The sequence below is a fragment of the Acinetobacter halobius genome, assembly GCF_044130335.1.
GTDB lineage: Bacteria > Pseudomonadota > Gammaproteobacteria > Pseudomonadales > Moraxellaceae > Acinetobacter.
In genome coordinates this window covers 57672-103923 of record NZ_JBIQOD010000012.1, presented here as the reverse complement: position 1 = coordinate 103923, position 46252 = coordinate 57672, and the positions used below count along the sequence as shown (strand labels likewise).

At 40.5% G+C, this 46252-nt stretch carries 43 protein-coding genes and 4 tRNA genes (1 of these 47 running past the window's edge); 25 read left to right on the top strand and 22 right to left on the bottom strand.

Annotation, left to right across the window (positions count from 1 at the left end; all coding sequences use genetic code 11):
* Positions 1-10 precede the first annotated feature (10 nt).
* Entirely contained in the window at positions 11-577 is a 567-nt protein-coding gene (locus tag ACE01U_RS11760; protein ID WP_395579539.1) for a septal ring lytic transglycosylase RlpA family protein, read from the top strand.
* A gap of 644 nt (positions 578-1221) precedes the next feature.
* On the opposite strand, the gene ACE01U_RS11755 is transcribed toward ACE01U_RS11760, so the two are convergent.
* From ACE01U_RS11755 to rpsB, 6 genes are all read right to left on the bottom strand, one after another.
* Positions 1222-1539, bottom strand: a complete 318-nt coding sequence (locus ACE01U_RS11755) for an AzlD domain-containing protein (RefSeq protein ID WP_395579537.1) — start codon at positions 1537-1539, stop codon at positions 1222-1224.
* 2 nt (positions 1540-1541) lie between these two features.
* On the bottom strand, positions 1542-2231 hold the full coding sequence (locus ACE01U_RS11750; protein WP_171264392.1) for an AzlC family ABC transporter permease: 690 nt from the start codon (positions 2229-2231) through the stop codon (positions 1542-1544).
* A gap of 81 nt (positions 2232-2312) precedes the next feature.
* A complete protein-coding gene (locus ACE01U_RS11745; protein ID WP_395579536.1) occupies positions 2313-3146 on the bottom strand; it encodes an AraC family transcriptional regulator in 834 nt (277 codons plus the stop codon).
* Positions 3147-3214: 68 nt separating this feature from the next.
* Positions 3215-3709 (bottom strand): DUF3465 domain-containing protein, encoded by a 495-nt coding sequence (locus ACE01U_RS11740; protein WP_395579535.1) that lies wholly within the window; start codon positions 3707-3709, stop codon positions 3215-3217.
* A 77-nt stretch (positions 3710-3786) separates the two neighbouring features.
* A complete protein-coding gene (gene tsf / locus ACE01U_RS11735; protein ID WP_086207970.1) occupies positions 3787-4662 on the bottom strand; it encodes a translation elongation factor Ts in 876 nt (291 codons plus the stop codon).
* 142 nt (positions 4663-4804) lie between these two features.
* Positions 4805-5551: a 30S ribosomal protein S2 gene (rpsB, locus tag ACE01U_RS11730; RefSeq protein ID WP_086207971.1), complete on the bottom strand. Its 747-nt coding sequence runs from the start codon at positions 5549-5551 to the stop codon at positions 4805-4807.
* Between the two features lie 207 nt (positions 5552-5758).
* Between rpsB and map the strand changes: the two genes are divergently transcribed.
* From map to ACE01U_RS11695, 7 genes are all read left to right on the top strand, one after another.
* The gene (map, locus tag ACE01U_RS11725; protein WP_086207972.1) at positions 5759-6586 is read left to right on the top strand and encodes a type I methionyl aminopeptidase; all 828 of its coding nucleotides are present in this window, start codon (positions 5759-5761) and stop codon (positions 6584-6586) included.
* A 327-nt stretch (positions 6587-6913) separates the two neighbouring features.
* A complete protein-coding gene (locus tag ACE01U_RS11720; protein WP_110974517.1) occupies positions 6914-7972 on the top strand; it encodes an OmpW/AlkL family protein in 1059 nt (352 codons plus the stop codon).
* Between the two features lie 414 nt (positions 7973-8386).
* Positions 8387-9736, top strand: a complete 1350-nt coding sequence (locus ACE01U_RS11715) for an MFS transporter (RefSeq protein ID WP_086207974.1) — start codon at positions 8387-8389, stop codon at positions 9734-9736.
* Positions 9737-9825: 89 nt separating this feature from the next.
* Entirely contained in the window at positions 9826-11040 is a 1215-nt protein-coding gene (locus ACE01U_RS11710) for an alginate export family protein (RefSeq protein ID WP_395579534.1), read from the top strand.
* A gap of 330 nt (positions 11041-11370) precedes the next feature.
* The gene (locus tag ACE01U_RS11705) at positions 11371-12579 is read left to right on the top strand and encodes an MFS transporter (protein ID WP_395579533.1); all 1209 of its coding nucleotides are present in this window, start codon (positions 11371-11373) and stop codon (positions 12577-12579) included.
* Entirely contained in the window at positions 12572-12706 is a 135-nt protein-coding gene (locus ACE01U_RS11700) for a hypothetical protein (RefSeq protein ID WP_291374395.1), read from the top strand. Before ACE01U_RS11705 ends, ACE01U_RS11700 begins: the two co-directional genes overlap by 8 nt.
* Before the next feature lie 159 nt (positions 12707-12865).
* Entirely contained in the window at positions 12866-13822 is a 957-nt protein-coding gene (locus ACE01U_RS11695) for a TauD/TfdA dioxygenase family protein (RefSeq protein WP_395579532.1), read from the top strand.
* 424 nt (positions 13823-14246) lie between these two features.
* On the opposite strand, the gene serC is transcribed toward ACE01U_RS11695, so the two are convergent.
* On the bottom strand, positions 14247-15326 hold the full coding sequence (serC, locus tag ACE01U_RS11690; RefSeq protein WP_086207978.1) for a 3-phosphoserine/phosphohydroxythreonine transaminase: 1080 nt from the start codon (positions 15324-15326) through the stop codon (positions 14247-14249).
* A gap of 428 nt (positions 15327-15754) precedes the next feature.
* Between serC and ACE01U_RS11685 the strand changes: the two genes are divergently transcribed.
* From ACE01U_RS11685 to ACE01U_RS11670, 4 genes are read left to right on the top strand one after another with little or no spacing between them, the layout of a single operon-like run.
* Positions 15755-17185, top strand: coding sequence for a TolC family protein (locus tag ACE01U_RS11685; protein WP_228267825.1), 1431 nt, complete (start codon positions 15755-15757; stop codon positions 17183-17185).
* A 21-nt stretch (positions 17186-17206) separates the two neighbouring features.
* Positions 17207-18358, top strand: a complete 1152-nt coding sequence (locus ACE01U_RS11680) for an HlyD family secretion protein (protein ID WP_395579531.1) — start codon at positions 17207-17209, stop codon at positions 18356-18358.
* Complete coding sequence (locus ACE01U_RS11675) at positions 18358-19488, top strand: ABC transporter permease (RefSeq protein ID WP_086207981.1); 1131 nt, start codon at positions 18358-18360, stop codon at positions 19486-19488. Before ACE01U_RS11680 ends, ACE01U_RS11675 begins: the two co-directional genes overlap by 1 nt.
* A complete protein-coding gene (locus ACE01U_RS11670) occupies positions 19485-20573 on the top strand; it encodes an ABC transporter permease (protein WP_151706889.1) in 1089 nt (362 codons plus the stop codon). The genes ACE01U_RS11675 and ACE01U_RS11670 overlap by 4 nt, the downstream gene beginning before the upstream one ends.
* A gap of 33 nt (positions 20574-20606) precedes the next feature.
* Here the strand turns inward: ACE01U_RS11670 and ACE01U_RS11665 are convergent, their stop codons facing one another.
* From ACE01U_RS11665 to ACE01U_RS11640, 6 genes are all read right to left on the bottom strand, one after another.
* Positions 20607-21050, bottom strand: coding sequence for a DUF3887 domain-containing protein (locus ACE01U_RS11665; protein ID WP_119063211.1), 444 nt, complete (start codon positions 21048-21050; stop codon positions 20607-20609).
* A gap of 72 nt (positions 21051-21122) precedes the next feature.
* Complete coding sequence (gyrA, locus tag ACE01U_RS11660; protein ID WP_395579530.1) at positions 21123-24095, bottom strand: DNA gyrase subunit A; 2973 nt, start codon at positions 24093-24095, stop codon at positions 21123-21125.
* Between the two features lie 305 nt (positions 24096-24400).
* Positions 24401-25006: a hypothetical protein gene (locus ACE01U_RS11655; RefSeq protein ID WP_395579529.1), complete on the bottom strand. Its 606-nt coding sequence runs from the start codon at positions 25004-25006 to the stop codon at positions 24401-24403.
* Between the two features lie 306 nt (positions 25007-25312).
* Complete coding sequence (locus ACE01U_RS11650) at positions 25313-26248, bottom strand: FAD-binding protein (protein ID WP_395579528.1); 936 nt, start codon at positions 26246-26248, stop codon at positions 25313-25315.
* A gap of 17 nt (positions 26249-26265) precedes the next feature.
* Positions 26266-27018, bottom strand: a complete 753-nt coding sequence (locus ACE01U_RS11645; RefSeq protein WP_110974507.1) for an electron transfer flavoprotein subunit beta/FixA family protein — start codon at positions 27016-27018, stop codon at positions 26266-26268.
* A gap of 485 nt (positions 27019-27503) precedes the next feature.
* Positions 27504-28109 (bottom strand): LysE family translocator, encoded by a 606-nt coding sequence (locus ACE01U_RS11640; protein WP_395579527.1) that lies wholly within the window; start codon positions 28107-28109, stop codon positions 27504-27506.
* A gap of 114 nt (positions 28110-28223) precedes the next feature.
* Here ACE01U_RS11640 and ACE01U_RS11635 point away from each other — a divergent pair, with 114 nt between their 5' ends.
* A complete protein-coding gene (locus tag ACE01U_RS11635) occupies positions 28224-28718 on the top strand; it encodes an Lrp/AsnC family transcriptional regulator (RefSeq protein WP_086207988.1) in 495 nt (164 codons plus the stop codon).
* A 187-nt stretch (positions 28719-28905) separates the two neighbouring features.
* The gene (locus ACE01U_RS11630) at positions 28906-29298 is read left to right on the top strand and encodes a GNAT family N-acetyltransferase (protein ID WP_395579526.1); all 393 of its coding nucleotides are present in this window, start codon (positions 28906-28908) and stop codon (positions 29296-29298) included.
* Here ACE01U_RS11630 and ACE01U_RS11625 read toward each other — a convergent pair.
* From ACE01U_RS11625 to ACE01U_RS11600, 6 genes are all read right to left on the bottom strand, one after another.
* Complete coding sequence (locus ACE01U_RS11625) at positions 29225-29596, bottom strand: hypothetical protein (RefSeq protein WP_086207989.1); 372 nt, start codon at positions 29594-29596, stop codon at positions 29225-29227. The genes ACE01U_RS11630 and ACE01U_RS11625 overlap by 74 nt on opposite strands.
* A gap of 341 nt (positions 29597-29937) precedes the next feature.
* Complete coding sequence (locus tag ACE01U_RS11620; protein WP_151706902.1) at positions 29938-30849, bottom strand: tyrosine recombinase XerC; 912 nt, start codon at positions 30847-30849, stop codon at positions 29938-29940.
* 150 nt (positions 30850-30999) lie between these two features.
* On the bottom strand, positions 31000-31845 hold the full coding sequence (gene dapF / locus ACE01U_RS11615) for a diaminopimelate epimerase (protein ID WP_291374405.1): 846 nt from the start codon (positions 31843-31845) through the stop codon (positions 31000-31002).
* Between the two features lie 5 nt (positions 31846-31850).
* The gene (gene lysA, locus ACE01U_RS11610; protein WP_119063107.1) at positions 31851-33101 is read right to left on the bottom strand and encodes a diaminopimelate decarboxylase; all 1251 of its coding nucleotides are present in this window, start codon (positions 33099-33101) and stop codon (positions 31851-31853) included.
* A 32-nt stretch (positions 33102-33133) separates the two neighbouring features.
* Entirely contained in the window at positions 33134-33358 is a 225-nt protein-coding gene (lptM, locus tag ACE01U_RS11605) for an LPS translocon maturation chaperone LptM (RefSeq protein WP_086207992.1), read from the bottom strand.
* A gap of 133 nt (positions 33359-33491) precedes the next feature.
* On the bottom strand, positions 33492-34895 hold the full coding sequence (locus ACE01U_RS11600) for an amino acid permease (protein ID WP_395579538.1): 1404 nt from the start codon (positions 34893-34895) through the stop codon (positions 33492-33494).
* Positions 34896-35227: 332 nt separating this feature from the next.
* Here ACE01U_RS11600 and ACE01U_RS11595 point away from each other — a divergent pair, with 332 nt between their 5' ends.
* The 3 genes from ACE01U_RS11595 to ACE01U_RS11585 all read left to right on the top strand — a co-directional run bounded on the left by ACE01U_RS11595 (position 35228) and on the right by ACE01U_RS11585 (position 39170).
* A complete protein-coding gene (locus tag ACE01U_RS11595; RefSeq protein ID WP_086207994.1) occupies positions 35228-36589 on the top strand; it encodes an alanine/glycine:cation symporter family protein in 1362 nt (453 codons plus the stop codon).
* A gap of 139 nt (positions 36590-36728) precedes the next feature.
* Complete coding sequence (radA, locus tag ACE01U_RS11590) at positions 36729-38120, top strand: DNA repair protein RadA (protein WP_119063110.1); 1392 nt, start codon at positions 36729-36731, stop codon at positions 38118-38120.
* 87 nt (positions 38121-38207) lie between these two features.
* Complete coding sequence (locus ACE01U_RS11585) at positions 38208-39170, top strand: Tim44 domain-containing protein (protein ID WP_395579525.1); 963 nt, start codon at positions 38208-38210, stop codon at positions 39168-39170.
* A 733-nt stretch (positions 39171-39903) separates the two neighbouring features.
* Here the strand turns inward: ACE01U_RS11585 and ACE01U_RS11580 are convergent.
* A complete protein-coding gene (locus tag ACE01U_RS11580; RefSeq protein ID WP_086207997.1) occupies positions 39904-41082 on the bottom strand; it encodes a S1C family serine protease in 1179 nt (392 codons plus the stop codon).
* A gap of 168 nt (positions 41083-41250) precedes the next feature.
* On the opposite strand from ACE01U_RS11580, the gene ACE01U_RS11575 reads away from it, so the two are divergent.
* The 8 genes from ACE01U_RS11575 (at position 41251) to ACE01U_RS11540 (ending at position 45274) form a co-directional block, all read left to right on the top strand.
* Positions 41251-42009, top strand: coding sequence for a Nif3-like dinuclear metal center hexameric protein (locus ACE01U_RS11575; protein WP_119063112.1), 759 nt, complete (start codon positions 41251-41253; stop codon positions 42007-42009).
* 330 nt (positions 42010-42339) lie between these two features.
* A complete protein-coding gene (locus ACE01U_RS11570) occupies positions 42340-42960 on the top strand; it encodes a superoxide dismutase (protein WP_395579524.1) in 621 nt (206 codons plus the stop codon).
* A 229-nt stretch (positions 42961-43189) separates the two neighbouring features.
* On the top strand, positions 43190-43816 hold the full coding sequence (sodB, locus tag ACE01U_RS11565) for a superoxide dismutase SodB (RefSeq protein ID WP_010327236.1): 627 nt from the start codon (positions 43190-43192) through the stop codon (positions 43814-43816).
* Between the two features lie 145 nt (positions 43817-43961).
* Positions 43962-44037, top strand: a tRNA-Asn gene (locus ACE01U_RS11560).
* Positions 44038-44041: 4 nt separating this feature from the next.
* Positions 44042-44117, top strand: a tRNA-Asn gene (locus ACE01U_RS11555).
* 200 nt (positions 44118-44317) lie between these two features.
* A tRNA-Asn gene (locus ACE01U_RS11550) sits at positions 44318-44393 on the top strand.
* 281 nt (positions 44394-44674) lie between these two features.
* Positions 44675-44750, top strand: a tRNA-Asn gene (locus ACE01U_RS11545).
* 56 nt (positions 44751-44806) lie between these two features.
* On the top strand, positions 44807-45274 hold the full coding sequence (locus ACE01U_RS11540) for a DUF2726 domain-containing protein (RefSeq protein ID WP_162622326.1): 468 nt from the start codon (positions 44807-44809) through the stop codon (positions 45272-45274).
* A 1-nt stretch (position 45275) separates the two neighbouring features.
* Here ACE01U_RS11540 and ACE01U_RS11535 read toward each other — a convergent pair whose 3' ends face one another.
* Both ACE01U_RS11535 and ACE01U_RS11530 read right to left on the bottom strand, forming a co-directional pair.
* Positions 45276-45506 carry a hypothetical protein gene (locus ACE01U_RS11535; protein ID WP_291374409.1) on the bottom strand — a complete coding sequence of 77 codons (231 nt, stop codon included), beginning with the start codon at positions 45504-45506 and terminating at the stop codon, positions 45276-45278.
* 103 nt (positions 45507-45609) lie between these two features.
* On the bottom strand, positions 45610-46252 hold the 3' portion of the coding sequence (locus ACE01U_RS11530) for an alpha/beta hydrolase family protein (RefSeq protein ID WP_395579523.1). The gene runs 812 nt beyond the window's last position; the window shows 643 of its 1455 coding nt (coding positions 813-1455); its start codon lies off the right edge, out of view; the stop codon is at positions 45610-45612.

The window sequence follows — 46252 nt, the reverse complement described above, 5'->3', positions numbered from 1 at the left end:
TGCCTCGACCATCGTGCTGAGCCAATCGCAAGCAGAGATGGTTCAGTCATCATTTACCAATGATAATGATAACTCTCGTCTAGCTGCACGTGTCTTAAATAAAGATGCTCAAGGCTTCAACTCACACTTCTCAAATTTAAATAGCCTTTCAATCACTGAACGTTCAGGCGATAAAATTCGCCGCGAAACAATCGCTGCAAAAATTGAAATCCCTGAAGAAGAGCCTTCAGTGATTGAAAAGTTAAATACTGTTGCATCAAATACAGTACGTAAGTTTAGCCAAACCGGTATGGCCTCTTGGTATGGTCGTCAGTTCCATGGTCGTAAAACTGCAAGTGGTGAGACATTCGATATGAATGCATTAACTGCTGCACACCGTAGCCTGCCACTAAACTGCTATATCCGCGTAACGAATAAAACCAATGGTAAGAGCGTTGTGGTTAAAGTTAACGACCGCGGTCCTTTCCACGGTAACCGTGTACTTGATTTATCTTACGGCGCAGCAAAACAATTGGGTATTACTAATTCAGGTACTGCGAAAGTTAGCATTGAACGTATTGATGGACCAAACTCTTAAGATTCAGACCTACAACACGTATTTGACAGTAAAGCCACAGTAATGTGGCTTTTTTAATACCTAGTCTTTATACAAATAACTGCAGATGATCCTTAGCTGTTCTAGCTTGATGCTTTAACATCGCTCAAAACCATGTTTACATCGAATAAAAAAATCCAATCACTCCAGTTTTTGAGTTGGTTGTGCTCACAATCTTGGTAACTTTGTAGGTTTAGCTGAGCTAATGTGTTCTTAATTCATTTTTTGTATATTCAAAGCTATTTTTCATCCACTTTGAAGCGTGGTTTTATCTACTCTCTAATTCAGAGCTATTTAACAAATTCGCATGTGAATTCAGCTTCTTTTTTACGATATGGCAGGTGTTATAGCTCTACTGATTTTTGTATAAATAGAAGCATTTTATGCTCACAAACGCTAAAGAAAATGCTGTTCTTTCTTCAAAGTTCTCAAACAACCCCTCATTTGCTCAATTTTCAATATTTTCATATTCCCAATCAAAGCTACGTCAAATTGCTAAACAGTGTAAAAATCGCAAACAGTGCGCATTTAGAGCAATATAAATTTAAAAGCGATGAAAAAGATCAAACTCTTGCACTTTTTCATCCATTTTTCGGTATTTAATGGGTCGATTTACGCATGAATGACTAAAAATCGAATAACAGATTCAGACCATAAAAAAACCCCAAACTCAGCATAATACTGAGCAATAACTTTCTGCTCAAAAGGGTGATCAACAAGGTAAAAATTGCCCCATAAAAATAGCTATTTTGAAATATCCCTTTCCACTGTGAACCCTCAAAAAAAACCAGCGGCAAACAAATCGAAACCATGAGACAAGGCGCTGCATATTTCAGCATGCGTGTCGCAAATTTAGGCAGTCGAATTTGAGTTTTAGGCTCTAAAAATAAATACCGATTAAAAAAAGTCACACAAGTTAAGCTAAAAACAAATAACCAAGTCATCTTCAGCACTCCGAACGATCAAACATCGCAGCAACCCACATACCTGTAAAACCGGCTAACAAGATGGCTGATTTCACACCCAACCAACTCAACAGCAAAACAGAGAGTGATGATGCAATGACACCGTAAATTGCAGCTCTATTTTGGATCAGCATTACCGCCATCACCAAGAACACCACCACTATTGAAAACTCCAAATGTAGATTTGAAAGATCAGGCACTGTATTTGCAAGCAGTATGCCGACTAAACTAAACCCTACCCAACAGACATAAAAACTGAATCCTGCCCCCAACATATAAGCATAAGATGGCTTTTGTTTTAGCATCGCGGTGGCGTAGAGTTCATCGGTCAGCAAAAAACCAATACTGAGTCTCCGGCTTAATGACCATGGCTTCACATCTTCTCTTAAACTCAACGCATAAATAAAATGCTGACTAGTCAGAAAAAATACCGTCAAAATAATGCTCAGCAAAGATGCACCTGTCATCAGCATACTCAAGCTGACCAATTGAGCAGCACCAGCAAATACCAAAGCTGACATTCCCACAGCTTGCATCACACTCAATCCCGCATTAATCGCAGCTGAGCCAGCCAATATTCCCCATGGAATCACAGCAACAGACAGAGGTAGCATGTCCTGTACGCCCCGAAGAAAACTTAGACTTTGCGGTTGTATCGCTTGTTGTTGCATGAAAAACCCTATGATTTCTATCCATAGGAATTAATATGCAAGATTGAGGAAATGACTTTCTTGTATGAAATTGCTGTTATTTTAGATTTTATGTGCCATATATTGTGCTGGTGTACAGCCCAATGCCTTTTTAAAATGACGTGTGTAATGACTCTGATCGGAGAAGCCACACAGTTGTGCTACTGTCGCAATCTCACAACCTTGTTTTAGTAAAGATAATGATTTACGTAACCGAAACTGTATCAACCATGCGTGAGGTGGAAGTCCAGTAAACTTTTTAAATTGACGTAGCAAATGCCAAGGGCTCATCCCCACCACAGCCGCCAACTCAGTAAGTTGGTGCTCTTTTTCTGGTTCGGCTTCGAGTAACTCCTGAATCAGCACGACCTTACGCTGCGCTTCAGGTAAATCTTTTAATGTTTTCCTAGACTGGCTATAACGACTTAATAAATATGCTAAAGTTGAAATATACAAACTCTGCTTGAACAGTATATTTTTAGGCTGCAATAACAAATCAAACAGTAAATTCAACTGCTCTGCCAGTCCCTCATCATGCACCACAGCTTGTGGAAACCACGGCATAGTACCAGTTTCATGAAAGAAATCCTGACTAATATCTTGAATCATTTCAGGGGTCGGATAAATTGCTCGATAACACCAACCTGTTTCAACAGCAGATGAACCCGTATGCACCTCATCCGCATTGACTAAAATAATATCTCCTTGCGGTGCAATATGCTGATTTCCTGTGCGTAAAAAAGATTGCGCACCTTCATCAATCAAACCAATGCAGTAGCCTTCGTGCGTGTGTTTTGAAAACTGAGTATGTTGATAGGAGGCTTTTAACATCTCAAGACCACCAAGTTCTTGAACATGATGATAATTTACAAATTCACTGGATCTGATTTTGTGCATGAGTTAGCTTCTCCTGAACCACTCAGCATACTGTGATTCAGTAAAACGTATAGAACAAAATTGCTCTATTACTGATAGGTTTTTCCTTGATGCTTTAACCAGCCATCCACATGACGTTGCTGTGGATCACGATGCGTCCAGTGAATGACCCCACCTTTTTCAGTATATTCATATTCCCCATTAAAACTGACCGTATCCCCTTTTTGCAAACGATCAATTCTTGGAGCTAGATCAATATTATGCGCAACTAAAACTGTCATATTATTCGGCAACGCTAAAATAAACTTTTGATGACGAGAGCCATCATTGTCATCTTTCAGTACAGCCACCACTCGCCCTTGAGATTGAACTTGAACATTACTTTTTTGGTTTTGAAAGGCTTGAGCAATTTTTGTAGCATCATCAGACCCAGAGTTTTGCACTTCCCGATGTGTAGCCGATCTTTCTAGATTGGATGATGAAGTTGAAGTATTAAGCTGTTTTTCTTGAAGATCAATCCCAAAATATGCAGCAACCAAAACCACGATCACTGCACCAATACCTAGATTTGTTTTATTTGCCATGTATTTTTCCTTTATTTCGTTTTTATTGTATAAAAAAAGCCCCAATGGGGCTTTTTTTACTCAAAATAATTTTTCAATTATTTTGCAGCAGCTTGAGCAGCAGCAACTTCTTCAGCGAAAGAAAGTTCAGCTTTCTTCTCAATACCTTCACCCACTTCAAAGCGAACGAATTGAGCAACTGTAGTACCAGTTGACTTAAGCACATCAGAAACTTTTTTATCGTTGTCGATAACGTACATTTGGTTCTCAAGTACAACTTCATTTAAGTACTTTTGAACTGAACCAGTGACCATTTTCTCAACGATGTTTGCAGGCTTACCAGATTCAATTGCTTTTGCTTCAGCAATTTCTTTTTCTTTAGCAATAAGCTCAGCAGATACGTCAGCTTCTGTTACAGCCACTGGGTTGAATGCAGCAACGTGCATTGCAATACCTTTACCAGTTGCAGCATCACCTGCGTAAGATACAACAACACCGATTCTTAGACCGTGTTTGTATACTGCAAGGTTGTCGCCTTCAACGATTGTTGCACGACGAACTTGGATGTTTTCACCGATTTTTTGAACAAGAGCGATACGCGCTTCTTCTACAGTTACGCCATCTGCAAGTTTCAATTCAGCAATTTTAGCAGCATCAGTTTCACCAGCAGCTAACGCAGCAGCAGCAACTTGAGCAGAGAAACCAGCAAAGTTTTCGTCTTTAGCAACGAAGTCAGTTTGACAGTTTACTTCTAAAAGGATTGCTTTATTGCCTTCTTGAGCAATTGTGATTGCACCGTCAGCTGCAATGTTACCTGCTTTTTTAGCAGCTTTAGCTTGACCAGATTTACGAAGGTTATCAATCGCTAGCTCGATGTCACCATTCGCTTCTGTTAATGCTTTTTTACATTCCATCATTGCAAGACCAGTACGATCGCGCAATTCTTTAACCATGCTTGCTGTAACTGCAGTCATGTCAATCTCCTAAAATACGGTAGAAAATGAATTCTTTTTAGAACAGAAACGGCCCAGAGCTATCTCTTGGGCCGTCTGCATACATGACGCTTACTTTGCCACCATCACATGTCGCAAAAATGACAAGCTTACGTCAAACGCATTAAGCCTCAGAAGCAGGTGCTTCTTCGCCTTTAGCTTGTGCATTTGCTTGTGATTGAGCATATTCTTTACCAGCAAGAATCGCATCAGCCATAGCAGAAGCATAAAGAGTAACTGCACGGATCGCATCGTCGTTACCCGGAATAACGTAGTCTACGTTGTCTGGGTTAGAGTTTGTATCAACGATACCGATTACAGGAATACCAAGGTTTTTAGCTTCTTTGATTGCAATAGCTTCGTGATCAACGTCGATTACGAATAATGCGTCAGGTAAACCACCCATGTTCTTAACACCGCCTAAAGCGCGTTCAAGTTTTTCCATCTCACGAGTACGCTCTAAAGCTTCACGTTTAGTAAGCTTAGCGAAAGTACCATCTTGAGATTGAGTTTGAAGGTCTTTAAGACGGTTGATAGATTGGCGAAGTGTTTTCCAGTTCGTCAACATACCACCTAACCAACGGTGATCAACATAAGGTTGACCAGCACGTTGTGCTTGTTCACGGATGATGTTAGAAGCAGCACGTTTAGTACCAACAAACAATACTTTATTCTTTTTGCTAGCAAGGTTGTTAACAAAGTTCAAAGCATCATTTAACGCAGGAACAGTGTGCTCAAGGTTGATGATGTGAATTTTGTTACGCGCACCAAAGATGTATTGACGCATCTTTGGATTCCAGAAACGTGTTTGGTGACCGAAGTGTGCGCCTGCTTGAAGAAGGTCGCGCATGCTTACGTTGTAATCTGCCATTTTCTTTACCTTAAAGTTTGGGTTAGGCCTCCATATATCCGCATCCTCCACCCCAAAGGGCACCCAGAGAAATGTGTCGATATATGTGCGGATTTTTAAAGCCCATTCATCACTTTGACATAAATATATTCACGAAAAAGCATTTGATAAAATGGGCGGCTATTTATACCATAGTCACACACAAATTTCCAAAAGTTTTTAGAGATCATGAACAGTACTTACGAAGCACCCCGTCGACTCATCAAAAGCGCTGAAGACATCGAAAAGATGCGTGTCGCTGGACGACTGGCGGCTGAAGTCTTGGATATGATCAAGCCACATATTAAACCAGGTGTAACTACACTTGAGTTAGATACGATTTGTCACGATTATATTGTCAATAAACAAGACGCTATTCCAGCATGTTTAGGTTACGGCGCAGCGCCGGGTCGCCCTGCGTTCCAACATGTGATTTGTACTTCAGTAAACCATGTGGTCTGTCACGGCATTCCGTCAGATGCAAAAGTGTTGAAAAAAGGCGATATTTTAAATATTGATGTGACGGTTATTAAAGATGGTTTCCACGGCGATACCAACATGATGTACATCGTGGGTGGTGAAACCTCTATTCTTGCGAATCGGTTATGTAAAGTAGCACAAGAAGCGATGTACCGTGGAATAGCGACAGTGAAGCCAGGTTCGACCATTGGGGATATTGGTCATGCCATTCAACAATATGTCGAATCAGAGCGTTTTGGCGTGGTGCGTGAATACTGTGGTCACGGTATTGGGACTGTGTTCCATGACGAACCTCAAGTCTTACACTATGGTCAACCCAACTCAGGCATGATTTTAGAAGAAGGCATGACCTTTACCATTGAACCTATGGTCAATGGTGGTGACTGGAAAACCAAACTATTGGGCGATAAATGGACAGTCGTCACCAAAGATCATAGTTTGTCAGCACAATACGAGCATACCATTTTAGTGACTAAAACAGGCGCTGAAATCTTAACAGCGCGTCCTGAAGAAGATTTATCTCGTTTTCAAGCTTAAATGCTGTCATTGGCATGAAATACAATGCCGACTGTCAAAAAGACCACCACATGGTGGTCTTTTTTATGGCGGGTTAAACATTTTACTTTACATTTATTTCTTAATTTACAGCTAACTAGTTGCTGTAACACCTGAATATCCATGTTCAAACAGGATCAGTTTTCTGTAACAAAGCGTGCAACTAAGTAACACGATCACACAAATCTCATTTTGACATTCACAAATATCAAAAACACATATCCTTTAAAAACAACAGCTTTATTCTAATTGCAAGCTTAATAATACGCTCTATAAAAACGAATAGCTCATTGGACATGGAGTCCCAAAATGAAAAAAACATTGCTTTGCGTAGCAACGTCTATTGCTACCTTACCTATACTCACGCATGCAGATTCACCTTATTTTAGTCTACAAGATGGTGATGGATTTAAACGTTTCTCTGTATCTGTCGGTGCTTTACATGTTATGCCACAAGGTAAAGCCCAACCCTTCCGTGTCAATACAGCCGTTAAAGAAGGTGAGACAGCAACAGTCGGAGATGTCCAATCCCAAACGGTAAAAGACAATTTAAAAGAGGGCTTTACCCCCTCACCAGTCTTACAAGTCGCTCTGAATACTTTAGATACCATTCCAAGTGCCTTGAGTGGCACAGCCGAAATTCACGGCCTAGAAAGTTGGGATAATCCGGGTACTGGTTTAGAAGCTGATGATGTTACAACGCTTGGCATCATGACCAACTACTTCTTTACCGATAATATTTCTTTTGAAATGAAAGCTGGGATTCCACCTAAAGTTGACTTACAAGGTAAAGGGAAAATTTATGCACCTTTTTCTGCGATAGCGAAACCCTTAGGCGGAGTGTTTGGAAACCTAGAACTTGAAAATGATATTTTCATTACTGACTTAGAAGCAAATGGTCCAGCAGCATCAGCACGTGCATGGACACCTGCTTTCGAGTTCCAATATCACTTTGGTAAAACGGGGGTAAATAAATTCCGCCCCTATGTTGGTGTTGGGTTGATGTACGCTTACTTTAATGAGTTGGAAATTAACCCGCAAACAGAGAAAGATCTCATTGCAGCAGGTCATATGATTGCCAATATTAAAGAAGGTAATGCAGGCGCATCACTTGAGGGTAAAACCAGTTCAGCGGACCCTAAAGTGGAGTTGGAAGCAACCGATGCTTTTGCTCCCATTGCAACCGTTGGTTTCACTTATGACTTTAATGATAAATGGTTTGCAGTGGGTTCTGTATCTTATGCCCATCTTAAAAATGAAACGACTATTACAGTAAAAGATGCCACGCATGGCGAGTTGATTAAATCAAAAGCAGATATCGAAATTAACCCGATTCTTGCCTATGCAGGCCTAGGTTATCGCTTCTAAGCTTACATATTTGAACCTCAAATGCTCCATGAGGATTATGATGAATCATGGAGTGTTATGAAGATGCACATCATCAAATCATTTTAGAATATGCATTTTTATGATGCATTTTTATTGACCATTTTTTCATACGAATTATTTTTGATCATTAAATCACATCCACAAACTGTGATTAAGACACTCCCTTCCCCCAACGAAAATGTTTAAACATCCCACTAAAAACGCGTTCTATCGCCAATAAAGCCGATTTTTTTCATTTATTTTATGTGTTGGCATACTGTTTGCTTTTTAGACAACATGAGAAATCAACGTAGATTCCTCAACTATATAGACGGCCAAAGATGTCCGTTCTGATCGGTTTGCAAATTATCTTTTATTTGCAATCACTTTTACGTTCAGTTCAGGGGATGGCTTATGTCTTCAACAATTAATCGCGAAGCAAAAAAAGCAACACAAATAAAACTCTTTAGTTTCTCCACGCCAGCAATGCGCGCTTTCCATATGACTTGGCTCGCATTCTTTGTTTGTTTCTTCGCATGGTTTGCCTGTGCACCGCTGATGCCTGTGATTAAAGGCGAATTTAATTTAACCAAAGACCAAATCGCGAATATTAATATTGCTGCGGTTGCCATTACCATTCTAATCCGTCTTATTGTTGGTCCATTATGTGATAAATATGGCCCTAGAAAAACGTATACAGCACTTCTAATATTAGGCAGCATTCCTGTGTTTGGTGTTGCTTCTGCCAATACCTATGAATCATTTTTATTCTTCCGCTTGCTGATTGGTGCAATTGGAGCAAGTTTTGTTATTACCCAATACCATACTAGTGTGATGTTTGCACCCAACGTAGTAGGTACTGCAAATGCTGCGGCTGCTGGCTGGGGCAATGCAGGTGGAGGCGCAACTCAAGCATTAATGCCACTTATTCTGGGTGCAATCCTAATGTTTGGTGTTGAACAAGCAATGGGCTGGCGTATTGCCCTCCTTGTACCAGGGATCATGATGGTGATCGTTGGGATGCTGTATTGGAAATTTACTCAAGACTGTCCACAAGGGAACTTTAAAGAACTTCGCGCTCAAGGAATTGAAGTGGGTAGCGGTAAAAAAGGTGGAACAGCAATTTTACTTCAAGCTGCTCGTAACTACCGTGTATGGATCCTATTTGTATCGTATGGAGCATGTTTCGGTATTGAGATTTTCATCCACAATATTGCAGCAATGTACTATACCGATCACTTTAACATGGGCTTAAAAGAAGCAGGCTTAGCTGCTGGTATCTTTGGTTTACTTGCATTATTTGCACGCGCTTTAGGGGGTATCGTATCTGACAAAGTTGCTATCTCTAAAGGCCTAGATGGTCGCACTAAAGTACTATTCTTATTGGTTTTACTTGAAGGCTTATTCTTAATCGTATTCTCACAGATGAATACAGCAATGCTTGCCATTATTAGCATGACCGTTTTCGCCCTGTTTACCCACATGGCATGTGGTGCAACCTACGCTCTGGTTCCTTTCATTGATCGTGATGCTCTAGGTGGTGTAGCAGGCATTATTGGTGCTGGTGGTAACGTGGGTGCTGTTGCTGCAGGCTTCTTACTTAAAGGTGTATTAGATGTTCAGACTTGCCTGTTTATTTTAGGTGGTTTGGTCACTGTCGCTGCATTTAGCGTAATTCTAATTCGCTTCTCAGTTGAACATAAAGCAAAAGAAAAACAATTATTTGAACAAGCTGTCTTAGAGCGCAACAGCCTCGCCTCTTAAACTTTCATGCCTTTTCTAGGGTGATGGTGAAGACACACCATCCCCCTAACTTTCTAAACTTATCTTTAAAAAAAATCAGGGGAATTTCTATGAAATTACGTACTCTCTCTGCGCTTTCACTTGCCTGCATTTCAGCAACGACATCCTATGCAGCCGATAACTTTTTATCACAAACCAAGTTTTCACTAGACACGCGCTTACGCTATGAAATGGTAGATCAAGATAATAAACTTGATAACGCAGAAGCTTTTACTCTCCGCATTCGTCCTGCACTACAAACAGGCAGTTGGCATGGATTAAGCGGCTTTGTGCAAGGTGAAGGAACACTTGAACTTAATGATCATTTTAACAGTACACGTAATGCTGAAACAGGTTATAGCAGTGTACCTGACCCTGAAAACCTACAATTAAATCAGCTTTATTTAAAGTACGTTTATAGTCCTAAGGCCGATTTAACGGTTGGTCGTCAAGTAATTAATCTAGATAATCAACGTTTTGTGGGTTCTGTTGCATGGCGTCAAAACGACCAAACTTTCGATGCAGTCAGTTTAAATATTAAGCCAACACAACAGTTGGGCTTGTATTATGCATACATAGATCAGGTCAATACCATTTTTGGAAGTGAAGAGCCAAAGCCCAAATATGTAGTCGCTCAAGATGGCGAACAAGACAGTGAAATTCACTTAATTCAAGCTAAATTTAATTACAATCCACTATTGAATGCTACAGCTTATGGTTATTTCATGGATTTTGAAGACCTACCAGCGTGGTCAAATCAAACCTATGGTCTACGTTTAACAGGCAAAAATAAAAATTTACGTTATGTGGCTGAATATGCCAAACAATCTGAATATGCTGACCAACCAACATCTTATGATGCAGACTATTATACCTTCGAACTTGGCTATAACGTAGGTGCAGCTAAACCATTAGGTGAAATTGCAATTGGCTACGAAGTCCTCGGAAGTGATGACGGAAAAATTGGCTTTCAAACCCCTTTAGCAACGAAACATAAATTTAATGGTTGGTCAGATGTTTTTCTTAATACACCTGCAAATGGTCTAACTGATTTGTACCTCAGCTCAAACCTTAATATTTTAAAGCAAGGCAAGCTAGGTACGGAATATCACCATTATCGTAGCGATGAAAAAAATATGGATTATGGACAAGAGTTTGCTGTGTCATTTACCCACCCTCTTCCACTCAAAGGTTTGTCCGCACTCGGCAAATTTTCAAGCTATCAAGCTGAAGACTATGGCGTAAATACCGATAAATTCTGGTTACAACTCGATTATAAATACTAATTTCATCTGAATATCGAGTTCTCATTCAATTTAATCCTTTGCCTACTTTTGTTTAGCCCAAAGTAGGCAAAGTCTCTGTTTAAACATGCACTACACATCTCATTTTCCTTTCGATGCACCACAGTTCTGTCTGGCTCAGTTTACAAATGAGATATGTAAGCATCTTTTCCCTTTGGAAGTAGGCTAATTGATACATTCAGGTCTGGGCAACTTCTGCCTAATGACCCAAATTTTTTATAACACTTTTCAAATAATTCATTCAAATATCGAATTACTTCGATATATTACGTACAATAGCGACTATTCTTATCTTCATTGCGCATCTAACGTATGTCTCAGAGTCAATTTTCCAAACCTTTGATTTATATGCTCATTGGCAGTGCCATGATTTTGGCACTTTCACTCGGTGTTCGGCATGGTTTTGGACTCTACCTTGTTCCTATGAGCAATGAATTTGGTTGGGGACATAATGTTTTTAGTTTGGCTATTGCCATGCAAAACCTGATTTGGGGCGCTGCACAACCCTTTACAGGAGCCTTAGCTGATAAGTACGGGTCTAAAATTGTCGTAGCTATTGGTGGTGTTCTGTATACCATCGGATTACTCCTGATGGCGATCAGCTCCACAGGTTGGCTACTCAACCTAAGTGTCGGCCTTATTTTAGGTTTAGCATTATCTGCCACCTCTTTTTCGGTACTCTTGTCTGCGGTGGGGCGTGCTGCACCACCTGAAAAACGTAGCCTTGCTATGGGGATTGCCAGTGCAGCAGGTTCGTTTGGTCAGTTCATTATGCTGCCCTCCACTCTGCTTCTACTACAAGACTATGGCTGGTCGGTGGCATTGGTCGTGAGTGCCATTTTGATCGCATTTATTGTGCCCTTAGCCTGGATGCTCAAAGCCCCTGCTTTTGTTGTAGCCAATGCACCAACCAACCAAGTTCAACTCAGCTTTAAAGATATCCTCATCATTGCTAAAAACCATAAACCGTTTTGGTTTTTAGCACTCGGTTTTTTAGTATGTGGTTTCCAAGTTGTGTTTATTGGTATCCATTTACCTGGGTATTTGATTGATCATGGTTTTAATGCCACCACAGGAACAGTGTTCTTGGCATTGGTCGGTTTATTCAATATTGTCGGCACATATACCGCAGGTTGGCTAGGCGGTAAATATTCCAAACCGAAGTTACTCATGGGTTTATATGGGCTCCGTGGCATTGCGATTATTGCCTTCTTGTTGCTACCGCTGAGCACACTCACCATCTATAGCTTTGGCGTCGTGATGGGTTTATTATGGTTATCTACCGTACCTTTAACTAACGGTATTGTGGCCAATATGTTTGGCATTAAGTACCTGAGCATGTTGAGTGGTATTGTGTTCTTTACCCATCAAGTCGGTTCATTTTTCGGTGGCTGGCTAGGTGGTGTGAATCATGACGTTACAGGTAATTATGACTTGATTTGGTTGTTCTCTATCGCCCTGAGTGTATTGGGTGTACTGGTACATTTCTTTGTCGATGAAAAGGCGGTTGTCCATGACTAATTCATTTTTATGGCTGAAGTGTAGTATTGGTCTTTCAATGGTTGCACTATTCGGCTTATCCATTGCTCTTTGGCTAAATACGCCAGACCTGTTTGAGTATTTTAATCAGGCATTTTGCGCACATTAAATCTGCACATTTTGAACTACATATTTCGTTTTAAATAAAAAGTAAAATAATCATTGCTTTAGCATTTTTCTCATAAGCTTAGAATTTCTTTTAATTTTAAGCTTGTACATATATTGACTACATTTTCTCTAGACCCCATATCTAGAGAAAATAATCAACATGACCATATTAACCCAACTTTCACAAGCAATTCATGATGCCCCACGTTGGCATCAACCTGAACAATTTCAAAACCCAGAAGAAATACACATTATCCCACTTGCGAAAGAAGCCTTAGGCGCGGTGGTTTTGGGTTTAGATGCCCGTAAAGCCCAAGCTGGAGAAACCATCTATCGCTTAAAACAAGCTTTGGCTGAACACCTGATTTTAATTTTTAAAAACCAAACTCTGGATGATCTACAATATTTAGCCTTTGCCAGTTATTTTGGCTCTATTTTTCGCCCAAGTGCAGACAATCCGGTACTCGCCAGCCAGTCCGACACAGGCGTCCCACCCGATGTGGTTCCTGTCTCTAATGCAGTTGGGCAAGGCGACTACACAGGTCACGGCGAACTCACACCACATGCCGATCATCAATGGACGCCTCTTCCCTCTTTTGGCTCTCTGCTCTATGCTCTTGAGCTTCCTCAAGATGGCGGACAAACATCGTGGTTCAATACCATCAAAGCCTATGATGCACTATCGAATGATATCAAAAAGCAGATCGACCAGCTACAGTTGATTACCTATAACCCATTCGTCCGTGCGCAGAGCAATACAGGCAATTCAGGTTATGCAGACTCACCTTATTATCGTTTTAAAGATCAACCGATTTTAGGGCATGCCTATCCACAGCCTTTAGTCCGCACACATCCAGAATCTGGGCGAAAAGCACTTTGGTTAAATACGCGTTCGGAAGTTGAATTGGTCAATGTCGATGATACGACAGGCAGTGAATTGATTGCTGAACTTCGTGCGCACATATTGAAACCAGAGTTTCGTTATGAGCATCATTGGGAAACAGGTGATATTGTTTTTTGGGATAATCAAGTGACTTTGCACTCACGCCGCCCCTTTCCCGTCGATCAACGTCGCTTACTGAAACGGATTAGTCTTGCTGGTGGACGTCCGTACTAGGCAATACCTAAAATGAATCATTCATTGGCATGACACTAAAATGTAACGATTCTTTTAGATAATGTGTGAAAAAACCAATAAAAAAAGCCCATCAAACGATGTACGGCTGATCAGTAAATGCATTTACTGTTGGGCTATTCTCAACGGAGTCTTACTGTTCTAAATCAATTTTTGGAGTTCGTTCTGTTCTTTTGTTTAGCCAAATGAGAGGCGAAGCTTCGCAAGGAAAACATTTGTCATCCGCAAAACCTGTTCACTTGCGTCGTTTGAACAACTTTTGTTAAAAAAAAACAGCCCAAGCTAAAAGTTAGACAGGTTGCGGATGACGCTTCCGCGTATCTGATAAAGTCTAAAAGAAAATGCCAGTCAGTTTCTGAACTGACTGGCATTACAACTTTTAAGTTGGCTTTAATGGCTCTATGGCTTAAGCATTGCGTTTCGCAAAGTCATCCATAAAGTTCACAAGTGCTTGAACGCCTTCTAATGGAACCGCGTTATAAATACTTGCGCGCATCCCACCAACTGAGCGGTGACCTGCAAGATTCAACAAATGGTTTTCTTCAGCTTCTTTAAGGAATAACTTCTCTAGATCAGGATTTGCCAAAGTAAATGGTACATTCATAATCGAACGGTTTTGCACAGCAATTGGATTTGCATAGAAATCGCTTGAGTCAATATAACCATACAGCAGATTTGCTTTTGCAAGGTTCACTTTATGAATTGCTTCGACACCACCTTGTTCAAGCAACCACTCAAACACCAAACCAGATAAATACCATGCATAAGTTGATGGTGTATTCACCATTGAATCATTCTTCGCTTGTGAAGAATATTTCAAAATACTTGGAATTTCAGGTTTAGCTTGATCTAGCAGATCTTCACGAACAATCACTAAGGTTAAACCCGCAGGGCCAATGTTCTTCTGCGCACCTGCATAAATCATCCCAAATTGAGTAACATCAACTGGTGCAGACAAAATACTTGAAGAGAAATCTGAAACCAGTGGAGCATTAGCTTTTGGAACACTCGCAAACTGAAGACCGCCAATGGTTTCATTGTCTACATAGTGCACATAAGCCGCATCTTGGGACAAATTCCAAGTGCTTGCGTCTGCAATCGCTAGTTTTCCATCAATCTGCGTGCCCGCTTCAACGACATTGATATCACCATAGCGCTGCGCTTCTTTTAACGCTTTTTCAGACCAAATTCCCGTATGAATATAATCCGCTTTGCTGTTTTTACCCAACAAGTTTAAAGGAATCGCAGAAAACTGAAGTGATGCTCCCCCTTGAAGGAACAATACCTTGTAATTTTCTGGAATGTTCATGAGTTTGCGTAAGTCTGCCTCTGCTTTTTCCGCAACTGCAACATAGTCTTTACTACGGTGACTCATTTCCATGATGGAAAGACCCTTGCCTTGCCAATCAAGAATTTCAGCTTGAGCTTTTTCTAAAACGGCAGTAGGTAATGCAGCAGGACCAGCACAGAAGTTGTACGCGCGCATGATTTTTCCTTTCAAAGTGAAACACAATAAAATGATGGCATTTAACCACAGATAGGCGGGGCTTGCAGTAAATTCAACGGAAAAATTTCAATGTTGTCTCACCTTTACAGTCAAAAATTCAATCAAGATCAACACTCCAATTTTAACGAACCATAAGCCACATCCCCTACAGAAAGGTATCAGCCATTTATCTACGCCAAGGCAAATGCATTTATTTTGTGTAAAAATATCGCTAATCTATTGATATACATTTGCAAATTAAACAATTCAATAACTGAGTCAACATTCAGCATAACTAGATTATGCGTATAATGTGCAAAACATAGAAAAGAGTCGTGTCCATGCCACAAAGACTATCCAACATGCTTAACACACCGACCAACAAATTCTCATTGCGTATATCACTGCCATCAATCTTATCATTCAGCATGTTAGCTTTTAGTTTTGGCACTAACTCTACTGCTTTTGCAGCGTCCATCAGCTACCAGCAAGCTGAACAAAATGTGTTACAAGATTCTTATAGCACACAAGCCACTCAAGCCTTGCAGCAAGCGTCAAAACTTGAAGCTGAAGCAGTAAAAGGCTTGGGGTTACCTCGTGTCGATCTGAACGTACGTGCTTATGCCTTTCATAATGAGCTTGATATACCGCTTGGAGCACTCAAAAATAATTTAGAACAAACACTGTCTGATGGTGTAGCCACACAAATTGATCAATGGCAAAATTCAAACCCTAATTTAGGCGATTTAAGCGGTCTACAACAAGGTATTGATCAGACCATCCATCAAGGCGTAGGACTGATTCCAGACAGTTCACAGGTCACTTTAGAAGATCAAGTCATTCGCCCGAGCATTTCAGCAATGATGCCACTTTATACAGGTGGATTAACCTCAAGTGCAAAACAAGTCGCCAACATTAAGGCCAAACGTAGCGAACTCAATACAAAACAACAGCAAGACCTACAACGCTTTGAATTGATTCAAGCCTATTTCAATGTTCAACTGCAACAGCAACTATTGAGCTCTAGTCAATATAATTTGCTGTCCATGCAAAAACATTACAACAATGCACTCAAGCTTGAACAACAAGGTTTTATCAGTAAAGGGCAACGCATGCAGTTTGAAGTGGCAAAAAACAATGCCCAGCGGAGTGAACAAGCGAGCCAATCCAATTTAAAAGCCAGTTTATTTCAACTGAATAATCTCTTACAAAGCAGCCAAATTACAGAATTAACCACACCATTGTTCATTAACAGTACACAAAATCAAGATTTGAATGCACTACTCAAATCGTATACAGATCACTCTGCTTTAGTACAGAAAATGCAAATGGATACACAACTGGCTCAAGCCAATGTTAAGGTACAAAATGCCGCCAAAAAACCGCATATTTTTGCCTTCGGTGAATATAGTTTAGATGATAAAAACAACTGGATTATTGGTTTAGCCGCACAGTACAATCTGTTCTCAGGCATTGATAAAAATAAAAATGTCCAAGCAGCAGAGTTACAACGCTATGCTTCTGAATTGATGACAGCACGAACCAAGCAAGAAATTGAAAATGTAATTTATAAATCGTATAGCGAAGCCACCACAGCGCAGCAAAGTGATCAGCTATTGCAGCAAAATATAAAAGCAGCGCAAGAAAATTTACGTATACAAGAACTGTCCTTTAAAGAAGATATGGGTACCGCCACTCAGGTGATTGATGCACAAAACATGCTGAGTGCTCTAAAAGCAGAAACTGCACTCAATGCCTATAAATATGTCATGTCACTGGCAACATTATTACAGAGCCACGGTTCGATTGATCAATTTCAAACCTATCTTCTACAACCCAATACACGATTTATTCGTTAATTCTTTGATGAGAGCCATTTAATGAATCAAGATCAAAATCAGCCCGATCCACAAAAATCTGAAACAGTAGAAGATCAAATAGCGCCCTCACAAGATGAGTTAACAACAGAGCAACGAGAAGACCAAGCCCAGACTAAAATAAATCAGGATAATTCATCATCAGATACGACCGACACAAATCAAAAGTCAAAAAGAATTAAAGTCCTCGGCACAGTAGCACTCATCCTAGTTTTGGGCGTAATTGCTTTTGGTCTTTGGAAAGCCTATCAACAACCTAAAACTGTTGATATTCAAGGCCGTGTCGAAGCTGAAACGCTTCATATAAGTACCAAAGTACCAAGCCGAATCGAAGAAATTTATGTGCATGATGGACAAAAGGTCACTAAAAACCAAGAACTCGTTCGACTGTACAGCCCAGAAGTTGATGCAAAAAAACAACAAGCTCTTGCCAGTTTACAAGCCGCTTTAGCACTACAATCCACCGCTGACCGTGGTTCTCAGGAAGAAAATATTGCCAGTTTGTATGCCAACTGGCAAGCACTCAAAGCACAGCAAAACTTAGCGCAAACCACCTATCAACGTGGGGCTAACTTATACCAACAAGGTGTTATTTCACGCCAACGTCGTGATGAAATGCATGCTGCTGCTCAGTCCGCGACTCAAATGACAGAAGCGGCATATCAACAATATGAACGTGCACAGCGTGGCAGTACACCACAACAGAAAAGCTCAGCCGATGCACAAGTTCAAATTGCAAAAGCAGCAGTTGCAGAAGCGAATGCGCTTGAAGCCGAAACCAAACTACTCTCGCCAATTAATGGCACCGTATCTAAAACTTATGGTAAGCCCTCCGAGCTAGTAGCAATGGGTGTGCCGATTGTGAGTATTATTCAAGATCGCGAGCTTTGGGTGTCACTCAACGTTCGTGAAGACCAATATGCCAACATTTACCAAGCAAAACAAATTCAAGGCTTTATTCCAGCCTTAAACCTAAACGCCAACTTTGATATTAAAAGTATTGATGCCGAAGGTGAATTTGCAACCATTAAAACCACCCGTCAAACAGGGGGCTACGACATTCGCAGTTTTAAACTTCATTTAGCCCCTGCCCAAGACATTCCTGACTTAAAAGTCGGCATGAGTGTGCTGTTTAAAGTCAAAGAGAGCAAATAATGCTAATTGGGCTACTGCGGGAACTGAATTATTTACTTAAACATAAGTGGGATTTATGTTTAGTTACGCTTGCCCCACTGTTTATTATCGTGTTGTTTTCCAGCATGTTTGCCCAAGGCAAGCCTGAACATTTGCCTATTGCAATTATTGACCAAGACCAAAGTGAGCTAAGCCAAAATATACAACGCTACTTAAGACTCAACCATACCTTAGATGTAGTCATCATCAGCGATCAAAACACAGAAGTCGAAAAGTTACTGAACCAAACCAAAATTTGGGGCTATGTCAGTATCCCCAATGGTGCCGAACAACGTTTTGTGCAAGCTAAAGATGCTGAAATCAGCATCGCCTATAACCAAAGTTACTTTAGTGTAGGTAACACCATTTCATCAGCCATGTTAGTCAGCACAGTTGAAGCCATGGCAGACTATGCTGGTGAAAGTTATTTAGAAAATATCACTCCTTACCTAGATATACCGACACCCCACGTTAAAGTCTCGACCTTATATAACCCAAACTTGAGTTATGAGTTCTATTTAGAACCCTTTATGATTCCTGCGATTTTGCATTTACTGCTCTGTTGCTGTGTCGCATTCTCAGTTGGTCAGGAATTTAAGTTCCAGACAGCACAAAATTGGCTAAACAAACAATCGGCTTTTACAGCTATTCTTTCTAAAAACCTGACCTATGTACTCATTTTTAGTCTTTGGACATGGGCTTGGATGTTTTGGTTAATCGAAATTCGTGGTTGGTTTGTTGCAGGTCAACTTTGGTTGATCATGCTGGCACAGCTTTTATTTTATAGTGCCTATGCCTTAATCAGTAGCAGCATTGTTTTAGCCACCAATAATTTATCTAAAACCTTTGGTTTAATTGCGGTCTATGGAGGCTCATCACTCAGTTTTGCAGGAGTGACCCTCCCCTTAAATAACGCTCCACTGTTTACCAAATTCTGGGCCAATATTATCCCTTATACACCCTATGCCAAACTACAAACCGAACAATGGGTCATTGGTAGCCCAATCAGCTCATCGCTGTTGCCTTTATTCATTCTGATCCTTTATGTGGTCTTTTACGCTGTGACCTCTGTCCTACTGCTCAAAAAACGGATCAAAGGAGTAGCGTCATGAAGTTGTTTTTGCACTATTACCTCAAGACATTTAAAGACATCATTGCCAATCAGTCGATTCTAACCACTCTCATCCTCTCGGTGATTTTTTATAGTGTTTTCTATCCAACTGCCTACAAAGCACAACAAGCAGAAGCTTTGCCCATTATAATTGTGGATGAAGAGCAAAGTATTGTGACAAATAACATTATTCAACAGGTTTCGCTCAGTCCAAATGTTGAAGTTAAAGCTGTCACAGGCAATTTCCTTGAAGCTGAGAACATGATTAAACAGCAGCAAGCCGATGGCATTTTGCTTTTACCTGAGAATCTTTCCAATAGTCTTCGGCATGGAGAAGTCGGTGGAATTGGACTATATCTCAGTGCAGCAAATTTTTTAAAAACCAAGCAAATTGGATTAGGGCTCGCGACCTCAATTGAAAATGCTGTACGCGAGCATGTGGAAAAATTTGGTAATATCGCGCACTTCTCACCCGCTATTTCTATTCATCAAACACCGCTGTTTAACACCATGTCGGGCTACGGCAGCTATATTTTTCCAGCGATAGCCCCGTTGATTATTCATCAAACCATCGTGCTTGGTTTAGGCATGTTATTGGCTGGATATCGCGAACAAAAATGGCGACCAACGACAACTGAGTTTTTTGCTATTTTTTCAGCCATTTTGACCATTGGTATGCTCGGTTGTTTATATCTATTCGGTTTTGTTTACTGGATCAATGACTACCCACATGGAGGGAATTTTAGCGGCATGCTACTGGCTGTACCGATTTTTATAGGCTGTATCGTGGCTTTAGGCATGTTGATTTCAACATTTTTCGATATGCCTGAGCGTGCAGGACATGTCATTGTATTTACGTCTATTCCGCTATTTCTACTCTCAGGTACAGCATGGCCACATGCTGCAATGCCAACATGGATACAATATTTAGGTCACATTTTACCTTCCACCCAAGGGATTCAAATGTTTATCCAACTCAACCAAATGGGTGTACCAACTGCTCTTGTCCTCCCCAAACTCCTATACCTATTTGTGTTTGGTCTGGTATGTTCAGGTCTTGCCTATTGGCGTCTAAGACACCGCTAAACACCGATGCCTCAAATACTCTAGTCTCAGTTGTTAATCCGTTGAAGCCCCATAAAGTTTCACATCAAAACTACGAATTTTTGTACTTCCGCCTGCTTTGTCAAAACCAACATCATACTGAACTAGGTTTTTATTGCTATAAGCATATTCATACGTTACAGCATATAAGCTCGGTTTTTCTGTGGATTTCTCAATGTGTTTCGATACAATTTTTTGAGTCGTAATAGCTTGTTTAGGAATGGTTTTTGCGAACTTACGCATGTCTTTTTCATGAGTTTTAAATTCACGCTGTAACTCTGGCTCAAAATAAGTATAGAGCTGTGGAAAATCACCTCGAGTAAAAGCTTGATAGGCGTCTTGAGCCACTTTTTCCTGTACAGGACTCGGATTTGGAATTGAGTCTAATGCTTTTTGTCCCAATTTATCACAAGCTGTTAAAGCCAATGCACAGCCTAGTATCAATAATTTTAGCTTCATAATCTTTCCCAACAATCGCTGTATTGTTTGTATAAAAAAGGACGCCGAAGCGCCCTTTTCATTTTCATTCACTTATTCTTCATTTGGTGTATTCAAATCACTTGAATTCTCAGGTACTTCTAGATTTGTGTCATCAGCCACCGTTTCTTCAACAGTATCTAAGGACTCATCTAAAATTTCCTCTTCATCTTCAACTGCTTCAATCGCCTCAACACCCACCAAGGTTTCATTTTCACCTAAACGAATGAGACGAACACCTTGAGCGTTACGACCAGTCTGCGCAACTTCAGAAGCACGGGTACGTACTAAAGTGCCACCATCAGAAATCAGCATCAATTCTTTGGTTTCATCAATCGCTACTGCACCCACAAGCTCGCCATTACGCTCAGAGGTCTTAATGGCGATTACGCCCTTACCACCACGTTTCTTGGTTGGGAAATCATCTACTGGTGTACGTTTACCATAGCCATTGGCAGAAGCACATAAAACTTCTCCAGTTTCAGGCACAACCACTAATGAAACAATACGACTAATAAAGTTTGCATCTGAATCATCTTCTTCCGAATCAGACTCTTCCACTTCATCCGCTTGAGCAGAACCAATGGTCACTCGCATACCACGGACACCTTTAGCAGAACGCCCCATTGCACGAACATCAGTTTCAGCAAAACGGATAGCTTTACCTTCGTTCGAGAACAACATGATTTGTTGCTCGCCATCGGTAATAGCTACACCAATTAAAGTATCTTCTTCATTGAGCTCAATTGCGCGTAAACCATTTGAACGAACATTACTAAACTGTTCAAGTTCAACACGTTTTACTGTACCAGATGCCGTTGCCATAAATACAAAGAAATTCTTACGCATTTTCTCTGCTAGATCAGCAAATTCCACCAACGTTTCATTGTCCAAATCCGATGTTGAAAGCTCAACACCTAACTCTTTCAATTGCTTACGCAGTGCATCAGATAGTTCATCCGCATCTTCTGCCAATTCATCAAATGACGCTTTCAGTGCTTCATAGTGCGCTTCAAAAACACTGTTTTCACGTAATGTCGTCACATTGCTACGAACAAAGTTTTTAAAGTCAGCTAAGCGCTCTTTAAATTTCTTCGGTGCATCAATCACAGGAAGAATCGCTGTAATCGTTTCATCTGCATCCAATGGAAGTAAGTTCACCATTGGGCGACCTTTTGAACCACGTGACGCTTGTGGCACCTCAAACACTTTCAGACGGTAAACTTTACCTACATCGGTGAAACACAGCACAGTTGCGTGGTTCGATGTCACAATCAGGTGTTGAATGTAATCATCTTCCTTCATTGATGTCGCAGACTTACCACGACCACCACGACGCTGCGCAGCATAATCTGACAGCGGTTGAGTTTTTGCATAACCTGTTTTAGAAACAGTCAATACGACTTGTTCCTCAGGGATTAAATCTTCACGAGAGAAGTCAATACGCGACTCAACAATTGCGGTACGACGCGCATCGCCATATTGTTGCAAAATTAAAGCTAACTCTTCTTTAATCACGCCCATCAATAAATTAAAGTCATTGAGAATCGCTGTAAGTTCAGCAATCTGACCTAAAATTTCAGTATATTCAGCTTGTAACTTGTCTTGTTCTAAACCAGTTAAACGGTGTAAACGAAGTTCAAGAATCGCACCCACTTGTGCAGGTGACAAACGATAAATCTGGCCGTCCAAACCAAACGGACGACTTGGATCCTCACCTTCAATTTCATCTGGACGTACAGAAACTGAACCTGCTTTTTCAAGCAATGCAATTACATTGCCTGCTGCCCATTCACCTGCTTGCAAACGCTCACGTGCTTCAGATGGATTTGCTGATGTCTTGATGGTTTCGATGATTGCATCAATATTTGCAAGTGCAACAGTCAAACCTTCTAAGATATGACCACGTTCACGTGCTTTGCGTAACTCATACATCGTACGACGTGTCACCACTTCTTGGCGGTGACGAATAAATGCCGCAACAATGTCTTTCAAATTCATTAACTTTGGCTGACCATTATCTAGGCAGACCATGTTAATGCTGAATGAGTTTTCAAGCTGTGTATTTTGGAACAGATTATTCACCACAACTTCAGCGTTTTCACCACGCTTCAAGTCAATGGCAATACGCATACCCTCTTTATCAGATTCGTCACGTAGCTCTGAAATACCTTCAAGTTTTTTCTCTTTTACCAGTTCAGCAATACGCTCAATGGTTTTCGCTTTGTTGACTTGATACGGAATCTCGGTAAACACGATCGTGGTACGACCTGTTTTTGGGTCTTCCTCAAAATGGTATTTACCACGAATGTGCAAACGACCTTTACCCGTACGGTAAGCATCTACAATACCCGCTTTACCGTAAATAATGCCACCTGTAGGAAAATCTGGGCCCGAAATATATTCCATCAACCCTTCGATAGAAATATTTGGGTTTTCAGCATAAGCCAAACAAGCGTTCACCACTTCAGTCATGTTGTGTGGCGCCATATTGGTCGCCATACCCACAGCAATACCTGTCGTCCCATTAATTAATAAATTTGGAATACGCGTCGGCATGACTTGAGGAATACGCTCAGAACCGTCGTAGTTGTCTTCCCAATCCACCGTATCTTTTTCAAGATCGGCCAAGATTTCATGAGTCAACTTCCGCATACGCACTTCGGTATAACGCATCGCAGCTGCGCTATCACCATCGACCGAACCAAAGTTCCCCTGACCATCAACTAATTGATAACGCAAGCTAAAGTCTTGAGCCATACGAACGATGGTTTCATACACAGCAGAATCACCATGCGGGTGATATTTACCGATTACATCACCAACCACACGGGCAGACTTTTTATAAGCTTTGTTGTAGTCATTGCCCAATTCGTGCATTGCATAAAGCACACGACGATGAACAGGCTTTAGACCATCTCGAACATCGGGCAAAGCACGAGAAACAATCACGCTCATTGCATAGTCAAGATACGAGTTCTTGAGTTCATCCTCAATCGCAATCGGTCTGATTTCCGATACGCTCATGCATACTCCTTATTCTACAAACGTAAAGCCGCTTGCATTTATATGTCGTAAAACTTGCAAAATTATTAATTCAAAAGACTGAACTAAAAACTAAAATATAGCCGTAAATTATAGCATAAATACTCTGATTTTTGTGTCGCTTAGTCGTCGTTAATCTCGTTAATTTTCTTTAATTTAGGGGTTATTTTTTACACATGTATAGGATCTCATTTTCACGCTTACCTCTATTGTCTTTTGGCATCATATAAAAAGTAAAAAAGCCCTCATTTTTGAGGGCTTTAGATCATACATGTTGATAAAAGCTATTATTTTAATACTTGCTTATCTTGCTGCATAATATTGAAAGCCATCATAAATAGACCAATAATCAAAGGAAACTCATACAGCTCCTCCATGAGGTCTTTATAGGCAACATAATGTAAGAAGATCCCACCATAAATACGACTATGCTCAATCCCATCTGAAATAATTAACCCCATTAGAGTCATTAACATAGCCCATGCTGGAATGGCCACATGCTTCATTTTAAACGCAATCTCTTTTCGTAACGGCTTTATAAACAACATAAACACAACAGAGCCGATTAGAATAATCGAGATACCTCGAAAATACATTTTAGGCACATCTGGAAAGTAATCACGCCCCCAACTAATACTACGACCGAACAAAAGTAACCACCACAGCACAGACCATAGCCAAAAGTATTTTTTAGCCTCAGGCAGTTTCATCGGTTGCATATAGAAATAACTAATTGCTGCAAACGTCAACAAGAGTATGGCCTGAATATTTTCTACAGCACGAACAACGGCACCACCAATGAGTGGAAACTGAAAGTCTGCGAGAAAGGGAAAAAGTAAACACAAAAGAGTGATGATCAGAACAGACCAAGACACCCGAGTATCAATGAGCAAAACAGTGACCCCCAACTTAACAAAAGAGTTTTTGTATAAGTTAAGCTTAAAAATAGATGGCAAATAATATCACAAATACAAAAATGAGCTAACACACCAATCTTAAAGAATTCTTAATTTTGATCACATTTTACAAAATACAATGGTTTAAAACGACAAACTTAAATGAGGGACATCAGATCTTTTCACCTGAAAAAAATACAACTCAATCCATAAAATGACAAATAGAAAATGCCCCTGTGAATGCAGTTAAATTTTAGTTTAACTGCCTACACAGGGGCACTTCTTTGAAACGGTTATTCGTGATTAGATTTTAGCAACTAACTCAGGAACAACGGTATTCAAATCACCTACCAACCAGTAATCTGCTACTGCATTGATTGGTGCTTCTTCATCTTTGTTGATCGCAACGATCACTTTAGAATCTTTCATACCTGCCAAGTGCTGAATCGCACCAGAGATACCTACAGCGATATACAGATCAGGTGCAACGATTTTACCTGTTTGACCCACTTGCATGTCGTTTGGAACGAAACCAGCGTCAACCGCAGCACGTGATGCACCTTGAGCAGCGCCCAATTTGTCAGCCAATGGATCAAGAACAGTATGGTAGTTCTCACCTGAACCCACACCACGACCACCTGAAACTACAATACGCGCAGCAGTTAATTCTGGGCGTTCAGATTTCACGATCTCTTCAGCAACAAACTTAGAGATAGCTGCATCTTTTGCATCACTTACAGCTTCAACCGCAGCAGAACCACCTTCAGCAGCGACAGGGTCAAATGCTGTACCACGTACAGTACCAACAATGATTGCTTCATCAGACTGAACTGTTGCAATCGCATTACCTGCGTAGATTGGACGTTTGAACGTGTTTGCAGATTCAACAGCGATGATGTCTGTGATCATGCTCACGTCAAGAAGTGCAGCTACACGTGGAAGAATATTCTTACCTGTTGTAGTTGATGCAGCCAATACGTGTTTGTAACCGCCTTTCGCGATGTCTGCAACCAAAGCAGCAACGTTTTCAGCCAATTGGTTTGCATAAACTGCATTGTCAGCAAGTAATACTTTGCTTACACCCGCAACTTTTGCAGCAGCATCAGCAACTGCTTGTGCGCCAGAACCTGCAACTAATACAGTGATATCACCACCGATTTTTTGAGCTGCAGCAACAACGTTTAAAGTTGCACCATTTAGTGCTTTGTTGTCGTGCTCAGCGATAACTAAAATACTCATGATTTTATCCTTCTGTATTAGATCACTTTCGCTTCATTTTTTAGTTTTTCTACAAGCTCGTCTACAGACTTCACTTGTACACCAGCTTTACGTTCAGCAGGTGCTTCAACTTTAACTGTTTTCAGTTTAGTTGTTGTCGTAACACCAAAATCAGCAGGCGACTTTGTATCAAGCGGTTTTTTACGCGCTTTCATAATGTTTGGAAGAGCAGCATAGCGTGGCTCGTTCAAACGTAAGTCAGTCGTGATGATTGCTGGAAGTGCAAGCTCAACAGTTTGTAAACCACCGTCGATTTCACGCGTTACTTGTACTTTATCGCCATCAACTTTAACTTCAGAAGCAAAAGTACCTTGACCTGCACCTAGAAGTGCGCCAAGCATTTGACCAACTTGGTTAGAGTCATCATCAATTGCTTGCTTACCAAGAAGAATCAACTGAGGTTGTTCAGCGTCAACAACGCCTTTCAACACTTTCGCAATTTCTAAAGCACCCAGTTGGCTGTCATCAGCTTCAACCAAGATACCACGGTCAGCACCAAGCGCCATTGCAGAACGAATCTGTTCTTGCGCTTCTTTAGGACCAATAGAAACAACAACGATTTCTGAAACAGTTCCTTTTTCTTTTAAGCGAACCGCTTCTTCCACTGCGATTTCACAGAATGGGTTAATTGACATTTTAACGTTTGTTAAGTCAACACCACTGTTGTCCGGCTTAACGCGAACTTTAACGTTGGCATCAACCACACGTTTTACAGCAACAAGAGCCTTCATGTAATCCTCGGCTGTTTTAGCAAATGTAAATGTTGAGAAAAGTTAGTTTAACTCTTCACTTAAATTTTTTTAGGTGCCCTATCTTGCAATGTGTACGGCATTTCGGTCAAGTCACAATTCATCAAAGAGCTGTAAAAATGCGTAATTTTAGCTGAACGTCGCGTTCATACTTTTTTATACGCAGTTTATTTGCACAAAATCATACATATATTAAGGATTGATTTTTATTATGTTTTTATTTGATTTGTATTATTGGCAGATCTGATTTCTTTTCTGCGAATTTGCTTCAACTACGAGTTATTGACTGTCTGTTCACATCTTTGTATTGGTGTTGAAATTTGTCATTTAAGATAGAAATGCTTTCGAGTAAATTAAAGTCACACTCTCTGCATTTCCACATCACATCATATAAGCTATTTATGACGTTTTATTGAAAGCGCAATTAAAAAAAAAGCATGTCATTCAGACATGCTTTTGATCTCAGCTTAGTTCACAATGAGCCATGTTGCAGCCAAAGCCAACAAACTTCCAGAAGTGCCATCAATCCATTTTTGTTTACGCGCATCTATTTGAGACTTCTGTGTGATTTTTGCAAAAACAAAGCTCAAACTACAGTACACCACAAAAATCATCGCAATAAACAGTAAAGAAAGGATCAGGCCTTGGCTAACTGTATCACCTGACTTATCTATAAATTGCGGTAAAATTGCAAAGTAAATCAACATTCCCTTAGGGTTTAATAGCGCGGTAAAAAAGCCTTTTTTGATTGGATTACGTTCCACTTGACGTTCCAGTTGCAGTTTTTTGCTACTAAACACTGACTTTAATAAACCAAAGGCCAAATACAATAAATAGCCAATTCCTAACCAACGAATAGTTTCAAACAAAACAGGAAACGATACAATAATGGCTGCAATACCCAAAGCCACTAAAATGGAATGGAGTAAGTAGCCTGTACATACACCAACTGTTGCCATCATGCCTGCTTTTGCATCTTTGACCATAACTTGAGACAAAATAAATAACATATCTGGCCCAGGTGTAAAAATCAGCGGTAGCACTGTGAGTGCAAAGAGTACATATACAGACATTTCCTTTCCCCTTTCATGTTTTAGAAAGTGAAAATTAGTATGTGCGAAATATTACAAAATTGGCTTTCAATTTATTCTATAATAAAACGTATTTTTCAAATTATATTCTAAGATATGAAACAATCACCAAAGTCTGTGCGTATAAAACTTGATCGTATTGATAAAAATATCATTCGCTATTTGCAAGACAATGGCCGTATTCAAAATAATGACCTAGCCCGTGAAATTGGCCTTTCACCCTCATCGTGTTTAAGACGTGTCAAACTTTTAGAAGAAGCAGGTGTCATTCAAAACTATACAACTGTGGTCGACCCGCAAAAAATTGGTCTGCAATTGATTCTGTTTTCACGTATTTGGTTGGTGGGACAGGATGCGGAAACCATTGATACTTTTATTGAGGCAATGAAAGAACTCCCTCAAGTTATGGAGTGCTACATTATTTTAGGAGAATGCGATGCAATGCTGAAAGTCGTGGTACCTGATTTAGAAAGCTATCGCAAGTTTCAATCGACACATTTAACTAAAAAGAATGGCATTACCAGTGTCAAAACAGACCTGCCTAGCCAAATTATTAAGCAAAGTTTTCAGCTCCCGCTTGATGAAATTTGATGACCAGATCAAAACCTTTTAGCATTGAAACTCAGCGTTTACGCTGAAGATCATGACATGCAAATGATTTTGATGCGTTTGCAAAGTTAAATGCCGATGCCCAAGTGATAGGTTATTTTCCAAGTCCGCTCACGCAAACATTTCAACAATTCATCAATCAAAATGGTTGGGCTTTTGAGCGGTTGAATTGAAGTACAAGCGAAAGTTTATTGGATATACAGGTTTACATATTCAACCTGAACGCTTTGATTTTTCACCTTGTATTAAAATCAGTTGGCAATTTGATCCAAAGTTTTGGCATCAAGGTTATGCAACTGAAGCGGCACAGGCTTGCTTATTTTTTGCTTTTTCTATTTTAAAATTAAATGAAATCGTTGCCTTTACCGCAGTTCAGGATATAGCTTCTGAAGCCATGATGAAACGTCTGGCCATGCAACATCGTGGCTATTTTAATCATCCAAAACTCGATCAAAACAGCCCGCTATTTGAGCATACACTCTATAGCATTAAGCCAACTGACTTTCTAAAAAATCACGATGAATATGACTTAAATCAATCAATTCATATTGTTCAAGATTAAAAATTTTCCAGACTTCAAGAAAGTCCTCTTTCAAATCAATGCTATTTGATGGCTGAGTTGTTGCTTGCCACTGTAAATCAGAAATCCAAAGATAATATTGTCCAGTTTCTGGATTAAACGCCTGAACTTTACCCGCAGCATTAACCCCTTGAACAAATGCATTTTCAGGCAGTACTGGCTCAATATTGGCTAAACTAATTTCAACAAAGTGTTTAACTTGACGTAGTCCATAACCCGCAAAAATATCTTTTTGCGCTGAACTAAGTTGATCATACTTTGCTTGTATATCTGAAATCATCTACTGACCTATATTCACACTTGTCATTTTCAATATAAGCTTAAAGTCACCATTTTTCTGAACAGGGAACAACAAGCCAATCCTATTTTTAAGTTTATACTCTAATTTTTGCTAAATGATTATTCTACAAAAGTTCATAATAGTGTTTTTTCGAGTTAAGCGCAGTCACCAAATGGGTTTATTTCAATGATTACAAAGCAAAAATAATGCCGAATTTTTTATTAATATTCTGCTTTTTTTGTATCCACTTTATTCTTAGCTCACTTAAATCAACTTTTGGCTGAAAACATTCAACGAAATATTACCAAACTTTTGTGACTTTATTTTTAAAAACCAATGAACTAATTTTTAGATTTCTGCTGTGCTCTGGGATGCGTCTGGTCATACACCTGCGCTAGGCGGTCAAAATCAACATGCGTATAAATTTGTGTAGTACTTAAATTACTATGCCCTAACATTTCCTGCACCGCGCGTAAGTCACCACTATTTGACAGCATGTGACTGGCAAAACAGTGCCTGAGTAAGTGCGGATGCAGATCAATATTTACCCCTGCACGCTGTGCTTGAAACTTGACCCGATTTTCAATCTGGCGCATCCCCAAAGGATTGCCCTTTTGTGTAATAAAAACTTGTGCATCAGGAACAAAGTCCCCATTCCACAGTGGATAAATGCTTAGCCATTTCATCACTGCCTCTTTGGCTTTAGAACCAAATGGCACTACTCTAGTTTTATTCCCTTTACCTGTAATACGTAGTAACTGTCGATTGAAATCAATATCTTTAATTCTTAAGCCTTGTACTTCTGCTAGGCGTAATCCACTGGCATAGAGCAACTCAAGCAATGCTTTGTCGCGGTACCACATTTGCTGTTCGACTTCTTTTTCAGGTAAAGCCTGATCCAAAATTTGATTGATGGTTTCAATATCGACCAGGCCCGGTAAAGGACGTGGTTTACGTTTAAGCTGAAAGTCATCACTAGGATTAAAAGCCAAATATTGCCCTTGCTCAGCCCATTTCATAAATTGACGAATCGCAGACAACATCCGCTGTAAACTGCTAGAACTAAGTTGTTGATGTTCAACTTTTTGTGCCACATATTCACGCAAATCGGTTGCTTCAACATCATTAAGTTGAAGTTTTTTCTGCTCACAGAACAGTAAAAAATCAGACACATCACGCTCATAAGCCTGCAAAGTATGCGCAGACTGGTTTTGTATTTCTCGTTGTTTTAACCACATCGCGAGCAGTTGCATGGGCTCAAAGGTCACAAATCGCCTCTATTGTTCAGTCAAATAAAGAATGCTTATATTTTGCATAGTAACACTGTCTAAGCTTTTTAGATGTGTCTTTCATTTTGCATAAAAAAAGCACTGACGAATCAGTGCTTCTTATGTGAGTCTCAATTAGTTTTGGTAATAACTCAGATCAATACGTCCTTCGTAGACATTTGCGGTTGGACCTGTCATCCAAACCACATCACCGTCACGCCATTCGATATGTAACTTACCACCAGCTAGCTCGATCTCAACTGATGAGGCCAGTAAGCCACGGCGCATACCAGAAACTGCTGCGGCGCATGCCCCTGTACCACATGCAAGTGTTTCGCCTACACCACGCTCGAACACACGCAAACGCGCATGTTTTTCATCAATAATCTGCATAAAACCAGCATTGACACGTTGTGGAAAACGCTCATGCGACTCCACCTGAGGACCAATCCTTGCAACATCAGCTCTAATCACATCAGGAACAATAGTGACTGCATGCGGATTACCCATGTTAACCACATCAATTGTAAGCTGTTCATCATTTGCCAAAGCAATGTCATACAAAGCTTCAGGCGCATCCGCAATAAATGGAATTTCCTGCGGCAAAAATTTTGGATAGCCCATGTTCACCCGCACCCAGCCATTTTGGCCGAGTTCAGGTTCCACAATTCCTGCTTTGGTTTGTACTTTAATCTTGGTTTTCGTGGTCAATTGACGCTCATGCACAAAGCGGGCAAAACAGCGAACCCCGTTACCACACTGTTCAACTTCAGAACCATCGGCATTAAAAATGCGATATTTGAAGTCAACATTGGGTAAGTCAGGTGGTTCAACAATCAAAAGCTGATCAAACCCGATGCCAAAATGACGGTCAGCCAAACGTTGAATCGTTACCGTATCCAAAAAAGCTCTTTGGCTAATGAGGTCAACCACCATAAAGTCATTGCCTAGACCATGCATTTTGGTAAATTCTAAAAACATCTGCATTATCCTTCAGGCAATAAACGTTCTTTATCCCAAAGTGACTCAATGGTTTCACGCTCACGAATCAAATGCGCTTGATCACCATCCACCATCACCTCAGCAGCTCTGCCACGACTGTTATAATTTGAGCTCATTGCAAAACCATAGGCTCCTGCACCCAATACAGCAAGCAGGTCATTTTCTTTCAGTGCAAGCATTCGCTCTTTACCTAAGAAGTCACCCGTTTCACAAATCGCCCCAACCACATCCCACGCTTGTTCCTCAACATCCGAACGAGGTGTAACGGGCTGAATATCCATCCACGCCTCATACAACGCAGGACGAATCAAGTCATTCATAGCTGCATCAATAATGGCAAAGTTACGATGCACAGTCGGCTTCAATAAATCAACTTTGGTCAGTAACACACCTGCATTTGCAGAAATACTACGTCCTGGCTCCATATACACTTTCAAACCTAATTTTTCTAAAGCAGGCTTCATTGCATTGGCATATTCAAACACAGTTGGTGGGACTTCATCTTTATAAGTCACGCCTAAACCACCACCAATGTCGATATGTTTCAACTGAATGTCCATCGCTTTCAGTTGATTGATCATCAAAATCATACGATCTAAGGCATCAACAAAAGGTTGTGTCTCAGTCAACTGTGAACCAATATGGCAGTCAATCCCAATAATCTCTAAATTCGGTAGGGTTGCAGCATAGGCATAGGTTTCAAAGACCGCATCAGACGGAATCCCAAATTTATTTTCTTTCAAGCCTGTTGAAATATAAGGATGCGTTTTCGCATCTACATCTGGATTGACGCGCAGTGAAATCGGTGCTTTTTTGCCGAGCTTGGCTGCAACTTTTTGAATCCGATCCAACTCTGCATAAGACTCGACATTGAAGCATGCAATACCCACTTCTAAGGCTTTTTGAACGTCTGCTTCAGTTTTACCTAAACCCGAAAATACGATTTTAGAAGCATCACCACCAGCTTTTAGCACTCGAGCCAGTTCCCCACCCGTCACAATGTCAAAACCAGCACCCAGCTTCGCAAGAACATTCAATACTGCAATGTTTGAGTTCGACTTGACCGCAAAGCAAATTTGATGATCAATAAAATCAAAAGCACGATCCATTTCTGTGTAATGCTTTTCAAAAGTGGCCTTTGAATAAACATACAGTGGCGTACCAAATTGCTGCGCAAGCTGTTGCAGTGAGCATTGCTCGGCCTGCAAAACCCCATGATTGCGGGTAAAACTCATGAATGTATCCTTTCTATGAAGCGTTTAAGGGATTAAGGTTGATTGGTTTCAACTAAAGGTGCAGCAAACTCTTGCTTAACGGATGTTGAGTCTTCCTTTTGTGCAACTGGTTTTTCAGCGGCATCTTTATAAAGCAAATATTTTGCCCGTTTGTCGTAGTTTGGATCATTTGGCATATGTAATGCACCAGATTGACCACAACCAATGAATGCAGTACTCATCACCAAGACACTGATGCAGCAAATGACAGAACGCATCTGACCACCTATTTAATATTTTGAAGAAGTATAACCTGATCAAGAGACATGACCAAACCACTAAGCGCTAAAGATTATAGTGTGTGAAAAAAAAACACCAGTTAAAGACTGGTGTTTTTCTCAATCACAGTGATTATTTATTTTTCGGTTTGTAAAAACCCAAATAACCAATAATTAAAATAATGAACCAAATTGGGCTCACCATTAAAGCTTTCATGGTGTCGGCTTCTAAAGACAGCACATAAATCACGCCGATGAAGAAAATAATCACAAACCAACAGGTAAATAAACCGCCTGGTAGTTTAAAGGTTGATTTTGCATGTAATTCTGGACGAGTTTTATAGTAAACAATGTAGCTCCAGATAATCATAATCCAAACACAGATAAACAAAATCGTCGAAAGTGTGGTTGCCAAAGTAAAGGCTTCAACTGTATTTGGAACAAAATATTGAAGCGCTGCACCCAACAACAAACACACTGCAGAAAAATACAGTGCATTGGCAGGAACAGCACGTTTGTTTAAATGACCAAATGCTTTTGGACCTTGCTCTTCACGTGACAAACCAAACAACATGCGCGAAGTTGAAAACACGCCACTGTTCATGGATGACATCACAGAAGACAGCACCACCAAATTCATGATGATGGCAGCAGCAGCAATCCCCGCTTGGCTAAACAAGTTCACAAATGGCGAGACTGTAGGGTCAATTGTGTTCCATGGAGTCACAGACATCACAATCACTAAAGCCAACACATAGAAAATGATGATACGGATTGGAATCGAGTTGACTGCTTTAGGCAAATTCTTTTCAGGATCTTTGGTTTCAGCAGCAGTCGTACCTACCAATTCCACCCCAACAAAGGCAAAAATAGCGATTTGGAAACCAGCAAGGAAGCCTGTCACGCCTGTAGGGAAAATCCCTCCATGTGACCAAAGATGTGTAAAGGATGCGACCTGACCTGCTGTTGAGGTAAACCCTGTGAAGATCATCCACAAACCCACAGCGATGAGCACAACAATTGCAATAATTTTGATCAGTGCAAACCAAAATTCAAGCTCACCAAACAACTTCACTGTCACTAGGTTTAAACCCATGATAAAGACTATGGCGGCAATACTGATCATCACCCCCTCACCCGGAGTGAAAGGCAAGCCTCCATTAAAGAACTGCAGGTAATAAATAATGGCTGATAAGTCAGCAATACCAATCGTGATCCAACATAACCAGTATGTCCAACCGACAAAATAACCTGCCCACGGCCCAATCAAATCCGTTGAAAAGTCAATAAATGACTTATATTTCAAGTTCGATAGTAGTAATTCGCCAAGCGCACGCATGACCAAAAACACCATAAAACCAATAATCATGTAGATGATGAGAATAGACGGCCCAGCAAGGCTAATGGTCTTCCCCGACCCCATAAAGAGACCTGTACCAATTGCACCGCCAATCGCAATTAATTGTAAATGCCTATTGGACAAACTCCGTTTTAAATCGCCTTGTTCAGAGGTCGATTCTGTATTTTCTAAACTCATTCTTGATGTCATCTTATATATCCAACCGCCAAAATTACCCGAAAAAAACACAAAAATAAAAACAAAATTGCATTAATCTATTTTTTCAACATATTTTGAAAAGTTAATTAATTTTTCTTATATTTCCCTTGGAATAAATCATGCTCCAAAGGCTGTTCAGAAAAAAATCTCAAAATGCTTGTCAAAAAATAAATTCCATGCAACAAATAGACCAAGACTAAAAAAGACAAGAAATCGTGCAGGATGCATGACTATGGCATATCAATTGCTTAATAAAACTCAAATTTTTTATAGAAATTTCAAGTTTTAAAACATAGAGGATCAAAAGAAAAATGAATACAGAAAATTTACAAACATTTATGGAAATGATCAGTGGCTGGGTCTGGGGGCCCTACATGCTGGTCCTCATTGTTGGGACAGGTATATTTCTCACCCTACGTTTATTTTTTTGGCAAATTCGCATGTTGCCTTTGGCCTTTAAACAAGTTTTTGGAAAACACGAGGATGCCAAATCACATGCAGGAGATATTTCTCATTTTGCGTCATTGATGACCGCGCTATCAGCGACTATTGGTACAGGTAATATTGCAGGTGTGGCAACAGCCTGTGTTTTAGGTGGTCCAGGGGCTGTGTTTTGGATGTGGATGACTGCGCTGTTCGGTATGGCCACCAAATATGGTGAAGGTGTACTGGCCGTAAAATACCGCATCAAAAATGAAAAAGGCGAAATGTCGGGTGGCCCAATGTACTACATTGAACGTGGCTTAAAATGGAAATGGTTGGCACTAATTTTCGCCCTTTTTGGCACGTTGGCTTCATTTGGTATTGGTAGTTCCGTACAGTCCAACACCGTTGCCCTAGCTATAGAAAACAGCACAGGAGTTGCAACATGGATCACAGGCATCGTCATTACTGTATTTTCTGCCTTAGTGATTTTGGGTGGAATTAAGTCTATTTCTAAAGCAGCTTCTTTCATTGTTCCCATCATGGCTATCGGCTATGTCCTCGGCGGTCTGATCATTATCTTTAACCATCTTGAATTGGTTATGCCTGCACTTGAGCTAATTTTCCGGGATGCCTTTACTGGTGAAGCAGTAGCGGGTGGTGCGATTGGTGCGGTGATTCGTTATGGTGTTGCACGTGGCGTCTTCTCAAATGAAGCAGGTATGGGCTCGGCACCAATTGCCGCCGCTGCTGCAAAAACAGATCACCCTGCACGTCAAGGTTTGGTCTCTATGACAGGCACCTTCATTGACACTATTATTGTTTGTAGTATTACGGGGATTGTATTGGTCATGGGCTTTATCATGGCTGGCAATAGCTTTGGAGGCGAAACAGGCGCAGTTTTAACAACCCATGTTTTCGATAAGTTACTTCCTGGAGTCGGTGGTTGGATCGTGACTTTTGGTATTGTGTTCTTTGCTTATTCGACCATTTTAGGTTGGTGCTACTACGGTGAAAAATGCTGTACTTATTTACTGGGCGAAAAGTATGTCCTCTTGTACCGCATTATTTACATCGCATCCGTTTTCATTGGCTGCGTTGCATCTCTTGATCTCGTATGGTTATTTGCAGACACCTTTAATGGTTTAATGGCCGTTCCAAACTTAATTGCTTTACTATTACTCTCAACAGTCATTGTGAAAGAGTCACGTGATTTTATCGAAAAACGAAAATCAGGTGAGTTGTATTAAGTCTCTTTGAAAATTCCTTTGCAAGTCTGTATATCAAAGCCACCTTCGGGTGGCTTTTTGATTTTGAGCATTCATTTCAAATCCAATCCTCTGTATGCTGTGAAGCAGTCTAATCTTAAAATAGTGCACCCAATCGAGCATGGCAAAAGTAAAAAGTGTATATCGTTGCGAACAATGTGGCGCAGATCACCCAAAATGGGCAGGCCAATGTTCAGAGTGTGGTGAATGGAACAGCTTAAATGAAGTCAGTATTGCCCCTGCTATCAGCCATCGCGCACAACCTAAAATGGGCGGGGGGTATGCAGGTCAAGCCGCAGCAATTACCACATTAAACCAAATTTCAGTTTCGCATGAAACACGCCTAGCAACAGGGATAGGCGAATTTGATCGGGTGTTAGGGGGGGGCTTAGTTACAGGTTCTGTCGTCCTAATCGGGGGGGATCCTGGTATTGGTAAATCGACCATTTTACTGCAAACAGCAACCCATATGGCGGCAGCCAATAGCGCAGCCTTGTATGTCACTGGTGAAGAATCACTCTCTCAAGTTGCTTTACGTGCAAGCCGCCTCGACCTACCAACAGATAAACTCAAAGTTATGGCAGAAACCTGTGTTGAGCGTATTTGTGAAGTGCTTGCACATGAACGCCCTGCTGTGGCTATTTTGGATTCGATCCAAACACTGTATACCGAGACACTCCAATCTGCACCAGGCGGTGTATCTCAAATTCGTGAATCTGCAGCCTTACTGACACGTTTTGCTAAAAATAGTGGAACCGCACTGTTTATTGTGGGACACGTCACCAAAGAAGGTTCACTGGCAGGGCCCCGTGTACTTGAGCATATGGTGGACTGCGTGTTGTATTTTGAAGGTCAATCCGACTCACGTTACCGAATGATTCGTGCTGTTAAAAACCGTTTTGGCGCAGTCAATGAACTCGGTGTTTTTGGCATGACAGATAAAGGCTTAAGAGAAGTAGCGAATCCATCGGCAATTTTTTTAAGCCGTTATGATGAGGCGATTCCCGGTTCAATCGTGATGATTAGCCGTGAAGGTACTCGCCCACTCTTGGTCGAAGTGCAAGCTTTGGTGGATGATGCGCATGGTCAACCACGTCGGGTCGCTTTAGGCTTAGAACAAAACCGTTTAAATATGCTTTTGGCAGTCATGCATCGTCATGGTGGCGTGCAAACATCTGGACAAGATGTTTACGTGAACGTGGTTGGAGGGTTAAAGATCACCGAAACAGGCTCTGATTTAGCCGTCTTATTGGCCTGTGCCTCTAGTCTTCGAGCGAAAGCCTTGCCACAACAGTTAGCTGTTTTTGGTGAAGTCGGACTCTCAGGTGAAATTCGCCCTGTTCCTAATGGTCAAGAACGTTTAAAAGAAGCCATTAAACATGGATTTAAATACATTATTCTGCCTCGTGGTAATGCACCACAAAAAGATATTGCAGGTGTTACCGTCATTTCAGTTGCACGCTTACATGAAGCTTTAACCGAAGCAATGAGCTTAAGTGATGAACTCAACTAAAATATACACGTTTTTTATTGAAATTTAGGATAAAAGACTGCATAAAGGTAGAGTCAATATTTATTTTTTATAGAGTAGGAAAATTTGATGGAAGTTCGACAGCGTGGCTTGATTGCTGGTTTATTAACAGCGGCTCTTTTAGTTGCACCTTTAGCTGCAGAAGCTAAACGTGCAGGTGGTGGTAAAAGCCACGGCATGAGCCGTCAAGCTGCACCAACTCAGTCTTATCAACAACCTCGTCAAGCAACTCCAGCTCAACAACCTACTGCGCCTGCAACGGCTCCAGCTAAATCTGGCCCAGGCGTAGGGGGTATGGTTGCAGCAGGTGTAGCGGGTGCTGCAATTGGTGCTGTTGCTGCAAATGCATTGGCAGATGACAATTCTGCTTCTCAAGCGCAAGCACAGGAAGAAAAAGGTGGCATTCCAAGTTGGATTTGGATTTTACTTGCCGCTGCTGTTGCTTTCTTCATTTTCCGTAAAATGGGCGCAAAAAAAAAAGTAGCGGCTAATCCTTATGCGCCAAACAGTGGTTCTAATCAATCACCGTTTGGCCAACAAGCTGCACCACGTACATCTAACGACAGTACCAACATCTTTGGTCAATCCGTAGGTGGTTCAACTGCTGCTCCGCAGAACAATGCACCTTTTGGCGCAGCATATACCAACAGTGGCAGTCAGCTTCCTGATGGTACAGAGCCCGCTGCGTTCTTACGTATCGCACGTCAACGTTTTAACCATATTCAATCTATGAATACAGCAAGTAACATTTCTGAGATTCAGCGTTATTTAACACCAGATCTTTATCAGTCTATGTATCAAGATATCATGGCAAATCAAGATCAAGATGTAGCTGAATTTTCAAACCTGAATGCGATGGTTACAGATTCTGCAACTGAAAATGGTCAATACGTAGTAAGTGTACGTTTTACGGGTACAGTAAGTGAAGATCTTAACAGCTTACCTCAGCCGTTTACTGAAGTTTGGCATTTTGTAAAACCTGCGGGTTCTAGCCAAGACTGGTTAGTTGCGGGTATCCAACAAGAAGCTTAATTTTTAAATACAAAAATAGCGACTTCGGTCGCTATTTTTTTTCACGCATCATATCCCTAAAACAGGCTTGTCGATTCAAAACACCCTCCAACTTCACTTATATAAAACACCTCATAAATAGTAATTCTCCAGAGACTGTTCTATCTAAAAATCGAGCCATAATTGCATATAACGGAAACCATCCGCTGTACTAACAAACTGAATTCGATGAAGAATATATTTAGAAAAGGCATATGTAACCTAAATATCTCCAAACTGTAGCGTAGCTCAAGACACGCGAGGGGATTCGTTTATACTCAAGTATAGTTTTTTAGCCTTACCGTATGGCGAAGATGATTCATCATCATGATAAGTTGTTCAAATTTCAGCTAAATTCAATAGAGCTAATGATAAATTGCATGAAAATTCGATAAGTCTCCACCCAGACAATTTTTCAAAGAACTTGAATTAATATTTCAGTCAACTACAAGTAAATAGACTGCTCTGTCTGTCACAGGCTCGTATAGATTTCACTATAAATTGCAGAAAGTATCCAAAGCATCTCGATCTTTTTAAGGACAACTCATACACAATGAGATAAAAAGTCAGTAAGTGTCTTCAATTCCTTAACTCTAAATAACCAAATGATTCTTAAGCCCAGAACCTGTACCCACCCGCAACTTTAATTACATTGATTCATAGCATCCATAAAAAATGCCTCTGAGTACAGAGGCATTTTTTATGGTTTACAGTATTATTCAGGTAAGGGTATAAACTGTGAATCTTGACTTTGCTCTTTTCTCTCCCCCACGACCACAGCAACGTTCATTGGTTTTCCATCACGCTCAATCGAGATTTGAATGGTGCTATTGGGAGCTTGTAACGCAACAAAGTTAATTAAATGTGAAGTTGAAGTAATCACCTCTTCATTTACTTTAATAATTTTATCGCCTTTCTTTAAACCAGCATTTGCAGCTGGGCCATTTTTCAATACGTCCGCTACAACCACACCTGGTCCTTTCGGCTCTAAAATATTCACTTGCTCGACAGGAAGTAAGCTAATACCTAACCAGCCACGAACAACACGACCATCTTTGAGAATAGAATTTAGTACCTGTTGACAAATTTTTGCAGGAATCGCAAAACCAATGCCTAAAGAACCACCAGATTGCGAGAAAATTGCGGTATTGACCCCGATTAAATTCCCTGCAACATCAATCAGCGCGCCACCTGAGTTACCTGGGTTAATCGCAGCATCGGTTTGAATGAAATCTTCATAGGTATTAATGCCTAAATCAGAGCGCCCAGTTGCCGACACAATCCCCTGAGTTACTGTTTGACCCACACCAAAGGGATTACCAATCGCCAATACAACATCACCGACTTCATTACCACTCAACTTAAACGGTAAGACAGGCAAATCGGATAGTTCTATTTTAATCACAGCCAAATCCGTATCAGGATCTGTACCAATCACCTTTGCCACTGCACGGCGGCCATCATTCAGTGCGACCACAATTTGATCTGCTTGAGCAATCACATGGTTATTTGTCAAAATATAACCATCTGGGCGAACAATTACTCCAGACCCCAAACTGTTTTCATTTTTATTTTGACTAAACTGATCTGGAATTTGATTACCAAAAAACTCACGGAATGCAGGATCATTAAGTAGAGGATGATCGAGTTGTTTAACTTTCTGTGTAGTAAAAATATTCACCACTGCTGGCGCAGCCACTTTCACCGCAGCACTATAAGAAACCACCCCACCCGTACGCGTCGTATTAATTAAAGGTTCGACCTTTTCAGCAGGCATTTTGATACCGTCCGAAGCTACAGGCGCTTTTGGTTTTTGATACTGCTGCCACGCAAAAAATCCAGCAATGACTAAAATGAGTAATACCCAAGGTAACCAGGAAAAAGTCCTGCGCACGATTTCACCCTCTAAAATGTTTTAATTCATTGATGACTAAGTAATTTATGCCTATTGTAAAGCGAAATTCAACCTCTAGCACAAAAATAAGCAAGAGTTTTGTCATGCTTTAGTTACAATAAACAATAAGTTCCGATCTAATCAATTTAAATGAGTTTTTAAGTCGATATGGCAAAATTACAAGACATTATCCAATGGTGTGACCAAACTCTAAAATCTCCCGAATTTAAGGACTATGCACCCAATGGTCTGCAGATTGAGGGTAGGGCTGAAGTGCGTAAAATTTTAGCTGCGGTGACAGCATCACAAGATGCGATTGATGCTGCGGTTCGAGAAAATGCGGATCTGTTACTGGTGCACCATGGCTATTTTTGGAAAGGTGAAGCTTACCCTATCACAGGGATGCGCGGTAAACGTATTAAGAGTCTCATTCAACATGATCTTTCTTTAGTTGCGTATCACCTTCCACTCGATAGCCACCCAAGTCTTGGAAACAATGCAGCAATTGCTGATTTGCTCGATCTAGAACAGATTGAAGCGCTTGACCCCTCTGAACGTCATCCTATTGGCAATATCGGTTATTTAAAACAACCGATGCCTGTGCAAGACTTTAAACAATTCATTTCTGAAAAATTAAAGTTTGATGTGACCCATCTTCCTGCAGACAAGACCATGATCAAAAAAGTCGGTTTTTGTACTGGTGGTGCGCAAGATTTTATTGTCAAAGCCGCTGAACAAGGCTGTGATGCCTATATTTCAGGTGAAGTCAGTGAACGTACTTTCTATGAAGCCAAAGAACTCGATGTGCATTATTTTGCTTGCGGACACCATGCGACTGAGCGCTATGGCGTGCAACGATTAGGTCAAGCCCTTACAGCACAATTTGATGTTGAGTATGTTTATTTCGAATTAAATAACCCGATTTAAGCAATCACTGGGATGAAGCTCTTTTCATCCCGCTCTCCCATAAGCTTTTACTGACCATATCAGCCCAAACCATAATTTAAACAAGCCATTAATTTAAAATACTATTTTCAATATTTTTATTCTTGTATCAAAGCATAGCATCAACTCAAAAAATCATTGTTTCATATACGCTTAAGGTTCAAACGAATATGAATCATAAAATTTATTTCAATTCATACTATAAAAATGTAAATAATAAACATATTGATTCTCATTTACTTTTAAGCGGATAATAAAACTGCTTTGAAAAACATCCATAAACAATTTTGAATGATTAAAGGAATCAAACACATGGCATATTCTTTACCCACTCTTCCTTATGCATACGATGCGCTCGAACCTAATATTGATACAAAAACGATGGAAATTCACCACAGTAAACACCACCAAACTTATATCAATAACATTAATGGCGCGATTGCAGGCACAGAATGGGAGAAACTTTCAGTAGAGGAACTGGTTGCAAAAGTGAATGATGTTTCTACTGATCTTAAAAATATGGTGATCAATAATGCAGGTGGTCATGCCAACCACTCACTGTTTTGGACCGTCATGAGTCCACAAGGCGGTGGACAACCTACAGGAGCTGTGGCAACGGCTATTGATGAGCAACTCGATGGTTTTGATGCGTTTAAAGATGCATTTACCAAAGCAGCGATTAGCCGTTTTGGCAGTGGCTGGGCATGGCTGAGCGTGACCCCTACAAACAAACTCATTGTTGAAAGTAGTGCAAATCAGGACTCCCCGATTATGTGGGGGCATACCCCCATTCTCGGTTTAGATGTATGGGAACATGCCTATTATCTAAAATATCAGAACCGTCGTCCTGAATATATCAATGCCTTTTATAATGTGGTCGATTGGGATGAAGTTAATCGTCGTTATGATATGGCTCTACAATCTAAAGATTAGTTATTGATCGCAGTCTATTCAGATCAGTAAACCCATTAAAGTAGCTTAGAGCCTGCTCAAATGCACATATTTCGTGCAAAAGGCTCTAACTACATCTTGTGTATCCGATATGTCTCCTTGCGAAAATTTTTGCATATTTTGTGTATTAAAAGACTGCCCTATTGTCTCTAGAATCATTTACAATAAATGCACTTAAAGTAAAACCCAGCAAATTTGCAAGGAATGAAACATGACAACCATTACTTTACCTGCACTTCCATATGGCTACGAAGATCTTGCTCCGCACATCAGCAAAGAAACTTTAGAATTCCACCACGACAAACACCACAATACTTACGTTGTTAACCTAAACAACCTAATCAAGGGTACTGACCTTGAAGGTAAAACTTTAGAAGAAATCATCACAGCTTCTGCTGGTGATGCATCTAAAGCAGGTATCTTCAACAATGCAGCGCAAGTTTGGAACCACACATTCTACTGGAACTGTATGGCTAAAAACGGTGGTGGTAAAGCAACAGGTGCTTTAGCTGCTAAAATTGATGAAGCATTCGGTTCTTACGAAAAATTCGCTGAAGAATTTGCTGCTGCTGCTACAACTCAATTTGGTTCAGGTTGGGCTTGGTTAGTTGCTGACGAAGTAAATGGCAACCTTTCTATCCTTAAAACTTCAAATGCAGACACTCCACTTGCACACGGTAAAGTTGCAGTGTTAACCATTGACGTTTGGGAACATGCTTACTACATCGACTTCCGTAATGCACGTCCTGTTTACATCAAGACTTTCCTTGAAAGCCTTGTAAACTGGGATTATGCAAACGCGAAATATGCAGGTCAAGCTGCTGGCGTTGAAAAATAAGATTCGTCTTATTTGAAAAAAACCGCTCTTTTTGAGCGGTTTTTTGTTTTTGATGCCTAAACGCATATTTATAAAGCAAACAATTCATTTCTTTATATTATTTACTTGACCCATTTCCCTTTCCTCCCTAAAATGCGCATCAGATTCTCCAATAGCTCAGTCGGTAGAGCGACGGACTGTTAATCCGCAGGTCCCTGGTTCGAGCCCAGGTTGGAGAGCCACTATTCTTCCATAGCTCAGTCGGTAGAGCGACGGACTGTTAATCCGCAGGTCCCTGGTTCGAGCCCAGGTGGAAGAGCCAAGATTCTAAAAAGCCCAAGCATAATGACTTGGGCTTTTTTTATAGATCAACTTTTTCAAACATCAGCGCCTTCTCTTTTGCCTAAAAATGCAGATAAGCCTATCAATCTGCTTAGAAAAAAAACAATTAATCTAAAATTTAGCTTTTTTGGGCTTTGTAACTTGACCCATGTATAAATTTCTCTATACTGCATTTCAGATTCTCCAATAGCTCAGTCGGTAGAGCGACGGACTGTTAATCCGCAGGTCCCTGGTTCGAGCCCAGGTTGGAGAGCCAAATTTTAAAAAGCCCAAGCACAATGCCTTGGGCTTTTTTCTTTTATATCATCAGTGTGCAATCAAGAAACCCACATCTACTCCTTCTCAATCCTTGTTTTCATAGAACTGACCAATACCATTAAATATTAAGCTAAGTTGATGACGCTAAAGATATAGTATTCAGCACAGCTTCGATAAAAGCTAAAGCGTTTATTTTTAAATCATTTAACGTAAATTTCATAAAAATATCAGCGCAAAGACTTGACCCTGCGTGCTTTGGCACATAGAATGCATGCAGATTCTCCAATAGCTCAGTCGGTAGAGCGACGGACTGTTAATCCGCAGGTCCCTGGTTCGAGCCCAGGTTGGAGAGCCAAAATTCTAAAAACCCACTCCATTCGAGTGGGTTTTTTCTTTGCGATAGAAAATATTGTGTTCAATCTGAGTCAAATCATCTTTTTTATCATCGGCTGCTTCGCCACTATTATCTTAGTGATGATGGTCTACCCTGACCTGTTTCGCTCTAAGCAAAAATTTTATGCCAAACACGTCATTACGCCGTTTGAACGTAAAATGTTTATTCGCTTAAAAGAAGCCTTTCCGCGCTATCATATCCTCGCTCAAGTTTCATTTAGTTCGTTGATTACCAGTGATCACTATAAAATACGGGCCAAATTTAACCGTAAAGTTACCGATTTTGTTTTATTGAATGAGCAATTGGATGTGGTGGTCATTATTGAGCTGGATGATCCTTCCCACCTAGGCAAAGAACAAGAAGATGCTGAGCGTGATGCGATGTTGAATGAAGCAGGTTATATGGTTCTACGTTTTACTGAAATTCCCAGCATACGACAATTACACAAACAACTGGATTATTTTGCTTCTGCAAAAAGCGCATGAGCTAGCGCTCTACTGCTCCACTCGCCTTTTGTTCTGCTAATCGCTTTTCAGCCGCCATTTTTTCTTGAATGAGTTGCTGCTGCTTCTCTTTAATCCGTTGATATTCAGCCTGGTTTTTCGCATCACTTTTTACTGCTAAATAGGCCATCGTCAAAATAAAAAGCGGGATCACAATTCCTAGACTTGCCACCAGTATGACTTTTGGGCTTAATTTATTTGCTGATTTCACCATAATAAGCCTATTTTTCACATATTAAAATTTCAATGGGCCAACACTATAACAAAAAGAGCCTTAATCATGAGGCTCTTTCTACAATCAAATCATTCCATCTATACTATGATGGCACGATACCTGTGCAATGTTGGTTGCTACTCGCATCTTTTTCTGCATCAGTTAACACTATACCTGTCCCTGCAGACATATAAGTCTGTATAAAATCAACCGCATTTGCATTTTGACAAACAATAGCTTGGGTGTGACTCGCATTCGGTACAATCGTTAATTTATAACCATCAGCATAAGCCTGTTGCGGGAAGTAGCTGGTCGCGTTCGCTTTCATGTTTGCATATAAGGCTTGTGTTACCACAGGCAGTACGGCTTGATCATTTGCACCTTGAATAATAAATACAGGAGTTTTAATCACTTTCGCAGCAGTCGCATTAGTTGCAGGCTGATTATCAACCAAGAATTTCTGAACCACTGGATCTGATTTCATTTTATTTAAATCAATACCATACTGTGAAGTCCAATGGGTTGGATCTGCCAAAAACTCTACAACGCCAGCTTTAAATTGTTCTTGTAATCCATTAGCACTATTCGGTTCTGGATAACTCAAACAGGCACCATCATCACCATTACGACCATACGCACTTTCTGCAATATCAGCAGCATCAGCGGTAAAGATATTTTTTAAATCATAATCAGGTTGATACGCTTTAATACCTGAGCTTGCCAGTGCTGCATAAGCCAAAAGTTCA

What these genes read in the sequence shown, in the direction of transcription:
- ACE01U_RS11755 (WP_395579537.1), bottom strand. Translation starts at nt 1,539, where the DNA reads ATGACTTGGTTATTTGTTTTTAGCTTAACTTGTGTGACTTTTTTTAAT.
- ACE01U_RS11640 (WP_395579527.1), bottom strand. Translation starts at nt 28,109, where the DNA reads ATGTCTGTATATGTACTCTTTGCACTCACAGTGCTACCGCTGATTTTT.
- ACE01U_RS11705 (WP_395579533.1), top strand. Translation starts at nt 11,371, where the DNA reads ATGTCTCAGAGTCAATTTTCCAAACCTTTGATTTATATGCTCATTGGC.
- ACE01U_RS11680 (WP_395579531.1), top strand. Translation starts at nt 17,207, where the DNA reads ATGAATCAAGATCAAAATCAGCCCGATCCACAAAAATCTGAAACAGTA.
- ACE01U_RS11685 (WP_228267825.1), top strand. Translation starts at nt 15,755, where the DNA reads ATGTTAGCTTTTAGTTTTGGCACTAACTCTACTGCTTTTGCAGCGTCC.
- gyrA (WP_395579530.1), bottom strand. Translation starts at nt 24,095, where the DNA reads ATGAGCGTATCGGAAATCAGACCGATTGCGATTGAGGATGAACTCAAG.
- ACE01U_RS11675 (WP_086207981.1), top strand. Translation starts at nt 18,358, where the DNA reads ATGCTAATTGGGCTACTGCGGGAACTGAATTATTTACTTAAACATAAG.
- tsf (WP_086207970.1), bottom strand. Translation starts at nt 4,662, where the DNA reads ATGACTGCAGTTACAGCAAGCATGGTTAAAGAATTGCGCGATCGTACT.
- ACE01U_RS11535 (WP_291374409.1), bottom strand. Translation starts at nt 45,506, where the DNA reads ATGGTGAAATCAGCAAATAAATTAAGCCCAAAAGTCATACTGGTGGCA.
- ACE01U_RS11575 (WP_119063112.1), top strand. Translation starts at nt 41,251, where the DNA reads ATGGCAAAATTACAAGACATTATCCAATGGTGTGACCAAACTCTAAAA.
- ACE01U_RS11595 (WP_086207994.1), top strand. Translation starts at nt 35,228, where the DNA reads ATGAATACAGAAAATTTACAAACATTTATGGAAATGATCAGTGGCTGG.
- ACE01U_RS11600 (WP_395579538.1), bottom strand. Translation starts at nt 34,895, where the DNA reads ATGAGTTTAGAAAATACAGAATCGACCTCTGAACAAGGCGATTTAAAA.
- sodB (WP_010327236.1), top strand. Translation starts at nt 43,190, where the DNA reads ATGACAACCATTACTTTACCTGCACTTCCATATGGCTACGAAGATCTT.
- ACE01U_RS11710 (WP_395579534.1), top strand. Translation starts at nt 9,826, where the DNA reads ATGAAATTACGTACTCTCTCTGCGCTTTCACTTGCCTGCATTTCAGCA.
- rpsB (WP_086207971.1), bottom strand. Translation starts at nt 5,551, where the DNA reads ATGGCAGATTACAACGTAAGCATGCGCGACCTTCTTCAAGCAGGCGCA.
- map (WP_086207972.1), top strand. Translation starts at nt 5,759, where the DNA reads ATGAACAGTACTTACGAAGCACCCCGTCGACTCATCAAAAGCGCTGAA.
- ACE01U_RS11670 (WP_151706889.1), top strand. Translation starts at nt 19,485, where the DNA reads ATGAAGTTGTTTTTGCACTATTACCTCAAGACATTTAAAGACATCATT.
- ACE01U_RS11620 (WP_151706902.1), bottom strand. Translation starts at nt 30,849, where the DNA reads ATGCAACTGCTCGCGATGTGGTTAAAACAACGAGAAATACAAAACCAG.
- dapF (WP_291374405.1), bottom strand. Translation starts at nt 31,845, where the DNA reads ATGTTTTTAGAATTTACCAAAATGCATGGTCTAGGCAATGACTTTATG.
- ACE01U_RS11700 (WP_291374395.1), top strand. Translation starts at nt 12,572, where the DNA reads ATGACTAATTCATTTTTATGGCTGAAGTGTAGTATTGGTCTTTCAATG.
- ACE01U_RS11740 (WP_395579535.1), bottom strand. Translation starts at nt 3,709, where the DNA reads ATGGCAAATAAAACAAATCTAGGTATTGGTGCAGTGATCGTGGTTTTG.
- radA (WP_119063110.1), top strand. Translation starts at nt 36,729, where the DNA reads ATGGCAAAAGTAAAAAGTGTATATCGTTGCGAACAATGTGGCGCAGAT.
- ACE01U_RS11715 (WP_086207974.1), top strand. Translation starts at nt 8,387, where the DNA reads ATGTCTTCAACAATTAATCGCGAAGCAAAAAAAGCAACACAAATAAAA.
- lysA (WP_119063107.1), bottom strand. Translation starts at nt 33,101, where the DNA reads ATGAGTTTTACCCGCAATCATGGGGTTTTGCAGGCCGAGCAATGCTCA.
- ACE01U_RS11750 (WP_171264392.1), bottom strand. Translation starts at nt 2,231, where the DNA reads ATGCAACAACAAGCGATACAACCGCAAAGTCTAAGTTTTCTTCGGGGC.
- ACE01U_RS11585 (WP_395579525.1), top strand. Translation starts at nt 38,208, where the DNA reads ATGGAAGTTCGACAGCGTGGCTTGATTGCTGGTTTATTAACAGCGGCT.
- serC (WP_086207978.1), bottom strand. Translation starts at nt 15,326, where the DNA reads ATGCGCGCGTACAACTTCTGTGCTGGTCCTGCTGCATTACCTACTGCC.
- ACE01U_RS11665 (WP_119063211.1), bottom strand. Translation starts at nt 21,050, where the DNA reads ATGAAGCTAAAATTATTGATACTAGGCTGTGCATTGGCTTTAACAGCT.
- ACE01U_RS11635 (WP_086207988.1), top strand. Translation starts at nt 28,224, where the DNA reads ATGAAACAATCACCAAAGTCTGTGCGTATAAAACTTGATCGTATTGAT.
- ACE01U_RS11645 (WP_110974507.1), bottom strand. Translation starts at nt 27,018, where the DNA reads ATGAAGGCTCTTGTTGCTGTAAAACGTGTGGTTGATGCCAACGTTAAA.
- ACE01U_RS11625 (WP_086207989.1), bottom strand. Translation starts at nt 29,596, where the DNA reads ATGATTTCAGATATACAAGCAAAGTATGATCAACTTAGTTCAGCGCAA.
- ACE01U_RS11650 (WP_395579528.1), bottom strand. Translation starts at nt 26,248, where the DNA reads ATGAGTATTTTAGTTATCGCTGAGCACGACAACAAAGCACTAAATGGT.
- lptM (WP_086207992.1), bottom strand. Translation starts at nt 33,358, where the DNA reads ATGCGTTCTGTCATTTGCTGCATCAGTGTCTTGGTGATGAGTACTGCA.
- ACE01U_RS11720 (WP_110974517.1), top strand. Translation starts at nt 6,914, where the DNA reads ATGAAAAAAACATTGCTTTGCGTAGCAACGTCTATTGCTACCTTACCT.
- ACE01U_RS11745 (WP_395579536.1), bottom strand. Translation starts at nt 3,146, where the DNA reads ATGCACAAAATCAGATCCAGTGAATTTGTAAATTATCATCATGTTCAA.
- ACE01U_RS11570 (WP_395579524.1), top strand. Translation starts at nt 42,340, where the DNA reads ATGGCATATTCTTTACCCACTCTTCCTTATGCATACGATGCGCTCGAA.
- ACE01U_RS11695 (WP_395579532.1), top strand. Translation starts at nt 12,866, where the DNA reads ATGACCATATTAACCCAACTTTCACAAGCAATTCATGATGCCCCACGT.